The organism is Psychromonas sp. Urea-02u-13 (assembly GCF_002835995.1).
Taxonomy (GTDB): Bacteria; Pseudomonadota; Gammaproteobacteria; order Enterobacterales; family Psychromonadaceae; genus Psychromonas.
In genome coordinates, this window is sequence record NZ_PJBZ01000049.1 from 1 (window position 1) to 55880 (window position 55880).

The following is a 55880-nucleotide window of genomic DNA, read 5'->3' on the forward strand; positions in this document are numbered from 1 at the left end:
AGCGTCTCTCGTTGTTTCGCTTTCACCACTTTAATAACTTGTTGTCTGATGTTATTTCTTTCAGCATCAATCATGGGGGGAAGGCTTAAACGGCTGTTAAATTCGGTTGCTATTAATTGCTTATTATTCTGAATGTGTCAGTGAGGCTGCTAGTTAAGTGATATTTTTAAGCGGTGCATACCCTGTTCAATATTAATGAGCGGGGTGTAATTTAAGTCTTGTTTAGCTGCATTGATATTAAAATAATGCGCGGTAGAAAGTTGCTTTGCGACAAAACGGGTCATGATCGGTTCGTCTTTTTTGCGCAGTGCTAAGTAAACCCATTCGAGTAATGTGCCAACGGTATAAGCGAGCGCTGCTGGTACACGTTTAGTGACTGCAGGTAAGTTTTGACAGGCGAGTATTTTATTGAGCATGTCAGCCATGAAAATAGGCTCATCATTACTTAAAAAGTACGCTTTCCCGGCACATTTTGCATCTTGCTTGTTTAATTCAACAGCCGCTAATAAGTGCGCATAAACTGCGTTATCGATATAAATGGTATCAACCAGTTTATCGTTTTTTCCGACTAATTTTAATTTGTTTGCTTTTGCGCGCGCTAATACGCGCGGCACTAAATGACGATCGCCAGGTCCCCAAATAAGATGTGGGCGCAGGGCTACGGTTTTTAGTGAATCACTATTACTGTTTAACACCTTTTGCTCAGCGACAGCTTTAGATAATCCATAGAAGTTTAAAAATTGCGCTGCATAGGGGCTAGACTCATCGATGTTAATTTCGTCTTTGCCACAAAAGGTAACACTGGGGGTGCTGGTGTAGATTAAACGGGTAATGTTATGCGCGATGCAGGCATTAATAATGTTATCAGTGCCTTCTACGTTTGGTTTGAAGTAACTTTCTTTGTTACCCCAAACACCGGCCTTGGAAGCCACGTGGAAAACCACATCACAATGCGCCATGGCATCAAACAGTGTTTGTTGATCGCTAATATCACCTTTAACCATAGTCACACCCAGCGCGCTAAGCTCTGGGTAATCACCACGGGCAAAACCAATGACCTTAATATCGGCACTGCGTAAAAATTGGCACAAGGCTTTACCTAAGAAACCACCGGCGCCGGTCACAAAAACTTGTTTTGAACTTGCTTTGAGTTCAGATAAAACCGCCTGCGCTTTTTTATCTAGCGTATTAAAAACAAGGTTTTGATGCTCGGTCATATTATAGGTTACACTCTTTTTTGATTTCAGCTTGCGCCCATACTGCTAATTGTTCGCGGTATATTTTGGCGTTATGGCGTATATCCATCGGAAAACCTTGATGGATTAAAAAATGCTTTATGCCCTGACTATGTTCATGTTTATCTGCTGTAAAACGTAATTCATTAAATAGCTTTAAACTACTCTCTGTTTGTTTCTCAAGTAGTTCAACACAAATGACCGGTGTTGTTAATCCGCCAACCTGAACGCCAACTAACGCACTGCGTTTAATGGAAGGGTGCGTATTAATGATGCGCTCACAACAGATAGAAAAATAAGGTTTTAGATTTTCTTGGTAAATGGCTTCGACACGATGCGCTTTACGTCCACACATCCACAATCTACCGTGTTCATCTAAATAACCGAGATCACCCATACGATGACGAATGCTATCATCCTGGGTAATTTTAGACGTGATGGTTGCCGCATCTCGCGCGTAATATTGCTGGCTAACCTGCGGACCAGAGACAACAATTTCACCGATTTCATAGATAGGTAAGCTAAGGTTGTTGCTCCACTCACTGATCGACTCTTCTGTGATTTTGATGATCGCAATCTCGGTGTTTTCAACCGGATAACCGACACAAATACCGCCACCAGTATCAGTGATCGATTCTGTTTTTAATAAATCAGAACTGGCTATTTTACTGATCGGCAGTGATTCAGTCGCGCCGTAAGAATTTAAAACATCCACGCCTTTATCAAGTAGTTTTGCAAAGTGTTTTAAAGAGGGCAAAGTGGCAGGTGCACCGGCAGAAATAACACGTTTTAAACTGTTTAGTTTGACACATTTTCGATTACCGGCATAACCGAGTAATTCGATTAATGCAGGGTTGGCAAATAAGTTTGAACATTGGTATTTTTTAATGGCTGCAAATAGATATTCCGGATTAGCGGTAATCGGTTTGCTGGCATCCATTTCTGGCACAATAGAGGCCATGCCAAGGGCGGGACCAAACAGTGAAAATAGTGGGAATGTCGCTAAATCACGTTCTCCGTGTTCAATATTATAATCATTTTTTAATACTGAAATTTGCGCTTCAAACATGCCATGGCTGTATACCACACCTTTTGGAGAGCCCGTGCTACCGCTGGTAAATAGAATGGCTGCTATTTTATCAGGCGAAGATGTCACCATTGAATAACTGTTTTCTGCTGGGAATTTCTTTAATAACTTGTTTAAGCTAATACCACCCCACAAGCCACAGCCAGCAACGGTAATATTGTGTTGAATTGTTTCTTTACCCCAAGAGAACAAACGACGTGCGATATGTGCTTTGGGTATGCCAATAAACGCATCAGGTTTTGACTCTAAAAAACATTGTTTTAGGTTTTTAGTGCCCATGCCAGGATCTACTAAAATAGGCACAATGCCCGCTTTAAACAGCGCAAAAGTGATAGTAAAGAAATCGAGGCTTGGTGTGACCATTAACACGGCTTTATCGCCTGCTTTTAGTCCCTGTTTATTAAATGCGAAGGCAAGTTGATCACTGCGTTGGTGTAACTGTGCAAAGTCCATCTCTTGGTAAGTAAGTTTACCCATTTTTATTTTTTGTACGGCAACAGCAAGAGAGGTGGGGAATTTGTCTGCCGCATCAGCAAGATGTCGGCAGAGGTTCGCTTGATTGGTTTCGATCATTTTTATTTGTTTGTTTCCATAAACTGTTCAATAAGTGGAATTACTTCATCACTTGCATCTTCTAAGATGTAGTGGCCACAATCTGCAAATTCATTAACCTCTGCATGTGGCATTTTTTCTTTCCAAACGGCTAAGAAATGTTTATCAAAAACAAAGTCTTTTAAGCCCCAGCAGATGATAGTAGGCGTCTTTTTGAAATTTTCAAGACTGTCACTAATATCAGAGACTAATTGATAGCTTTTGTCACTTTGAAACAGAGGAATATCTTGTACAAAACGTAATGTAGAAATACGATTTTTCCAAGAGTTAAAGGGCATTACGTAAGCTTTACGTACGTCTTTTGGCATTGCTTTTCTTTTCACGCCCACGTAAGAGGCCGCTGAAGAAAAGGCATTTAAGCCACGCACAAGTAATGTACCTAATAAGGTATTACGGCAAATGAACAGGCCAATCGGTAATGATTTTTCCTGTGGCAAATGAAATGCACCGGTATTTAAAACCACTAAACGTTTAATACGTTCAGGATAACGCGATGCGTATCCCATGCCTATCATGCCGCCCCAGTCATGCACGACAAGCGTGATGTTCTCGGTGATGTTTAATGATTCAAGCAAGGCTTCAAGGTCGTCAATACGACTTTTTAGTGTGTATTCGTAATCGTCGTCACCGGGTTTGTCTGATAGTCCACAACCGATATGATCAGGCACGATACATTGGTAATTTTTACTTAATGCTTGTACTAAATTACGGTAATAAAAAGACCAACTTGGATTACCATGTACCATCACAACCGGCTCGCCTTCGCCTTCATTAAGGTAGTGGTACTGTTGACCGTTTCTGTCTAAATAATTACGTTTAAATGGGAATAAAGATTCTAAATTCATAATAGTTACCACTCAAGCCCTAACATCATACAATTAAGGCCACTGCCTATACCTAAGAAACTCACTTTATCACCGGCTTTTAAAAAGCCTTGATCGTGTGCCATCGCCGCCGTAACAGGTAATGAAACCGTGCCCATGTTGCCTAATGTTTTAAAGGTAGGGAACTCTTTGTACGTTGGGATGTTAAGTGCGCTTAATACTTGTTTTTGATTCGCCGAGCCAACCTGATGACAAATAACTTTATCAACTTGATCTGCTACCCAATCACGCTGTGCGAGAAAGTGTTTCCAAGTATCATGTGCTAATGCCACACCTTCTTTTAGAAGCGGTACTGCATCGGTGCGCATATATTCACGGTGTAATTTAAGGCCAACTTCTTGTAAGCCCCATTTACACAGATCATGATGCTCCGGTGCACTTAAATGGCTTGCGCCAAGTAACTTGTGCTGGCGTTCATTTTTAAGCGGTAAACTGCCGTCGGTAAGCAAAACTGCCACGGCACCTGAGCCACCGGTTAATGTTGCCAGTGACTGAGCAAAGTTTTGAATGTTCTGATTTTCAAGCATGTTGTCGATAGTAATATCAACAATATGGCGTGCAGATTCACAGGAAACAACAAGGCCAGCTTTGATTTGTCCAAGCTCGATACGATTAGCAACATCTAAAATACCCGATAACACACCTAAACAGGCATTACTGATATCGTAGATAGCTGTACTTTTATCGACACCTAATTCAGCGGCAATACGACAAGCCGTCGCGGGCTCATGTTGGTCGCGACAAACGCCAGTGTAAACAACGGCACCGATATCATTAATGTTGATATCAGTTTCAGCGATACTTTTTTTAGCTGCTTCGATAGCACCGTCAGATAAACGATGATCTTTAGGCCACCAACGGCGCTCTTCAATACCGGTTAACGCGGCAAGTTGACCCATTGGAATACGTAGTTTCTGGTATAACGGGGCAAGACGTGATTCTAATTCACGACTGGTGACAACCTCGGGGGCTAATTCGTAAGCAAAGCTATTGATAAAAACGCGGGAATATTTCATTAAGCAGTTCTGTTTCTCTTTAATAATTACAAGGGTAAGTTTAACGGACAAGATTTAATCATTTTGTCATACCCATAAATCGAGCGCGTAGATTAACTTAATTCTGTATTTTAACAAAGGGCTAAGGGTAAAGAATGTTTGCTTTACCTCGTTTTGATAGCGATTATGCGCTCGCTCCCCTTATTTAAGCCTTTATAAGAATAAATACCGCCACTTAGGGGACTTTGAGAAACGGCTATTTTAATAAAAATGTGTCTTTAAATGATAACGAGCCGCGTCGTTATCATTATTTATCTGTTAAAACGCTAAGGTTTTTCCTTTTTTAAGGTAACTAACCCATTGGCGATTACATTGCATGGCATTCAAAATTGCTTTGCTCAAGGGTAATGGTTCATGATTTATTTGGCTGGCCAGCGTTTCCGCTAATAGTGGTGCAGTATTTAATCCACGCGATCCTAACCCCGACAAGATGAACAGGTTACGATGAAAAGGGGCGTTATCCGTTGGCATTTTCTTGTCGGCATCTTGATAAAATGACTTGGTTTCTTGGTAGTCTGGCAGTGCGCCCATATACGGAAAATGATCCCGTGTTGTACAACGAATGCCAATGTTGGCATTTTCATGTACTTCATCTATTTGCTCAACCCAGGGTTTATTGGGAATACATTTATTGAGCTTTATTTTGTTATCAACTTGTTCCTGTGCTGAAAATTGCTCATCCATATTGTGTCGTTTGAACGTTGCGCCCATACAGTGAAAACCATTATTAATCGGTGTTAGGTATCCTTCATGGCAGAGTGTCAGTTTTAACGCTTTTAAACCGGGTGTCGATTTAATATGTGTCACTTGTCCTCGGGCAGCTGAAAGCGGCAGTGCTTCACTCTGTTTAAAGTCTAAAGTGTGCATCGCAGTGGTTAATACCAACAGCTCATGATTAACCGTTTTGTCTTTAAAGTGGCAGGACCAACCCTTTTCATTCTCTTCAAAGGCGATTAAATGCTGGTTAAGCTGGATGCTTAATTTACCGGTTTGCATGGCTTTATTAAAAATGGCGTGCACCATTTGAGTCGGACTTAACCATCCACCGAGCGGGTAATTAAGTGCTGCTTGGCCAATATCAATATTGGCCAGTTTGTCCGTTTGCTCGGGGGTTAACTTCTCCACTAAGGTACGGGGTAAATTGGCTTCTATTATTTTATCGAGTTTTTTGGATGCGCTTTGATCATAATAAAGTTGTAATAAACCTGAGAAATCAAAGTCAAAAGCATGCGTTTGGTTAATGCATTGGACATAATTACGTGCGTATAAAAAGCTATTTGCAAAGAGCACACTTAAGACATCGTGTTGTTTGTTTAACAGCGGATACAGCGCGCCTTGTTGATTGCCTGACGCACCATTACCGAGCGTGGCATCTTTGCAATATAAGGTGACGTTATAACCCCGTTTTATTAACGCTAAACTCAAACAAGCACTACTAATACCGCCACCAACAATCGCGATCTCTTTGCTCTTTGCTGTTTTTGCTGGGCGATGATATTGGCCATGCGCGGCAAGGGGCGTTTTATCTGTCAGGTTAGCGACCAGTATTTTACTTTCAGCGCTTGTGTTGTGCTGTTTATGCAACGTAAACCCAAGGGCTTGAAGGTTTTCTTCAACAAGGTCATTCACATTAAAGGCGACAAGGGTTGCACCTTTTTTCGCGCTGTTGCTAATGAGTTCAAATAAATGCTGTTGATACTGCTCTGTTTTCTTGTGCAGTGACCTTGCTTCAATTAACCAACAATCAAATAAACCCGTTTGGTATAAATACAGACTAGCAAGTGATTCATGCACTTCATCGAACCACAGGTCTAAGGTGATGTTATTAAAATGCAAACGGTGGCAACCACAAAGCGCTAACGGGTATTGTGCTAATAAAGGCGTACTATAAGCGCTTAACATAGGCCATTTTTCTATCGCTAATTGCAGCTCCTCTTTGCTTAATGGCGTCTTTTCAAAACCACTAAAAAACAAATGTTTAAGGGGTGAATCAGGATTTTTGTGTGAAAATTGTTCAAACAGATAACCGATTAATAAAAAATTAAGCGCGCTTTGAAACTGCGTTGTCGCGATACAAAATGATTCCGTTTTCCAGGATGACCAACGCGCGGTGAGTTGATGGGCATCGAGAAATAGGTGCTGTGAGGCTTCAATGCGTTGATCTGTATTAAAGTTTAGATCGTCAAATAGGGTGGAAAATGAGCTGGACTGATCAGACCAGTTTATTTGGGGTGGTAAAATTTGGTTGTTTTTGTCTTCAGACAAGATATATTCCCTATTATATGCGACACTATTTTGGTTTAAATCAGTCGGGGTTGAATGTTTACATTTAGTCCCCATTGTATGATTAGTCCTCCAAGCAATAAAGGCTTAATAATGAAAAGAGCAGTAATTACAGGTATTGGCATTGTTTCTAGTATTGGTAACAATCAAGAAGAAGTTTTAGCGTCACTTAAAAGTGGTAAATCAGGCATTACATTCTCTGAGCAGTTTGCTGAGATGAAGATGCGTAGCCACGTTTGGGGTGATCTGAAAATTGAGCCAAAGGATCATATCGATCGTAAAGTAATGCGTTTCATGGGTGATGCGGCTGCATACACTTACATAGCTATGGAACAAGCTATTGCAGATGCTGGTCTTCCTGAAGATCAAATATCTAATTTCCGTACGGGTATCGTTGCAGGATCGGGTGGCGCATCGTCAATCAACTCTGTAGCTGCCGCTGAAATAATGAAAACTAAAGGCGTTCGTCGTGTTGGCCCATACATGGTACCGCGTACTATGGCGAGCACAACGTCTGCTTGTTTAGCAACACCGTTTAAAATTAAAGGCATCAACTACTCAATGAGTAGCGCATGTGCAACAAGTGCACATTGTATTGGGCATGCTTGGGAACAAATTCAGCTAGGCAAACAAGACATCGTATTTGCTGGCGGCGGTGAAGAACTTGATTGGACGACTGCGTGTACGTTTGACGCAATGGGCGCTCTTTCAAGTAAATACAATGAAACGCCTGAACTGGCTTCACGTACCTACGATGCGAACCGTGACGGTTTTGTTATCTCTGGCGGTGGCGGTATGGTTATTGTTGAAGAACTTGAACATGCTTTAGCACGTGGCGCAAAAATCTATGCTGAAATCGTCGGTTACGGCGCAACGTCAGACGGTTACGACATGGTTGCTCCATCGGGTGAAGGTGCTGTGCGTTGTATGCAACAAGCACTTGCAACGGTTGACGGTGATGTTGATTACCTCAATACACACGGCACATCTACACCGGTTGGCGATACTAAAGAACTGGGCGCGATTAACGAAGTATTTGCAGATAAAAAAGCACCAAAAATCAGTGCAACTAAATCTCAAACGGGTCATGCACTAGGTGCTGCCGGCGTTCATGAAGCTATTTACAGCATGCTGATGATGGAAAATGACTTTATTTCTCCTTCAATTAATATCAACGATATTGATGAATTAGCAACAGATCTTCCAATCGTGGCAAACACGGCACAAGATGCAAAACTTGATATTGTTATGTCTAACAGTTTTGGTTTTGGTGGTACAAATGCAACGCTAGTTTTCAAGCGTTTCACTAAATAAAGTGTTTTAGAGATAAGGCTCACGTCTTACCTCTATTCTGTTTTATAAAAAGGAGCTTTTGGCTCCTTTTTTGTTTTAAAATTTTTGGTTAAATGATGAAACTATATATCGACGAAAATATTCCCTACGCAAAACAATTTTTTAGTGATTTTGGTGATCTAACTTTTTTTTCGGGTAGAACTGTCAGTCCAGAACAGCTAAGTGATGCGGATATTCTGTTAGTGCGTTCAATCACTCAGGTGAATGAAGGTTTATTACACTTGAATAAAACCCTAAAATTTGTGGGTACTGCAACCATTGGAATGGACCATGTTGACCAAGATTTTTTAAAGCAACATGACATTGCGTTTAGCAGTTCCCCTGGGTGTAATAAAATTTCTGTTGCAGAGTACGTATTAAGTAGTTTGTTGATCTTAGCTGAAAAACAGCAGTTTCAATTAACCGATAAAAGTGTCGCGATTGTTGGCGCAGGTAATACGGGTAGTGCAGTATACGAACGCTTAACGGCGTTAGGTGTTTGCTGTAAATTGTATGATCCCCCTTTACAACTTGCGGGTGATAAACGTGAATTTTGTCGCTTTGATGACGTGCTAAACGCAGATATTATTAGTTTACACGTGCCTAAAATCCATGGCGGGGCATTTCCTACTGTGCATATGTTTGACGCAAGTGTATTAGCGAAACTTAATGATCAACAGATTTTAATAAATGCCTCCCGAGGTGAAGTGATTGATAATCAAGCGTTGCTAACACTCGCGCGTAATGGGCATCAGCCTACATTAGTCTTAGATGTGTGGGAAAATGAGCCAAACATTGAAAAACAGCTGTTACCTTATGTTGAAATAGCGACACCGCATATCGCCGGTTATAGTTTAGATGGCAGAGCACGGGGTACTGAAATGCTCTATCAAGCACTTTGCTTGCATTTAAATAAAAAAGTACAATACCAGGCTGCCGATTTTGTGGTTAAAGCTGCCATTACGGATATCACTATTACTCAGGAACTGTCCCAAGCGGTACTTAAACAACTGGTGCATCTTATTTATGATGTACGTCGAGATGACGCGCTATTTCGACAAATGATTGATCAAGATGATGGTTTTGATATCATGCGCAAAACTTACAGTGAACGACGCGAATTATCGACGCTAACCGTAAATACTTCTACTTCCCAAACAAAATTATTGCAGTCATTAGGCTTTAATAGCAACAACCTACAAGAGAGATAACATGAAATCAGAATATAATATTGCCCTTATTGGTGACCTAAAAGGTTGTATCGAAGCAACACTAGAAGTGTTAGCTAAACGTGATTTCCCGATCGGAAAAATCTTTCCTTTGCAAAATGAAGCACAAGATGACGAAGAAGAAACACAAACGGTTATGTTTTCAGGTAAACCTGTTGATGTGATTGATATTAATGGTTTTGATTGGGAAAAAGTAGATATTGCTTTCTTCTTAACGGATATTGAAACAACGAATGAATACGCGAATGCAGCAGCTGAACACTGTGTTGTTATCGATAACAGTGGTGCATTCTTAGAAGATGAAAGTGTGCCATTAGTACAAGTTGATGTGAACGAAGAGAACTTAGCTTCATTTACACAAACAAACAAAATTGCCATTCCAAGCAGCGAAGCGGCACAACTTGCACTTTCTGTTGTTCAATTGCATCAAGAAGTGGGCCTAGTACGTATTAACGTATCTAGTTACCAGTCTGTTTCTATTGCAGGAAAAGTGGGTGTAACGACACTTGCTGGCGAAACAGCGCGTCTATTAAATGCTAAAGAAGTTAAACCAGAGACATTCCCACAACAAACTGCTTTTAATATCTTTCCGCAAGTAGGGGAGTTTAACGATGAAGGTATTACTTTCGGTGAATTGCGTCTGGTAAATGAAATGCGTCGTTTATTAAATGATCCATCAATCATTGTTTCGTCTACACAAGTTGTTGTGCCACTGTTTTATGGTTGTGCGCAATCTGTCCATTTACAAACACATTATCCTGTTGATATGGATGAAGTGGCACAGTCTCTGCATCATAGTGAAGGTGTTACCCTGTCAAAAACAGTGTGTGATTACCCGAACATGATCAGTGATGTGGTGAGTAATACCGATGTACATGTTGGCCGTTTACGTAAAGACCTGTGTGATGAAAGTGGCATCAACATGTGGGTTTGTGCTGATAACTACCATTTTGGTGTTGCAACAACCGTTATCAAAGTGGCAGAAAAGTTAATTACAAGTTATCTTTAATAGCGTAAAAGCCTGATAACACGCTAGTTATAGTGGGCTAGATCTCAATTCTAGCCTTACTTGTTCTTTTTTTTTACAGATTGACTTGCCCTAGTTTATTATTCACTGAACTCTTATTAATACTATTTCCAAGGAATGAATATGAAGCGTCTTCTTCTCTCTCTCGTATGTTGCTCTCCATTGCTTTTCTCTCCCTCCGTGAGCTTGAGTGTTGATTTGACAGGACCCAGTGGTGATACATTCTTAGCTTTCGAACAATATGGTCCGGTAAGTCCTACTGAAACATTGTGGGCTATCTCTTCAAAATTACGCCCAGATAACTCGGTCAGTGTGCAACAGACCATGGTGGCAATCTATAAAACCAATCCCTTTGCTTTTTACAAAGGTGATATCAATAAAATAATTCCTGAATCTATCATAAAAGTACCGTCACTTGAATTTGTTGCTGAGCAATCCGACAGAGAAGCGATGGCGCTGATTAAAAAATACAGCAGCAAAAAAAGTGTTGCCAAAAAAGCACCGGTTAAAGCGCAACCTGTTGTAGAAACTCAAGCGTTAACGCAATTGCCCCCAGAGGCTGAGGTGGTGAAAGTTGATCCTGCTATTGCTGCTGAAAATGAATTTAATAAACAAAAAGCATCTACCGCGGAGCAACGCCTCGCGACGTTACAGGCTGAAATGCTACTGTTAAACGAGCAATTCATTGTTGCAACAGAAGCAACACAGGTATTGAAATTAAAGTTACAACCATTAAGTGACGAAATTAGCTTCTTGTCGGAACAGTTAGCGGAAGAAGCTGCGATTCAGGTGAAATTACAGAAGATTATTGATGATTATCGCGCTCAGTTAGATGCTGTTGAATTACCGCCTTATAGCGGTGAGGGCATGCTTAATGAAATATTACGTTTAATTACCTCATCACTTACCAATTTATTGGTTGTTATTCTTTCACCTGTACTTTTATTGCTGTTTATTTTTGTACTTATTTCTCGTATACGCGCTAAACGTCAATTAGCTGAACATGAACAAGAGTTAGCTGAGTCAACGTCAATCTTAATGGAAGAATCTGGACAGTTTGATGAGTTATTAACAGACGACTTTTCGGAAGATGAAAATGCTGAGCTTGATTTTACGGCTGATGAAGAGATGGCAGCCCCTGAAAGTGTTGATATTGATGAGTTAGATGATCTTGTTCTGCCGGATTCAGATGAAGATATTACTGCAGATGATGCATCACTGACCAGTCAAGATGACCCATTTGGTATTGGTTCACTCGCTGACGATGAAGAATTAATCTCATCGGTGGACATCGATGAAGATGAGTTGGTAACAAGTGAAGATGACCCATTTGGAATAGGCGCGCTGGTTGATGATGAAGAGCTAATTTCGTCAGTTGATTTAGATGAAGGTGAAGATGATCCCTTTGGTATCGGCGCATTAAGCGAAGATGACGATTTGATGACGTCAGTTGACCTTGATGATGACGAACCTATTTCTGCAGCAGAACAAGCTGATTTAGATTTGGCTGCAGAATGGGAAGCACAAGTATTAGCTGAGACAGAGACTAACTCGGTAAAGGAAATTGATGTTGTAGCAGAGAGTGAATCTGACTTAGATTTGGCTATGGCATCACCAGATGTTGATAGCTCAGATATAGATGCATTGTTAGAAGGCGCACCTGTAGAAAATTTAGAGGTTGATAGCTCAGATATTGATGCGTTGTTAGATGGTGCACCTGTAGAAAATTTAGATGTTGATAGCTCAGATATAGATGCGTTGTTAGATGCTGCACCTGTAGAAAATTTAGATGTTGATAGCTCAAATATTGATGCGTTGTTAGATGCTGAACCTGTAGAAGATTTAGAGGTTGATAGCTCAGATATCGATGCATTGTTAGATGGTGCACCTGTAGAAAATTTAGATGTTGATAGCTCAGATATCGATGCATTGTTAGATGGTGAACCTGTAGAAGATTTAGATGCATTGTTAGACGCTGCACCTGTTGATAGTTTAGATGTAGAAGATTTAGATTTAGATGTTGATAGCTCAGATATCGATACATTGTTAGATGCTGAACCTGTAGAAAATTTAGATGTTGATAGCTCAGATATCGATGCATTGTTAGATGCTGAACCTGTTGAGAATTTAGACGTAGAAGATTTAGATATTGATGCATTGTTAGAGACTGCGCCTGAAGAAGTAGAGTCTGTTGAACTCGATATAGAAGATGTTGCCGCGCTAGACGAAACACCAGATCTTGATTTATCTGCACTTGAAGAAGATGAAACGGCAGACCTTGACTTATCTGCACTCGAAGAAGATGAAACGGCAGATCTTGATTTATCTGCACTTGAAGAAGATGAAACGGCAGACCTTGACTTATCTGCACTTGAAGAAGATGAAACGGCAGATCTTGATTTATCTGCACTTGAAGAAGATGAAATACCTGAGCTTGATTTATCTGCACTTGAAGAAGATGAAACGCCAGAGCTTGATTTATCTGCACTTGAAGAAGATGAAACAGCAGAGCTTGATTTATCTTCGCCAGAAGAAGATGAAACACCTGAACTTGATTTATCTGCACTTGAAGAAGATGAAACGGCAGAGCTTGATTTATCTTCACTTGAAGAAGAGGAAACGCCAGAGCTTGATTTATCTTCACTTGAAGAAGATGAAACACCTGAACTTGACTTATCTGCACTTGAAGAAGATGAAACACCGGAGCTTGATTTATCTGCACTTGTAGAAGATGAAACACCTGAACTTGATTTATCTGTGCTCGAAGAAGATGAAACGCCTGAGCTTGATTTATCTTCGCTTGAAGAAGATGAAACGCCTGAGCTTGATCTGTCTTCGCTAGAAGAAGATGAAACGCCTGAGCTTGATTTATCTGCGTTAGAAGAAGATGAAACACCCGAGCTTGATCTGTCTGAATTTGAAGAAAGCACTGATGAAGTCGCTGAAACGAACGATGTGGATAAAGAGCATGATCTTTTAGCACAACAACTGAGTAACGTCGCTTTCAATGAAGCGGTTCCTTTGCCAAAAGTTGAACGTGGCACGGGTGATAACTTCATTGATATAGAAACATTACTTGAAAACAGTGATGATAATACTAAAGACGAACCCTATTCTGAGCTTGCATTAGATCTTGGTTTGGAAGAGTTTCCTGACGTTGTTGACCTACAAGAAAGCGTTGATATTGACGACGATGAAAATGGGATAGGTGCACAACTCGATTTAGCACGTGCCTACCTTGAAATTGATGACCAAGCAGGAGCAAAAGAGATTCTGATGTCGGTTGTTGGCGACAGTAATGGAAAGCAACGCATTGAAATAGATAAACTATTGAGTCGCTTAAAGTAGATTTGAAGCTAATATACCCGTCACCATTCAAGTTGCAAAGTTCAGCAAGTGATGAGGTGAACAGATTTTAGGCAGGAAGTTGAAGGTCTAACTGGTTCAATCAACACTTCCTAACAACGAAGATGTTTGCCTCATCGCTTGCCCTACGGGTCGCTAGCTCGCTTATTTATGTAACCATGGCAATTCTGCGTTGCAACATTTGATAAGGGCTAGCCATTAAAGAATGAAAGTATTTTATTTCATTCTACCGATAGAGAATTAACGCAGTTAATTGCTCGAAAGGTCATCATGTTGCGTCTTGTCTTGGTACCCGAGCTAGTGACTGAACAAAGCACCTTGATTGGTAACGGGTATGTACTGACTAAAAAAACCAGCCTAGCTGGTTTTTTTTTGACTGATAATAGCAATCGCATTAATAAAAAATAATAGGAAAAGTATGAGACCCGTAATATTAGATGTCATTGGTTATGAATTAAATGCGCAGGAAAAAGAAGTATTAGCACATCCATTAGTGGCAGGTGTTATTTTATTTACGCGTAATTTTTATAATATTGTGCAATTAAAAGAGTTAGTTGCGCAAATTCGTTTATACGCTCAGAAAGACATTGTGATTGCCGTTGACCACGAAGGTGGACGAGTACAGCGTTTTAGAGACGACTTTACAATTTTACCTGCAGCCGGTGATTTATTACTACATAGCTCACTCGAAGAAGCAAAAATCTTAGCTTATGCAAGTGCTTGGATTATGGCAAGTGAACTCATTGCCTGTGATATTGATTTTAGCTTTGCCCCGGTGGTTGATATTAATGGCATCTCTGATGTGATTGGCACACGTGCTTTTGCACAAACACCCGAGCACGTTACTGCGCTAACGACAGCTTATATCAAAGGTATGCAAGCAATGGGTATGGTATCAACGGGTAAGCACTTCCCTGGGCACGGTAATGTGAAAGCAGACTCTCATGTGGCATTGCCCGTTGATTCGCGTAGCTTAGTCGACATTATGGCTACTGATATCGCGCCCTTTAAATCTTTAATTGATAAAGACCTATTAACAGCGGTAATGCCTTCACATGTTGTGTATGAGCAATGCGATGAACAACCTGCTGGATTTTCTGCTTATTGGTTGCAGAAAGTGTTACGTCAACAATTAGGATTTTCTGGTGTCATCATTAGTGATGATTTATCGATGCATGGGGCAAGTTTTGTTGGTAATCATGTGACTCGTGCGCGCAGTGCGTTAGATGCGGGTTGTGATCTTATTCTTGCTTGCAACGACAGTGATGCGGCTATCTCGATATTGGATGCACTTATTATTCCTAAAATACAAAATGATGACGCTATTATTAAAATGCGCCATCAAGGTAATAAATGCTCGATGCCACTTAATAAAAATCCTATCTGGATAGAAAATCATCAAAAATTGATGCACTTTGCCGATCGGATCTAATAAGTTCATTGCTGTGCTTGCACTTGGCGGTTATTTCCATAAACTGGTTACAAGCTCAATAAGGGCAACTGTAAGATCGCTAAGTATCAATTATAAGAATAAAGGCGGAATAATTAATGATCATTTATCTACACGGTTTTGATGCCACAAGTCCCGGAAACCATGAAAAAGTGATGCAATTAAAATTTATTGATGATGATGTACGTTTTGTACATTACAGCACTATTCATCCCAAACACGATATGAGCCACATCCTCAAAGAGGTGCATAAACATATTCAAAGTAGTGAAGATAAAGCACCGCTAATTTGTGGTGTGGGTTTAGGGGGATTTTGGAGTGAACGCATCGGTTTTTTGTGTGGTATTAAGCAGGTGATTCTTAACCCTAATTTACATCCTGAAGATAACATGGTGGGTAAAATTGAGTGGCCAGAAGAGTATTTTGATATTGATACTAAATGTGTCAGTGATTTTAGGGCTAAAAACAGTAAAAACTGTTTATGCTTTCTGTCTAAAACAGATGAAATGATGGACTCTGCTAAGAGTGATCATGAATTATCAGAGTACTATGAAATTATTTTTGACGAAAAACAAGGTCATAAATTTCAGGATATCTCTCATCATTTACAAACCATCAAAAAATTTAAAGAACAATCTTAATATTATACCCATGCTACCTCAAGATGCTTTGTCAGGAACAAGCTCGATAACCAGAGCAAGGCAACTTGTACCCATCTACGTCGTTATAAAATTTCGACTTAGAATAACTAGGCTTCAATTTTATGCCTAGTATCTCGGCACAATTTACCTTGCTGACTTTGCATCTTGAAGTAGCATGGGTATATACCCGTTATCAATTACGCATTTTGAATGATAACGGGCATTTAGGACAACATTCAGCTACCTTGTTATCAATTTGTAATTTAATTACTATCTCCTCTTAAAAACTCCCTCAATATTTAACAAATCTATTGCATTTGTAATAATATTACACTATTTTGTGATCTACATTTTTAGTCGATGTTTTGTTTCATTATCATTTTGTTATCAGAATAATAATGAAACTAAATATTAGAGGAAATACCATGAATAAGATCGTTATCGTAGGCGGTGGAGCAGGTGGCTTAGAATTAGCAACTGAACTGGGTAATAAACTAGGGAGAAAAGGCAAGGCGCATATCACTTTAGTCGATAAAAACAGCACACACCTTTGGAAACCCCTGTTACATGAACTTGCAGCTGGATCACTCGATGATGGTATCGATGCTGTCAGTTATCGCGCACATGCAAAAAACCATGGTTTTAATTTTAAACTGGCTGCATTAAAAGATATTGATCGCGAAAACAAACTAATTCACTTGGATAAATTGATTGATACCGATGGCACTCAAATTTTACCTGAGAGCAAATTAAATTATGATATTTTAGTCGTGGCATTAGGCAGTGTTAGTAACGACTTTAATACTAAAGGCGTGAGTGAGAACTGCATCTTTTTAGATAGTCCTCAACAGGCTAAAAAGTTTCACCATTTAATGCTTAATAAGTATTTACAATTAGGTGTACAAGAAACGAAACAAGTGAGTGTTGCGATTGTTGGTGCCGGTGCGACGGGTGTTGAGCTTTCTGCAGAGTTGTATAACTCTTTAGAGCAAGTATCGAGTTACGGTTTTGAACATATCAACAGTACCGATTTGAAAGTGAGCTTAGTAGAAGCGGGTGATAAAATATTACCGGCACTACCTGAGCGAATTTCAGGCTCTGCACATCAAGAACTATTAAAATTAGGCGTGGATGTACGCACCAAAACAATGGTGACAGAAGCGACTGATAAAGGTCTGTTGACTAAAAGTGGCGAGCTGATTGAAGCTGATTTAATTGTTTGGGCCGCCGGTATTAAAGCACCCAATTTCTTAAAAGATATTGCAGGGCTTGAAACGAATCGTATTAATCAGTTGGTTGTTAAAGCGACGTTACAGACAACGCTTGACGATACTATCTATGCTATTGGTGACTGTGCAAGTTGTGCATTACCAGGTGGTGGGTTCGTACCTCCACGCGCGCAATCTGCTCACCAAATGGCGTCTTTAGTGGCTAAGAATATTTTAGCGACACTGAAAGAAAAACCGTTATGTGAATATAAATATACGGATTATGGCTCTTTAGTCTCATTGAGTAACTACAGTACAGTAGGTAGCTTGATGGGTAATTTAATGAAAGGGTCGATGAAGATAGAGGGGCGCTTGGCGCGTTTAGTTTACATCTCTTTATACCGCATGCATCAAGTTGCGTTACACGGTTATGTTAAAACAGCATTAATGACTTTAGTAGAGCGTATTAACCGCATTTTACGCCCACGTTTGAAACTGCATTAATCTAAAGAAACTTTTATCTAGAGTGTAGGCGCATCAATGGCGAGCTACACTCTTATTTATTCGATACCACTTCATACTCATCAATTAATACCTGCTAACTGCCAACACGTTTAAAACTTGCCTTAAGATGTTTACCACGCACACACAATAATAGTAGCCAAATAACCAGCACGAGTTGTACCGATGCTTCTATCGAGTATTGGAATCGATCAAGGTAAAGGTAATAAAGCTGCAAAGCTAAATCGAAACAGATGCTTAACAATAAAAAGGGATAAGCATGTTGCCAAAGTTTACAGATGAACGGATGTTTATCGTGATCTCTCCCTGCTAAAAGAAATAATATAATTGCAATCAGCCCTGAGGTGAGCCCCAAATAAAAATGTGTTTTATCAGGATAGAAAATGGCTAATAGTTTATTACCCGTTTCGCGAGACGCGACTGATATGATCAGCAAAGCCCAGGTACGTGCTAAAAATAACAATCCATAATAGAAATAAGTCGGGGGCTTAAGATCGCCCGATTGTGTATAAAATTGCAGTGAAAATATTTTGATTGGCATGAAAGGCTCTTTGTTATGACTCATCATTGTTGATCGCGTTTCTGTTAATGCTCACCTAACGAGGTAAAAAGGTTAAGGCAGAAATAATAACTAAAGACAACCACGAAGCCACTGCGTTACACAGAGAACACGAAAAAGAGATTTAAGTTTCTTCTTCGTGCCTTCGTAGTTAATTGCTTTTGAACTTATTTAAGCTGCCTTACCGTGGCCTCTATTTATCTTAATTTTTGTTAGTTATTAATGAAACACATTGGGCAATACAGGTAATGTCCTTTGGGATCGTTAAAGGTCGTGATCAGCGTGGTCTGTTTTTGCACTGTGTCGAAAGCACTAAACAGAACAGGGTTTACTTGTAAGCTCTGGGGAATCATTTTTATGCCCGTCGAGAATATTTCGTTAACCAGCTGTTGTTTCGCTGAAATAGTTTTCTTGATAGGTTGGACTTTATAATCGCTCAATTTAGCCAAAGTAGCCGCTTGGTTAATCGCATCTTGCAATGAACCTAACTGATCAACTAAGCCTAATGATTTAGCATCAACACCCGTCCAAACACGGCCTTGTGCAACCTTGTCGACTTCTTCTAAGCTCATGCCCCGTCCTTCGCTTACAACGGATAAGAATTGCTTATAGCCACTTTCAATACCGAGTTGTAAAATTTCAGCAAGTGCCGGATCAAGCTCACGTGTAGGGTCGATGCTAGACAGTGGGCTAGTGCCGACACCATCGTTATAGATACCTAATTTATTGAGTGCTTTATCGACACTAGCAAACATGCCAAAGATACCGATCGAGCCGGTTAATGTCGTTGGTGACGCGATGAGATGGTCAGCGGCTGAGGCTATCCAATAACCGCCCGATGCACTCACACTGCCCATTGAAACAACGACTGGTTTACCGGCTGCTTTCAGGTCTAAAACATGTTGGCGAATTTTTTCAGAGGCAAATGCACTACCACCGGGGGTATCTAGGCGAATAACCACGGCTTTTACACGTTTATTTTTTAATGCGTTTTGTAATAATTTAGAAAAACTATCACCGCCAATGGCATTGCTCGCTTGGGTCCCGGCTAATATCTCTCCTTGGCCGTGAATCAGCGCGACCAGATCGTCAGTAATGTCTTGTTCATATAATGCGGGCATCGTACTTTGGTAATGCGTGTAACTTATCCATTGAGCATCATCTTGCTCCAGTTTTTTAAGCACTTTGTAACGTGGCAATAACTGGTCAACAAGGCCAACCTGCTGTGCATATTTTGCAGTGTTACCCTGCGCTTTTTTTAAGCCTTTATTGAGCTGAATCAGCGTCGGCGAAACGGATTGTGCGGTAATGTTGGTACCTTGACGCTGCGTGATGACGGTTTCAATGTAACCTTGCCAAAGTTGATTTAACCAATGCGAGTTTGCGATTTTACTGGCTTTAGACATCTGTTTATCTGTGAAGGGTTCAACAAATGATTTGAACGTGCCAACTTTAAAAATGTGCGGTGTAATTAATAGATTATCTAATAACTCTTTAAAATATAATCGATAAACAGAAAAACCCTGTAATAAGACCATACCTTGTGGATCTAAATAGATGTCATCAGCGTAACTGGCTAATAAATATTGGATTTGAGAGTAACTGTCTGCAGTGGCAACAATGTTTTTATTGTTTGATTTAAATTGATCAAGCGCGCGACCAATACTGTTAATATTATTGAGACTTGCACTCTGTAAACCAGAAAGATCTAATAAAATAGAATCCACTTTAGGATCATGCTGTGCATGGCGGATAACCTGTAAAACCTCATCAATGGCATATTCAGAGACTTTTTCATTATCACTCATTAATTGCTTTGAGAGCGCTGCTGAAAAATCAACGGGCTGTTTTTGCTCAACAATATTACCATTAAAATTTAGCTGTAAAATGCTGTTTTCGGCAATCGTCACTTGCTCATCTTCGCTACCTAAAGCCACGACAAAAATGAGTACAATAATAAAAAATATTGAATTAATAATAATTAAGCGTGTGATATTGAAAAGTTTTGCCGCTGCTTTAAAGAGTTTAAACAGTCCTTTCATTTTCATTCCTTTGAATAATAAATATTAATATCAATTCCATTAAGTATGAGATCTAAATTTTGCGTAGGAAAAACGGCTTAATTCAAGGCGTAAGTTGACGTTTTTCAAGGGATTAACTTCGTTAGCCCCTGTCGGAGAATTAAATTAAAGACTTTAATTCTTTAATGGTTATTCCCTTTACGAAATTTACAACGTAGAAGTAAGTTGTTTTAACAAGTAAAATAGATCCGCTATTTAGTGGAGTTGGTATAAAATGCACATAAAAATAAAGCACTGCCTACGGGGTAGGGAGTGCTTTTTACGGGTCATGATTTTTTAAAAATTAGAAACTTGTTGTATCAACAAATAAACCAACTTTAAGATCTTCTGCTGCGTAGATAACTTTACCATCTACTTCAACAACACCATCAGCAATACCCATTACTAAACGACGCATAATAAGGCGTTTCATTGTAATGCGGTAAGTTACTTTTTTAGCGGTAGGTAAAACTTGGCCTGTAAATTTAACTGCACCTACACCTAGTGCACGGCCTTTACCAGGACCACCGCTCCAACCTAGGAAGAAGCCAACTAATTGCCACATTGCATCAAGGCCTAAACAGCCTGGCATTACAGGGTCACCAGGGAAGTGACATTCAAAGAACCAAAGTGCTTTGTCAATATCAAGCTCAGCAACTAATTCGCCTTTACCGTGTTCACCGCCATCTTCTGTGATAGTGATAATACGATCTAGCATTAACATTTTATCAACTGGTAGTTGGCAATTGCCTGGGCCGAATAATTCGCCTTTACCACATTGAATCAGTTCTTCTTTAGTGTAAGAGTTTTTACCCAACTCTTTTTGGGATACAGTTTTTGTCATAGTCACTTTCTTATCTGAATGGAATTGCTGTTAATGAATTACTTTACAATGGCAAATAATGTCCGTTACTTTAGCTAACTATGCGATTTATCGCAACAAATTTAGACATTTTGTGACAAAGCTCGGTGGCTCATCATCATCCTCTTTGTGTAAAAAGAGGATACGTTTATTAATCATTTCTAGTACGGCTTCAAAGCTATGAGACATTGCATAAGGAAATGCCTCAAGCGAGTGTTGAATGGCATAAACCTTAATTTTTTGAGTGCTGATCAGATTTAATGTTTCTTTACTTAATATCAGGTTAATTTCATTCGCTTTAGGCATTAAGACGGTTACCGGTTCACTTAATAATCCAAGTGAAAATAAGCGTGTAATCGATTCGATTTTTTGGTTAATGCCACCAATCGCTAATACATTACCATGTTGGTCTAATGCACCCGTAACAAATAGGTTTTGTGCAATTGGTTTCTGTGCGTAACAGGAAGTCACCGCAAGCAAAATCGCTAATGATGCACTATCGCCATCGCTCTCTTGGTAAGATTGTTCAAACACAACATTACATGAGAAAGGGAAGTTAGCGACATGGGTGAAAAAGTGGTTTAAGTAACCTTGAACAATTAACGTGCTTTTGGCATGTATATTACCTGCAAGTTCCACTTTTCGTTCAACATCAATAATCTCGCCGTCGCCCATCATATCACTGGCTGAAATTCTAAAAATCTCACCAAATTCTGTTGGGTAACCCATCAATTCAACCACTGACAGGCCATTAATCTGTCCTATCATTTCACCTTGAAGTTGAATTTTTAACTGTTGTTCAACTAACGCTTGATCACTAAAGTTTTGCGCATTTGATTGTGCTTTATGCTGCAATGCTAATGCTTGTTCGATATGTGTCGCGTCAATAAACCCTTGAGTATTAGTATCTTGAACATACAACAAGTGTGCATAGGCTAACAGTGATTCCATAAATTGTGGTGAAAAAAGCAATTTATGTTGATGTTCACATTGTCGTGCTAGTTGCTCAAGTAACACTTTAAAAGCGTCGTTTGATAATGAGGCTAGTGCATTTTTCGCGACGAGACTGTGAATGTATTTTTGCAGTGATTTAATGTTATCAGGAGTGCTTTTAATATCACTGGTTAGTTCAGTAAATAATGAATTAATTTGTGAAAAATCAGGATCAATCTGGGTAAGTTCATCTAGTTGGTAACGATTAGCAACCAGTATGATTTTAGTTTTAAGTTTTTCACTAAACGAGTCAGGCAGGGCTGAATGTAATTTGTCGCTATTAACGGCTGCACTTTTAGGAATCTGCTCAGTTAATAGGAACGTTTTCAGCAAGAACCACAGTCGAGGATTAACTAATAAAGGGCTGATGTGTAACATCAAAATGCCATCTTTATAATTGAATATTTCACCCGGCACTGTTGATACGTGTTCTTTATTCAAGCTGTTAATGCGACCAAAAAGTCTTTCTTGGTCATAATCTTGTAGTGCTAACAACGGATTTTTACTGGTATTACACGCAGTAACGATGCTTTTCGCTGTCTGCCAATATTGTGCATTTAGGAACAGTAGTGGCATTGGCAATTTAAGAAAATGATTGATTCGTTGTACGGCGACAGGAAAAAGGTTGAGCCAATTTTGTTCACTCGGAATAGGCAATGCTAACTGTTCTGAAAAGTCAGTTGTGCACTGCGAAGGAGATAAACACGATAATGTCTGTGGAGTTGAAACTGAATTATTATTTGCCAAGGTGCAGACTCTAAGTAATTGAAGGTAAAATGCCCCTCCAATTATACACTGTAACTAATTGGAAACATAGGGCACTCATAATCGGTAGTTATTGTATCGCTGTTTTTGGTATTTAGCTTCACAATCCGGGCAACGTTGCGTGGTTGGATCACGCTCTAACAAGGCCTGTATTATTTCACTTTCACAATCTGAGCATAAACCGTACATACCTAGTTCTATACTCACTAATGACGCATCAATCTTTTTCAGTATTTCGATGTTTTTTGTTAACTCAGGGATATCCACTTTAAGCGTAAACTCGATCAGTTCATCCGTTGATAGGCGTGCTAAGTTTTTAACGGCAAGGTGGTGACTGATATGGCTAGAAGCATCAAAGATAGTATTGATCGTTAAGCGAACTTGAGCCTGCTGATCATCTAATTGTCCCTTAAATTGGACAAGTTGCTTTTCATTTAACTGCGACATAGCATTCTCATTGTTAGTTTAATTAATTTCGGCCAATACTCTGTAGTGGAGTATCAACCAATATTAATGAGAATATATCGACTTGGTAATGACGTAGGTCAATGTTTTTAATGGGTTGATCACTTTATGTTACTAATTTGATATAGATCAGTTAAAAAGCGCTTTACCATTTTTTCTTATCTTGGAAAAGTACGTCAAGATCGTTTTGTTTCTCAACATCTTTCGCTTTGATAGCCGCAAGCTCTTGGTCGTTATGCTCTACTAAGTAAGTTTTGATCTCAGCTTTAACGCTTAACAGTTGTGCTTGTTTCTTGTCTAAATAGCTATCTTTATCTGGAATACTGCTCAGAATTTTGACCAGTTTATTAATCATTTGATTCGCACTACCAAATTGTTTGACATTTTTAGCATCCATAATACGTTTGATACCGTTCTCAAGATTAATTTTTAACTGCATGATTTCTAAACGGTGATCCTCTGCCACAAAAATCTGCGTATTAATTTTTCCTTTAGCATGTTCTGAACGTAATACGGCACGAATTTTTTTAGTCACTTGTAATAGCGCCAGTGCTTCTTTATCGTTTTCAGGTGTGCGAAAAACACTTTCGTCTGGTGGCGTGTAATTGGCACGGACCTGTTGGATTTGTGCATCGGTGTTTTTTAGATGATCACGCACCGCATTGTTATTCGGTGAGCTTTTAAGCATCAACAACAGGGCATTACGAATACGATTTTGTAAAATTAGTAATAATGACTTACTAAACGGCATACGGGTTGCGTTTAACAGTAATTCATCAACTTCAGAAATAACGGCTCGTTGTTTACTGATCGCGATACGCTTCTCTGCTTCAATTTTTTGTTTGTATTGTTGCACGATGTTGTAACCTACCATTACAAAAAAGAGCAATCCAACGAGTGTTAAAATAATGGGGAATAGCATAAGTTCTCATTTAAAATATATAGACAAGTGAGTTAACGACAGCATAGTTTGCATTAAGGTAAGCGCAAGGTAAATATACTTCCGCATGATTGTTGTTTATTTTCCAATAAAATGTGACCTTGTAGTTGCTTACTTTTGTGTTCTGCTGCTATTTTCTTTGCAAATAATAGACCAAGTCCGCTTCTTCCTTTATTGGCATTAAAGTCTGCCTGGTTGTTTTCACTCACTGAAAGCATGTGTTGAGGATAACCATCTCCGTCATCTTCTACCTGTATATTGAGGTAATCATTTGCAAAAAATGCGCGCAACGTAATACGTGTTTTACTGTGGCGAAGTGCATTAACAAAAATATCACCGATTAAATAGGTGATTAAGTCTCTATCAAAATAACCCAATAACTCTTCATCGACCTCAAAATCGATTTTTATATCATGGCAGTTAAGATAAAGTTGGTTTTTATCAATAACTTCAACCAATACTTCTTTAACACTCTGTTCTTCAATATAAACAGGAAGTGAGTTCTGCTCATCGCGGTATAAGGCTAATAACTGCATCAGCGTGCCATTAATACGTGCGGTTTGATAATGCAAATCAGCAAAGTCTTTATGTTGTTTTACGCTTAAATTATCCGCGCTGTCTAAGGTTTCTATTGACTGTTGCAACATAAAAAGTGAATTTTTCATATCATGCGCACTAGTGGCTAAAATGGTACTGAAATCGAGTTTATCTTGGTTGTTCATGTCGTTTTCTCGTAAGCTGTTGTTGTGTTTGATCATAATGGTCATTTAAGTATTAATGCGTAGTGTATCAAACTATCACTGCGTATTTATTAGAACTCTGATAAACTTAAAATTATACCCTTATTAAAAATAGCATAACTATTGGCAAATATATGAAATTACAGCAATTGCGTTACATCGTTGAAGTGTTAAACCATAATCTTAATGTTTCAGCGACCGCTGAAAGCCTCTTTACATCACAACCTGGTATCAGTAAACAGGTGCGTATGTTAGAAGATGAATTAGGCATTCAGGTTTTTGAACGCAGTGGTAAACACCTTACACAGGTTACACCAGCAGGCAAAGAAGTCATTCGTTATGCGTCTGAAATATTAGGTAAAGTTGAGAGTATTAAATCGGTAGCGAGACAATACACGCAGCCTGATCAAGGCACGTTGAATATTGCCACGACACATACGCAAGCGCGTTATGCACTGCCTGAAGTTATTCAAGGCTTTATAAAGCGTTATCCGCAAGTTTCACTGCATATGCATCAGGGTACGCCAACGCAAATCAGTGAGTCTGTGGTTAAAGGTAAAACTGACTTTGCCATTGCAACAGAAGCGACGCATCTGTATCAAGATTTAATTATGCTGCCGTGTTATCACTGGAATCGTAGTGTGATCGTGCCCAAGGATCATCCTCTCGCTAAAATAAAAAATATCAGCGTAGAAGATATTGCCAAGCATCCTATTGTGACTTATATATTTGGCTTTACAGGGCGCTCTGAGTTAGATGAAGCGTTTAATGCTGCGGGTTTTACGCCTAACGTCGTGTTTACCGCCACAGATGCTGATGTGATCAAAACTTACGTACGTTTAGGTTTAGGTGTCGGAGTGGTAGCAAGTATGGCAATGGACGAAGATGATGACGATTTTTGTGTTATTGATGCTAGCCATATATTTAAATCAAGTACGACTAGCATCGGTTTTAGAAAAGGGTCTTTCTTAAGAGATTATATGTACGAGTTTATGGTGCGTTTTGCACCCCATTTAACGCGTCCATTAGTTGAAAAAGCGATTCAGCTTAAATATACCGACGAAGTTAATAAGTTATTTGCAGATATCGACTTACCTACTCGTTAGTCGCCGTTAGCATTTAACGCCTGTAGACAAGGCAGTATTTTACTGACCTTGTCAAAACACTCTTGATATTCAGCATCAACTTGAGAGTCGGCGACTAATCCGCCGCCAGCCCAACAATATATCTGACCCTCTACGCAAATAAGGGTACGAATCGCAATATTCATATCCATCTCACCATTACCATTAATATAACCAATACTGCCACAATAGCTTTGTCTACGATCAGGCTCTAATTCTGCAATTATTTCCATCGAACGTATTTTGGGTGCCCCGGTAATAGAGCCGCCTGGAAAACAAGCTCGTAATAAATCTTCAACTTGATGTGGTTTGGCTAAATGCCCTTTAACTGTGCTGACTAAATGATGCACGGCAGGGAAGCTTTCAACCTCAAATAAGCTCGGGACTTTTACGCTACCAGGTTGGCAAACTCGGCCTATATCATTACGTAATAAATCCACAATCATGAGGTTTTCACTGCGATCTTTTTCCGAGGCTTGCAATTGTAAACGGCTGTCTTTATCTAATATCGGGTCTTGAAAGCGCGGGCGCGTTCCTTTGATAGGTTTACTTTGCACAATACCGTTATCTAACTTTAAAAATCGCTCTGGTGATAAGGATAAAATACTTTGCTCTGGTAAACGCATGAACGCGGCAAAAGGAGGGCGGTTATCGGCGAGTAATGCTAGATAAGCTTGATACTCATCACCTTGATAGGTCGCGTTAAATCGCTGTGCAAGGTTAACCTGATAACAGTCGCCACTGAGGATGTAATCCTGAATTTTATTAAATTTTTGACAGTATTGCTGCTTAGTCATATTTGCTTGCCATTCACCAGACAAGGAAAAGGGCATTAATTTTACGGTGCTAACTGTTTTTTCCATTAACCAATCGTAGCGGTGCTGCCATTGTGCCTGCGCTGATAATGTTGAAAGTGCTGTCTGCTGGGTAACCAAATAAAAGCGGTCTGCTTTATGGTTGTATAAAAGCGCCCAATCATAGAAGCCGATACTTAACTCGGGTAAGGCTAAGGCTTTGGGATGCAGAGCATGTTTGATCTCTTCAAACTGGTAACCTAATTCGTAATTAATGATACCAAGTAGGCCACCTAGAAAAGGGAAATGTTCGTTACTTGAAGGGTGATTAAACAGCGCTAAACGCTTTTCATTCATTAACGTAAACGGGTCTGTAATATGTTGTTCACAAAGTTGCCCTTGCTGATAAGTACAAACGCCTGAACTTGACTGTAAGGTCGCAATAGGATCACTACTTAATATGGACCAGTGACTATCAACATGATCATTATCGGCCGACTCTAAAAAAATAGCCCATTTAACTTGGCTAAGTGTCGTTTTGAGAGACTCAAATTGCATTTTTGTTAATGTAATATCTTGAATTTGTATATTTGTAGGGCAGTTAGTCATATATATTCGAATTTAGGCAACAGTTTTGTAACAAATGGGTTGTGGTTTTTGCAGGGCAGATTACCATTCAATCGAATAGATATCAGCTACTTTTTGGAGTTTTACATGACCGTTATTAAACAGCAAGATTTTGTTAATAGTGTTGCAAGCGCACTACAGTTTATCTCTTACTATCATCCTCTCGATTTTATTGAGGCGATGGACAAAGCATATCAAATTGAAGAGAATCCAGCTGCCAAAGATGCCATTGCACAAATATTGATTAACTCACGTATGTCAGCCGAAGGCAAAAGACCTATCTGTCAAGATACCGGCATTGTCACTACCTTTGTGAAAATTGGTATGGACGTACGTTTTGAAAGTGATTTAACCGTACAAGAGTTGGTTGACGCCGGCGTACGTAAAGCCTATTTAGATCCTAGTAATCCGCTACGTGCTTCTATTGTCAGCGACCCTGATGGTGCGCGTAAAAATACTAAAGATAATACCCCTTCGGTTGTGCATGTTGAAATGGTACGCGGTAATACCGTGGAAATAATGATTGCAGCAAAAGGTGGCGGTTCTGAAAACAAAGCCAAAATGGCTATGCTGAACCCTTCTGATTCAATTGCAGACTGGGTAGAGAAAACCGTGCCAAGCATGGGCGCTGGTTGGTGTCCGCCGGGTATGTTAGGCATAGGTATTGGTGGTACGGTCGAAAAAGCGGCGATTATGGCAAAAGAATCATTAATGGAACCGGTTGATATTGTCGAACTTCAACAAAAAGCATTACAAAAAGATGTTGTGTTAACCAATGATGAAAAACTACGCCTTGAAATAATGAACAGAGTAAACGGCTTAGGTATTGGCGCACAAGGCCTTGGCGGTCTGACTACTGTGTTAGACATTAAAATTAAAAGTTGTCCAACACATGCGGCTTCTAAACCTGTGGTGATGATTCCTAATTGTGCCGCAACTCGCCATACACATTTCACCCTAGATGGAAGTGGCGAAGCGGAACTACATATTCCTAAATTGACTGATTGGCCTGAAATCACACGCGAAGCGGGTGAAAATACACATCGCGTTAATGTCGATGGGCTAAGTAAAGCTGATATGTCAGCTTGGAAAAGTGGCGATACTTTGTTGTTATCGGGGAAAATATTAACTGGTCGCGATGCTGCCCATAAAAAGATTCATGAACTTATCTCTTCAGGTAAAGGTTTACCTGAAGGTGTTGACTTTAAAGGGCGCTTTATTTATTACGTTGGGCCTGTTGATGCAGTCCGTGATGAAGTGGTCGGTCCTGCTGGGCCAACAACAGCGACACGTATGGATAAATTTACAGACTTTATGTTAGAAGAAACGGGTCTTTTAGGCATGATTGGTAAATCGGAGCGTGGTCAAGCGACGGTAGACTCAATTGCTAAACATAAATCAGTGTATTTAATGGCGGTGGGTGGGGCAGCTTATCTTGTTTCTAAAGCGATTAAAAAATCACGTATTGTGGCTTTTGAAGAGCTAGGAATGGAAGCAATTTACGAATTTGAAGTTGAAGATATGCCGGTGACTGTTGCCGTCGATAGTGACGGTAATAATGTGCATTCGCAAGGACCGGCTATTTGGAAAGCTAAAATTGCCGATTTAGACAAGAAATTGTCAGAATAAATTGATTGATAAAGTGTTGGGATGGTATAACAACACTTGAATCATATGTTTATATAAAAATGGGTTCGGCAATCTTTGCTTTACGCCGACCATGCGCTTATTTAGCATTACATTAAATAACATAAACACCATTGCCAGTTAATAAAGGAAGAATTATGTTTGAACAAGTAAGTATGGCGTCTGCTGATCCGATTCTTGGGTTAACAGATGCATTTAAAAAAGATGCACGTAGCGAAAAAATCAACCTAGGGGTTGGTATCTATAAAGATGAAAGTGGTCAAACACCTATTTTAGCAACGGTAAAAGAAGCAGAGAAGCGTCTACTTGCAACGGAAAAAACAAAAAGCTATCTAACCATTGAAGGTATCGCAGCCTACGGCGCTGCGGTACAAAAATTGTTATTTGGTGCTGATTCTGAAATTATTACTAGTAATCGTGCGCGTACAGCGCAAGTACCTGGCGGTACGGGTGCATTACGCACTGGTGCTGACTTTGCACGTAAAAAGTTAGGCATTAGAAGAATTTGGGTAAGTAACCCAACGTGGGCTAATCACGGTAATGTATTTACCACTGCGGGTCTAAGCGTTGCAAGTTATGATTATTACAATGCTGAAACAAAAGATTTAGATTTTGATGCAATGGTGGCTTCGCTACAAAACGTAGAAGATGGTGACTTAGTGCTTTTCCACGGTTGTTGTCATAACCCAACGGGTATTGATCCAACGATTGAACAATGGGAAATATTAGCTAAATTAATCGCTGATATAGGCGCTGTGCCTTTCTTTGATTTTGCATACCAAGGTTTTGCTAAAGGTATTGAGGAAGATGCACAGGGTTTACGTATCTTTGCTAAGTACAATAAAGAGCTTTTAGTGGCAAACTCTTTCTCTAAAAACTTTGGTTTATACAATGAACGTGTGGGTGGCATCACTTTAGTTGCAGAAGATAGCGACATTGCAGATGCAGCCTTTAGCCAGATTAAATCAGGTATTCGTTCTAACTATTCGAACCCGCCAGCACATGGTGCTGCTATTGTTACCACTATACTAGAAGACGCTGAGTTATACGCACAGTGGAATATAGAAGTGGCTGATATGCGTGTTCGTATTCAAGAAATGCGTGATCTTTTTGTCGCAACCTTAAAAGAAAAAGGGGTTGAGGGTGATTACAGTTTTATCAGCCGTCAAAACGGTATGTTCTCATTTTCTGGCCTAACGGTTGAGCAAGTAACACGTCTAAAAGATGAGTTTGCTGTTTACATCGTTGGCTCTGGGCGTATTTCTGTTGCCGGAATGACAAAAGATAATATGCAACCATTGTGTGATGCGATTGCGAAAGTAATCTAATTCCATATTACTAATGTAACTAGGGTTATCTTGTTTTATCAGGGTAGCCCTTTTCTATAAAATGAGTGCCATGAGTAGTCGAATAAATCAAAGTCTCGCTTTTTTAAATAACCTGCGCAAAATTCCGCTTGATGAGCAATCGGTTGATTGTCTATTCTCATCTAAATCTTTTAAAGCTGAACTGTTAACACAAATAGAAAAGGCTAAATACCGCATCTATTTAACCGCACTTTATTTAGAATCTGACGAAGCCGGTAGTGACATTTTAATGGCATTGTATGCGGCAAAAAAAGCGAATCCCGCATTAAATATCATTGTTTGCATTGACTATCATCGTGCACAACGTGGGTTAATTGGCGAGAAAAAAGCAACATCTACTAACGCATCCTGGTATCAAGAAATTGAAAAAGCACAGGGTCTTGGTGTTAAAATTATCGGTATACCTGTCAAACGGAAAGAACTTTTTGGTGTACAACACCTCAAAGGTTTTATCTTTGACGAACAAATTTTATATAGCGGTGCAAGTTTTAATAACATATATCTGCATCAAGAAGAGCGCTATCGTTACGATCGTTACTGGTTAATTCATAATGTGAAATTAGCCGACTCTATGGTTTCTTTTTTAAACAAAGAGATCATCAGCAGTGGGGCCGTTGCACGTTTAAATACAGATGTGATCACACCGATGAGCGAGCTAAAAGCCGCTCATAAAAAGCTCACCAGAAATCTAAAACAAGCACGCTTTGAGTATGAAGGTGAACGCACCTCTGATTGTTTGGCGGTGACACCCCTTTGTGGCTTAGGGACGCGTAATAATAAATTGAATAAAACTATTCGTAAGTTATTACAAAGTGCGCAACAAGAAATAGTGATCTTCACACCCTATTTTAACCTTCCGACCGCCATTGAACGTGATATCGGTGCGCTGTTAAAACGTGGGGTCAAATTATCTATTGTAGTGGGTGATAAAACCGCTAACGATTTTTATATTCCTAAAGATAAACCTTTCCGTACGATTGGCGCGTTACCTTATCTTTATGAAACCAATTTAAAACGTTTTGCGACTAAGCATCAAAAAATGTTGCAGTCAGGACAGTTAAAACTCAACCTGTGGTTACATGATCAAAACAGTTTCCATCTTAAAGGTCTGTATGTTGATAATCGCTTTATGATGTTAACGGGGCACAATTTAAACCCAAGAGCGTGGCGATTAGATGTAGAAAATGGTTTGCTGATTGACGATCCTAAGCAACAATTAAAGCCGTTAATCGACAAAGAATCACAACAGATATTTGCCAATACCTTGCTAATTACTGACCCAAGTCAGTTACAAGGGGTCAACAATTATCCTGATCACGTTAAAAAAATAATAGTACGCATGCGTCGTACTAAAGCAGATAGAATCGTCAAAGGCATCATTTAATGATGATGCTGCTAGGTTATATTTTACTTGGCGCGGTGGCGGGGTTAATTGCGGGTGTTTTTGGATTAGGTGGGGGCATTATCATTGTGCCCGCACTGATTTTTACTTTTAGTTACCTTCACTTTCCTCCCGAAGTATTAACCCACATTGCTGTTGGCACCTCCCTCTCTACTATTATTTTTACCTCTCTCAGCGCTATCTATGTACACCATAAAAAACAAGCTATCTATTGGTCGTTAGCAGTGAAACTGAGCATCGGTATGTTATTTGGGGGCTTGATAGGGGCTTATTTTGCTGAAATGGTCTCCGGTCCACTATTACAAAAAGTGTTTGCGCTGTACAGTTTAACAGTTGCTTTCCAAATGTGGACATCGTGGAAACCTAAAGGGGCACTGGTCTTACCAAAAACCTTCGGGCTGGCTACTTTAGGCACTGCTATTGGCAGTATCTCAGGCCTTTTTGGTATTGCAGGGGGCTCTTTAGTGGTACCGATATTAACTTTGTACCGTATAAAAATAACCAATGCCATCGCAACGTCTGCGCTGACCGGTTTTCCGATCGCACTTTCAGGCACTATCGGTTATCTGTTAACAGGATGGAACAATAATAACTTACCCGAATACAGCCTGGGTTACGTTTATTTGCCCGCAACATTAGGTATTATTATTAGTAGTACTATTTTTGCCAAGGTGGGTGCGAAGCTTGTTCATCAATTACCGGCAGATAAATTAAAAAAATCCTTCTCTATTGTATTATTATTAGTCGCTATCAAACTGTTTTTTTAGCGTTTTGTTGTTTAATTAAGCAGTCGAACTATAAACTGTAAATAGCAGTTGATCTCGTTGTTTAGATACGTATAATTCATCACATCAAGTCGGCACACAGACTTGATAACAGTGACAATGGTAGGCTTCTTGGTTCCTCGCATTGATAACTTATTAACCTGGTCAGAGCCGGAAGGCAGCAGCCATAGTAAGTGATTCAAGTGCCGAGGGTTTGCTGGGGAGTCTGCCACCCACCTCCTCATTCTTAGCTTGTCAAAGGCCTAAAAATGATTCAGTACAAATCTAGTTTCGATACATCTCTAAAATTAAAACACCTACATCCAAAATATTGGGTAACCTGGTCGTTATTATTTCTATTATTCTTATTTAGTTTTTGCCCCATTCGATTACGCGATCGTTTTGCAGCACTTGTCGCTAAATTTATTTATACTAAAAAATTCTTAAACAAGCGAAAAAAAATTGCTTTTATAAACCTCGGTTTATGTTTTCCTGAATACAGTGAAGAAGATAAAGACGCATTAATGCGTAAAAACATAAAAGCCATTGCACAGATATCATTATCGCTGGGTGAGCTTTTCTTTCGTAGCCATAAACATATTCTATCGCGCAGCCATGTTGTCGGTGAAGAACATATTATCGCCGCTGAAAAAGCCGGTAAATCCATTATCTTCTTAGGCCCGCATTGTTATGGTTTAGATTTTGGTGGTATTGCTGCTATCAATGCACGCGGTTACCCACTTTCAAGCATGTTTAAAGATTATAAAAACCCTATCTTTGATTGGTTTGTTACACGCTACCGTACTCGTTTTACCCATTTAAGTGGTAAAGGTGCACTTTATCACCGCAGTGAAGGCTTAAAACCTGCCATTAAAAGCTTGCGTGATAAAACCCATTTTTATTATTTACCCGATGAAGATCACGGCCGTGAAAACAGTGTATTTAGTGATTTTTATGGCACCCAAAAAGCAACCTTGCCTATGATCGGCCGATTGGCTAAATTAGGTAAAGCCGTGGTTATCCCATTTTATACGTCATACAACGAAAAAACGGCAAAATACGATGTGTTTTTCCATGCGCCGTTGACCGAGATTCCGAGCGGCGATGAACTTGAAGATACTAAGATTATGAACCGTGCGATTGAAAAGTTGATTGATGAAGATCGTAGCCAGTATATGTGGGCGCTAAAGTTATTACGCACGCGGCCGATTGTTGGTGAGAAAATATATTAAAAAAACTCAGGCTTGCCTGAGTTTTTACTTTTTAGTGCTTATTGTGCGTTAATACGCTGTCCGGTCACTGCGATGCTGTCATCACTTAACAAGTAAAGGTAAGTGGGCATAATCTCTATTGGCGTTTTTAATAATGACGTGTCTTCGCCCGGAAATGCATTTGCACGCATTCCTGTACGGGTTGCCCCTGGATTAATCGCATTAAAGCGTAACGTACTGTTTTCAAATTCATCGGCCAGTGTTTGCATCATGCCCTCTGTTGCAAATTTAGAGACACTATAAGCGCCCCAATAAGCTCTTCCTGAATTACCTACACTTGAGGTCGTGAAGATCGTTGAAGCATGCTCTGCAAGCGCAAGTACCGGTATTAATGCTTTAGTTAACATAAACTGTGCCGTGAGATTGGTTTGTATTACTTCATCCCAGGTGGATTTTTCAATTTGAGCAAAAGGGCCTAATACACCTAACTGGCTCGCGTTATGTACTAGCGCATCTAATTTACCGTATTCGCGTTTAATCGTATCTGCTAAGTCTGCGTAATGTGTTTCGCTTGCGCCATTAAGGTCAACGGGTAAAATTGATGCCTGTTGTTTACCTAACTTTTCAATTTGATCATAAACGGCTTCTAATTTCTTGACGGTTTTGCCCAGTAAAATAACCGTTGCGCCTTGTTCAGCACATTGCAGTGCCAAGGTCTTACCAATACCATCACCAGCGCCGGTAATTAACACCGTCTTGTTGATTAAACCGTCTGTTTGAGCTTGATATTCTTTCATAAACTTTCTCATTGAACTTAAATTAGACGAATAGTAACTTTTTTTCGCTAAAAGACTCAAACTCTTTTGTGCCTGAGCGAAGTTTTTGTCATGATATGCCACATTAATCTTAAACTTTAGGGATAACACTGTGGAATTTTTATTTGAATATGGCCTGTTTCTTGCCAAAGCGATCACCTTTGTGGTCACTGTTGCTGCACTTTTAATCATTGTTATCGCATTGACGAGTAAGCAAAAAACCAAAAAAGGTGAAATCGAATTAACTGATATTTCTGAGCAATTAAAAGAAACTAAAAAATCGATTGAAGAACAATTATTGTCAGCGCCTTTATTAAAAGCACGTCAAAAGAAAGACAAAAAAGCAGAGAAAGAGAAAGTAAAACTTGCTAAAAAACTGGCTAAAGATGGCGAAGAAGCTGCATCACTTGCACAACTATATGTGCTTGATTTTAAGGGCAGTATTGATGCCAAAGAAGTGAGTTCATTACGTGAAGAAATTACCGCTATTTTGTCCGTGGCGAGTGACAAAGACGAAGTGTTTGTACGCCTTGAAAGTGGCGGTGGCATGGTCCATGGATATGGATTAGCCGCGTCACAACTACAACGTTTAAAAGATAACAATATTCCGTTAACTATTGCGGTTGATAAAGTGGCGGCTAGTGGCGGTTATATGATGACTTGTATCGCTGATAAAATTATCTCTGCTCCCTTTGCTATTTTGGGATCTATTGGTGTTATCGCGCAAATTCCAAACTTTCATAAAGTATTAAAAAAGCACGATATTGAATTTGAACAACTGACTGCTGGCGATTACAAACGTACATTAACCATGTTTGGCGAAAATGACGACAAAGGGCGTGCTAAATTCAAACAAGAATTACAAGAGACACACGACTTATTTAAAACTTTTGTGAGCGATCACCGTCCATCAATTGATATTGAAAAAGTGGCAACGGGTGAGCATTGGTATGGTTTGCAAGCGATTAAACTAAACCTAGTTGATAAGATTTCAACCAGTGATGATTACTTACTATCACAATTAGATAATCGTCATATTGTACAAATCAAATATACACAACGTAAAAAGTTAGCCGATAAATTTGGCCAGAGTGCTTCATTGGCGTTTGAAAACAGTTTATTAAAATTAATGCAGTTAAATGTAAGCCGACTATTCAAATAAGCGACTGTTTAATTATTAAATAATATGACTGCTTATTGAACAGATAAGTGAGCCAACTATCATTTAGTTGGCTTTTTTATCTCATTTTAAGCGCTTATTTAAAATATAAGTTGCTATTCCCGTTGTCTTTGGCTTATATAAAAAGGAAATTCAATGGATGAATCAAAATTAGCGTCGTACCTCCCAATCATGACTATCTTAGGGCTAGAAGAATTATGAGCAAATCTCTTGTTATTGTGGAATCACCTGCAAAAGCAAAAACTATCAATAAATATCTTGGTAAAGACTTTATTGTAAAATCCAGTGTGGGCCATATCCGTGATCTTCCGACCAGTGGTAGTGCGAAACAAACAATTGATGCGAAGAAGAAAAAATCTCTCGCAGGCATGACGCCAGCTAAAAAAGCAAAAGAACAAGCAAAAAGGGCACAAGAAGCACTTGTGACTCGCATGGGGATCGATCCTAATAATGGCTGGAAAGCACATTATGAGATTCTACCGGGCAAAGAAAAAGTGGTTGCAGAGCTACAAAAATTAGCTAAAGACGCACCTACTATCTATCTCGCGGCCGATTTGGATAGAGAAGGGGAAGCAATCGCTTGGCATTTAAAAGAGATTCTAGGCGGTGATGAAAGCAAATATCAACGTGTTGTATTTAATGAAATAACAGAATCTGCTATTCAAGAAGCGTTTAAAAATCCCACTGAACTCAATTTAAACAGCGTTAAAGCCCAACAAACACGTCGATTTTTAGATCGTGTAGTTGGTTTTATGGTCTCTCCTTTATTGTGGAAAAAAGTAGCACGCGGCTTATCTGCCGGACGAGTGCAGTCAGTTGCTGTGCGCTTATTAGTTGAACGTGAACGTTTGATTAAAGCGTTTAACCCTGATGAATATTGGGATTTACACGCAGAAACACAAAGCAGTAATAAAACAGAATTACGCTTGGAAGTTTTTAAAGAAGACGGCAACGCCTTTAAACCAACGACTGAAGCGCAAACAACCAAAGCGGTTAACGTATTAAAAACGGCACAGTACAAATTACTGTCTCGTGAAGATAAACCCACTAAAAGTAAAGCAAGTGCGCCTTTTATCACTTCAACATTACAACAAGCGGCGAGTACTCGTTTAAGTTTTGGCGTGAAAAAAACCATGATGTTAGCGCAGCGTTTATATGAAGCCGGTTACATCACTTACATGCGTACGGATTCTACCAATCTAAGTAAAGATGCGGTTGCGTCGGCACGTGAATATATCAGCGCTGAGTTTGGTGCAAACTATATTCCAGAAGAGCCTGTTACTTTTAGTAGTAAATCAGGCGCTCAAGAAGCCCATGAAGCGATTCGTCCTTCAGACGTGACTCAGCTGGCCGCTTTGCTAAACGGCGTTGACCGTGATGCAATGCGCTTATATGAGCTTATCTGGCGTCAGTTCTTGGCATGTCAAATGTTACCTGCGCTTTATGATGCCTCAACCTTAGTGGTGGAAGCGGAGAATTACCTGTTACGTGCTAAAGGCCGTACCTTACGTTTTGCTGGTTGGACAAAAGCGCAACCTGTGGCGAAAAGTAAAGTAGATGACGTACATTTACCTGATTTAGCGATTGGCGAGATCCTTGATCTTGTTGAGCTTGAGCCAAAACAGCATTTCACTAAACCGCCTGCACGTTTTACTGAAGCTGCACTTGTGAAAGAGCTTGAGAAAAAAGGCATTGGCCGTCCATCTACCTATGCAAGTATCATCTCAACGATTCAAGATCGCGGTTATGTAAAAGTAGACAAACGTCGTTTTTACGCGGTTAAAATGGGCGAGATTGTCAGTGATCGTCTGACCGAGAACTTTGTTGAATTAATGAGTTACGACTTTACTGCTGAGATGGAAGGTAACCTTGATGCGATTGCAGAAGGTAAAGCCGACTGGGTTGCTGAATTAGATCGTTTTTACGCCGGTCTGGTCAAATTACTTGAAAAAGCAGAATTACCTGAAGACGAAGGTGGCATGCGCCTTAACGAACCCGTTGCTATTAAAGAAGTGCGCTGTCCTACTTGTGAACGTGAAATGGGTATTCGTACCGCGTCTACGGGTGTGTTCTTAGGCTGTTCAGGTTATGCATTACCGCCTAAAGAGCGTTGTAAAACAACAATTAACTTAGTGGATGGCGAAGAAGTAGAAGATATTCTCAGTAATGAAGATCTTGAAACGGCAGCCCTGATGGCTAAGAAACGTTGTCCTAAATGTGACATGGCAATGGACAGCTACTTAATCGACGAAACACGTAAGTTACATGTTTGTGGTAATAACCCAATTTGTGATGGTCATGAAGTTGAAACTGGCGAGTTTAAAATCAAAGGTTACGACGGCCCGGTTGTTGAATGTGACAAGTGTGGCAATGACATGCAGCTCAAAGATGGCCGTTTTGGCAAGTACATGGGTTGTACTAACGAAGAGTGTAAAAACACACGTAAGATTCTACGCAGTGGTGAAGTTGCACCACCTAAAGAAGATCCGGTTCATCTTGAAGAGTTAGGTTGTGAGCAAAGTGATGCCTACTTTATTCTTCGTGATGGCGCCTCTGGTATCTTCTTAGCTGCCAGCACCTTCCCACGTTCACGTGAGACACGTGCGCCACAAGTTGCAGAATTAAAACGTTTTAAAGACCGTATTTCTGAAAAGTTTTATTATTTATCAGAAGCACCAGAGGTGGATCCTGCTGGGAATCCTGCTGTTATTCGTTATAGCCGTAAAAACAAAGAGCAATATGTCATGACAGAAATTGACAAAAAAGCGACAGGTTGGACTGCTAAATACGTAGGTGGCGAACTGAAAGACAAAGTATTGTCTGGTGGTAAGTGGGTTGAAGAACAAACTAAAAAACGTGCGGTAAAGAAAAAAGAAGAATAATCATTAATTGATTGTTAGCAATACTCAAATCAAGGTAGCGAAAGCTACCTTTTTTGATCCCGCCTGTAAATTCCTATGTGAGCTACCGCATAGAAAAAAAACTCAAACAGGTCATTATTTGACCTGATTCAAACTTTTAAAACTGCATCAATAATGTTTCAAATTATTAATCTAATTTTAGATTAATAATTTTTTATTGAGAAAATTTATGCCTATCTATTCCTTGTTAAGTGAATTAGACCGCAAGGTCATTCTATTCACCTATGAACAACCCAAAAATAGTAAAAAGCGACTACTCAATGGCTTGCTAAACGAGGAGTACCGCGCTTTTATCATTACCGAAGGCGAGTACATTCTTTGGGAGTTAGAAAAGCGTAAATTGCTTGAAGCTGAAATTATTGCCCATGCATGGCTGGTCACTTCGATTAAAAATGATTCATTAGTTTTCAATTTCCAAGATCAACACCGTTTAACGGTGAGTAGCTTGTTTGATGATGAGCAGTGCGATGGTCAATGGAAATTAGAACATGGCATATTAAAAGTGCGCTTTGAGTATCAAGGTCAAGGCTACGACATTAATATTATTGCTAATAACAACCGCTCAATACATTCTGCACTGCAAATAATCGATAATAAAAGTGTCGATTTATTAAAAGTTGCACCGATTAGTCATGCCAAATACGGCAAAGCATTATTGGATTAAGAGGTGTCAATGTCACAACATATTGGATTAATAACACGCGATACGATTGCTTTAATACTCGCAGGGGGAAAGGGCAGTCGTCTAAAGCAGCTAACAGAAGATCGTGCAAAACCAGGGTTGCCCTTTGGTGGTAAGTATAAAATCATTGATTTTACGTTATCAAACTGTATGAACTCGGGGATTCGCCGTATTGATGTATTAACACAATATAAATCCTCAGAGCTGTTGAGCCATGTTCAAAAAGCCTGGAGTCGCATGCCATGGGAACTCGGTGAATATGTCAATATCGTGCCTGCTCAGCAACAAATCGGCGACCTTTGGTATCGTGGCACTGCGGATGCGGTTTATCAGAACCTTAAACAACTGCGTAAGCAGCATTGTAAGTATGTATTAATTCTGGGCGGCGATCATATCTACAAAATGGATTACAGTCGCATGTTGCGCCGACACGCTAAAAACAAAGCGGATATCTCCATTGCAACCATCCCTGTTAATTGCAAAAGCGCGAGTGCATTTGGGGTGTTAAATACCGATAAAGAGATGCGTGTGATCGATTTTGTTGAGAAACCCGAAAACCCACCTGAAATGGCAAGTCTGCCTGGAAAATCGTTAGTCTCGATGGGCGTTTACATTTTTAACTTTGATATTTTGGAACAACTATTACTTGAAGATGCTTGCTTAGATGTTTCACAACATGATTTTGGTTATAACATTATCCCTAAAGCGATTAATGAACATGCGGTATATGCCTATATTTTTGATGCAGATGGTTGTGCGGATGTACAAGCTTACTGGAAAGATGTGGGTACCATTGATCAATATTTCTCGGCTAATTTAGATCTGGTGCAAGTAGAGCCTGAGCTGAATCTTTACGATAAACATTGGCCTATTTATTCATTCCAAGAACAGTTACCGGGAGCAAAATTTATATTTGACCAAGAAAGTTGCCGTGGGCAAGCGGTTGACAGTGTTATCACCGCGGGCTGCATTATTTCTGGCGCGAGCGTTAAAAAATCATTGTTATCCACCTGTGTCACCGTAGAGCGACACAGTGAATTAGAGCGCTGTGTTATTTTACCGAATGTCAGTATTGGACGACATTGTAAATTGTTAAACGTACTGGTTGTCGAAGATTGTATTATTCCTGATGGTTTTACTATTGGTTATGACTTAGAAAGTGATAAAAATTACTATGAAATATCAGAAAGTGGCGTGATATTAGTCACTCAGGCAATGATTGATAATTTTTTAAAAATTGAGCATGGAGGTTAATATACCCATGCTACCTCAAAATACAAAGTCAGCAAGGCAAGTTGAGTTGATATACTAGGCATAAATTTGAAGTATAGTTTTCTACATTGAAATTTTATAACAACGTAGATTAATACAACTTGCATTGCCCTACGGGGCGCTATCTCGATTCTTATCAAATTATGGCACCCCAGCGTTGCAACAATCAAAAAGTGAATACAATAAAGATTAAAGTGTTTTTTTATCTTACCGATAGAAGGTTAACGGAGTTAACCGTTCGAAAGGTTACCTCATGGTGCGCCTTGCTCTGTTTTACGATATAGCGCCTGACAAAGCATTTTGTGGTTGTATGGGTATACAGAAGCGGTATACTGCATTTTTCGAAATGTCAGGGTGAACAACGATGCGCATTGCATTAGGTATTGAATATGATGGGGCTGCTTATTACGGTTGGCAACGCCAAAAAGACGTTATGTCGGTACAGCAGAAATTAGAAGAAGCACTTTCACTTATTGCTAATCACCCGGTGACAGTCAATTGTGCAGGTCGAACTGATTCAGGTGTTCATGGCACTGGACAAGTTGTCCATTTTGAATCCGATGCGATTCGTAAAGACGTTGCTTGGACATTAGGTGTTAATGCAAACCTACCCGATGATATTGCCGTACGTTGGGTAAAACAGGTTGATGAAGACTTTCATGCGCGATTCAGTGCAACAGCAAGACGCTACCGTTACATTATTTATAATGGCTCATTTCGCCCTGGTATTCTTGGCAGTGGTTTAAGTCATTATCATCACACCTTAGATGAACAGCTCATGCAAGAAGCAGGTCAGCACATCGTTGGCGAGCACGACTTTACTTCATTTCGTGCATTGCATTGTCAAGCTAATACCCCAACACGTACGATTGAATTCTTGAATGTAACCCGCCGTGCTAACTTTATTATTATCGATATTAAAGCGAATGCTTTTTTACACCATATGGTGCGTAATATTGCCGGCAGTCTTATTGAAGTGGGCCGTGGGAAAAAGCCTGTTGATTGGTTAGGTAAACTTCTGCCGATTAAGGATCGCTCAAAAGCAGCTGCCACAGCAAAACCAGGGGGACTGTATTTAGTTGAGGTGGATTACCCTGAGCACTTTGCATTACCCAAACCTGCGATTGGTCCATTATTTTTAGAGATGTAATTAATTATTACATACGCTAAGTATTTTGTATTAAACACATTGTTACTAATACATTGTTTTTTGAGAAAAGAATATGAACAATAAAAGCTTGAATGAGTGGTTAGGTTATCTAGAGCAGTTGCACCCAACTGAAATAGAACTCGGACTAACACGTATCGGTAAAGTCGCTACAGATCTGGATGTCATCAACTTTGATGCAAAAGTGATCACCGTTGCGGGTACCAATGGTAAAGGCACAACCTGTGCTTTTCTAGAAGAGATCCTTATTCAAGCGGGATATAAAGTGGGCGTTTATAGTTCACCGCATATCCAACGATATACCGAACGCCTGCGCATTAATAAACATGAGATGCCAGAAGCATTACATTGTGCTGCCTTTGAAAAAATTGAATCTATCCGCGCTGAAACCTCGCTTAGCTATTTTGAATATGTCACCTTGGGCTGTTTATTAATTCTAAAAGCACAACAATGTGATTTCATCTTGTTAGAAGTCGGGTTAGGCGGGCGCTTAGATGCGACCAATGTGGTTGAGTCAGATGTCAGCGTTGCAACGACCATTGGTATTGATCATGTTGATTGGCTAGGCAACGATAGAGAAAAAATTGGTTTTGAAAAAGCCGGCGTTTTCCGCGCCTTCAAACCAGTTATTTGTGGTGAGCTTGATGCGCCATTATCATTAAAAGCGCATGCAAAAAGCATTAAAGCGGATATTCGTTATGCAGGTAAAGACTTTATCGCCACAGTCGGTGATAAAGAATGGTCATGGTGTGGTAAAAATAGATTAGACAATTTACCTTTAACATTGATGCCACTGCAAAACGCCTCAACCGCATTAGCGGTGATTGAAGCACTGGAATTAGATCTTCCAGCAGCATTATTAAAAAAGGCTATCGGTGAAGCACAATTAGCAGGGCGCTTGCAAAAAGTCAGCGTTGAAGGGCAAGTTGATACTTATCTCGATGTCGCACATAATCCGCAATCAGCAGCTTACCTAGCAAGCCAGTTAAAATTATTACGTAAAACAGGCGGTCGAGTCTTTGCCATTGCGGGTATGCTAGAGGACAAAGATTTAACCGGCACATTTTCTGTTATTAATAATGAGATTGATCAATACAATTTGATTAGCCTTAACTGTTATCGAGGTGCATCACAGCAAACACTGCTTAGCCATTATCAAGCTAGTAAAAATCAAGTTGCTGATGTACATTGTTTTGAAACTATTAAAGATGCTTATCAAGGCGTTTTAACAGTGGCAAATGAATCGGACATTATTATTGTTTTTGGATCGTTTTATACGGTTTCAGACTTTTTATCATTATCACAAGGGTAAGTTGTGGCTTCTCAGTTTCAAAATAGATTAGTAGGTATCAGCATTTTAGTCGCTTCTGTGGTTATTTTTTTACCCACCATTATCGATGGGAAAAAAACGGCCTATGAAGATGAATTTGTATCGACACCGATTCATCCCGAGATCAAAAAACATAAACAAGTGCGTCCTGAAAGTAACGATGTGTTGTCTGATGATATTGAGATTGTGACTTCTTCAGCGCCTGAGCCAATACGCCAAGCTGAAACGGTGGATGAACAATGGCAAGTTGAAGAAATAGCCAGTACCGTCACAATAGATAAAAAAGTGCAGAGCGCTCAAACTAAACCGAAAGTTGCAGAAAAAGTGCAACTTGCGAAGAGTCCGACTGTCAAAGTAAACAGTACAAAACAAAAGAAAAAGTTGCCAGATACCGCGTGGACAATTCAATTAGGTGCATTCCAGAATGCCGCTAATATTAACTCGTTATTAAAGACATTACATAAAGCAGGTTTTCAAGCGCACACAGTGCCAAATGATGTGATTGATGGACAATTAACCCGTGTTTTTGTCGGGCCAGATGTCTCTAAAAGTAAACTTGAGAAGCAATTGCCGCGTTTAAAACGATTAACTAAATTGGAAGGAAAACTTTATCCTTTTGATGCCGTTAATCCTTAAATTATTACAGCATTAGGGCGTTTTTCCTGATAGAATGCGCTCGTTTAAAACGTTCAGATATTAAGGGAAGCAATGAGTTGGTTTGATTTAGCGATATTAGGCATTATCGCACTTTCAGCATTAATAAGTTTGATCCGTGGTTTCACCAAAGAAGCCATCTCCCTCGTGACCTGGTTTACTGCTTTTTTTGTTGCCAGTAATTTTTATCCTGAAGTTACCTCATATTTAACACAACTTGACGATCCATTAATTCGTAACGCGGTTGCGATTGCAGTGCTGTTTATTTCGGTATTATTACTTGGCGCATTGGTTAACTACATTGTTAATCGTTTAGTCGCAGTAACCGGACTATCAGGGACTGATCGCTTATTAGGTGTCTTATTTGGCGCTATCCGCGGCGTACTGATTGTCAGTGCAATACTCTTTTTTATCGATTCATTCACCGGCTTCAATGAAGCAACTTGGTGGAAGGAGTCAACCCTCATTCCAGAGTTTGGTATTATCATTGAATGGTTTTTTAGTCACTTGGAGAACTCCTCAAGTTTCTTAGAGAAGCTTTCAACTTAAAAAATTTATATAAGCACCATCAACCACTCAGTTTGTGAGTGAAAAATATTAATTATTAATTCTTACTTATTACCTATTAAAACAAGGCGTGAATTTATGTGTGGAATCGTTGGCATCGTTGGAGCAACTCCTGTTAATCAAAGCATCTATGATGCATTAACAGTATTACAACACCGTGGACAAGATGCAGCTGGTATTATTACTATCTCAGATGACAACTTTAAACAACGTAAAGCAAATGGCTTAGTCAAAGAGGTTTTCGAATCTAAGCACATGCAACGTTTAAAAGGTAACATTGGTATTGGCCATGTACGTTACCCTACAGCGGGAAGTTCAAGCGCTGCAGAAGCACAACCTTTCTATGTTAACTCTCCGTGGGGCATGGCACTTGCACACAATGGTAACTTAACTAATGCTGCAGAATTACGTAAAACAGTGGCTAGCTCTCGTCGCCACATTAACACGACGTCAGACTCTGAAGTCTTGTTAAATATATTTGCTGCAGAATTAGATAAATTAAGTACTGACACATTATCTCCTGAAAATATTTTCACAGCAGTTGGTGAAGTACACAAAAAAGTAAGCGGCGCTTACGGTGTTGTTTCTTTAGTTATCGGACACGGTATGGTTGCATTTCGTGACCCTGATGGTATTCGTCCTTTAGTACTAGGCTCACGTAAAACTGAATCTGGTGATATGGAATACATCGTTGCTTCTGAAAGTGTTGGCCTTGATACCATCGGTTTTGAAGTGATGCGTGACGTTGAACCAGGCGAAGCGGTTTACATTACTGAAGATCGTCAACTGTTTACACAACAGTGCGCTGAAAAAACAAGTTTACACCCATGTATTTTTGAATACGTTTACTTAGCACGTCCTGACTCTACATTAAGCGGTATTTCTGTTTACGAAGCACGTTTAGAAATGGGCCGTAAATTAGGCGCTAAAATCAAACGTGAATGGGCTGATATCGAGATTGATGCCGTAATTCCAATTCCAGAAACATCAAACGATATTGCATTAGAAATTTCAGTTGAACTAGGTATTCCTTACCGTCAAGGTTTTGTAAAAAACCGTTACATCGGTCGTACCTTTATCATGCCAGGTCAAACACAACGTCGTAAATCAGTACGTCGTAAATTGAACGCAATTACTGCTGAGTTTAAAGGTAAATCAGTACTGTTAGTTGATGACTCAATCGTACGTGGTACAACGTCTGAGCAGATTGTTGAAATGGTACGTGATGCAGGCGCTAAAAATGTTTACTTTGCATCAGCTGCACCGCAAGTTTGTCATCCAAATGTTTATGGTATTGATATGCCAACAGCGGAAGAGCTTATTGCTTATAACCGTACTGTTGAGCAAATCAGCGACGCAATTGGTAGTGATAAATTAATCTATCAAGATCTTGAAGATCTTAAAGATGCTGTTAAAAAACAAAATCCTGATGTTGATGGTTTTGAATGTTCAGTATTTGATGGTGTTTACGTAACCGGTGATATTGACCAAAGTTACTTTGACTACTTAGCAAGCCTACGTAGTGAAGATGCTAAACACATCCAAGAGCAAAAAGAAGAAATTGCTAGCCTTGAGATGCATAACGAAGACTAAAGGGGGGACGATAGCTATCAGTTTTTAGCTGTCAGCTTTCAGTCTTAAGTGCCAAACCAGATCTGTTGATCTGGTTTTTTTTGCTTTAAAGAAAGCTATTAGCCTCGAGTTTCGAAATGATCGAAGCTCGAAAGGGTTTACTGAAAGCTGACAGCTAATGACTGATAGCTAATTTCCACCCACAAAAAAGCCAACTAAAAAGTTGGCTTAATAATAATCGCTTCAATAATTAATCAAAGATTAAAAATCAGCGCTGCCTGGTGAACGTGGGAATGCAATTACGTCACGGATGTTTTGTACACCAGTAACATAAGAAACTAAACGTTCAAAACCTAGACCAAAACCTGCGTGCGGTACTGTTCCGTACTTACGTAAATCGCGGTACCAGCTGTAATCGTCCATATTTAAATCCATCTCAGCAATACGTTTGTCTAATGCTTCAAGATTTTCTTCACGTTGACTACCACCGATGATCTCGCCGATACCCGGTGCTAATACATCCATTGCCGCCACTGTTTTACCATCTGCATTCAATTTCATGTAGAAGGCTTTAATGTCTTTCGGGTAGTTTTGTAGAATAATTGGCGCGCCAACATGTTCTTCAGCAAGGTAACGTTCGTGCTCAGATTGTAAATCTACACCCCATTCAACTTGGTATTCGAATTTTTTACCACAGTTTTGTAAGATTTCAATCGCTTCAGTGTAATCCATACGTACAAATTCAGAGTCTACGATCTTCTCTAAACGTGTAATTGCTTCTTTATCAACACGTGAAGCAAAGAAAGCCATATCGTCAGCACGTTCAGTTAACACGGCTTTAAATACATGTTTCAACATGTCTTCTGCAAGTTGTGCTGCATCAGCAAGATCAGCAAACGCGATTTCAGGCTCAACCATCCAGAATTCTGCAAGGTGACGTGTTGTATGCGAGTTTTCAGCACGGAACGTAGGACCAAATGTGTAAACATTACTTAGTGCACAGGCATATGTTTCAGCATTTAACTGGCCAGATACCGTCATGAACGTTTCTTTACCAAAGAAGTCTTTAGTGTAATCAACTTTGCCAGCATCTGTTTTTGGTAAGTTTTCTAAATCTAGCGTGCTCACGCGGAACATTTCACCAGCGCCTTCACAATCCGATCCAGTGATGATAGGTGTGCTAATCCAGTTAAAACCTTTCTTGTAGAAAAAGTCATGGATTGCATGTGATAAACAGTTACGTACACGTGTTACCGCGCCGATAATGTTAGTACGTGGACGTAGATGTGCATGTTCACGTAAATACTCAATGCTGTGGCGTTTTGCCGACATTGGGTAAGTATCTGGGTCTTGTACAAAACCAAGCACTTTTACATCAGTCGCTTGAATTTCGAAGCTTTGGCCTTTTCCTGGACTTTCAACTAATTCACCAGTGACTGTTACAGAACAACCCGCTGTTAAATTCAGTACTTCAGATGTGTAATTCTCAAGTGCCGCAGGTACAACTGCTTGAATAGGATCAAAACATGAACCATCGTAAATAGCTAAAAAAGAGATACCGGCTTTTGAATCGCGACGTGTGCGGATCCAACCGTTAACGGTTACTTTTTCGCCTGCTTTGAATTTGTCGTTGAATATTTCAACAATTGCTGTTTTAGACATCTGAATTTGTACTCCATAATCACAGTTTTCACTGTTTTTTCATTAAATATTTAATAGACGCTTATCTTACCTTGGCGGTAGCGAGATACAAGTCTATGATTTGATAATCATCCATTTTAATTACGTTTGCCTTTAACGGGATCTATCATGCAACAAGAATATGAACGAAAACATTTCCATAACGGTCACGAGTGGCGTCGTTTTATCATGCTTTGGTTAACTGTTTTTCTATGGGGGGCATTTTTAGCCTATATGCTGCTCTTTCATTATCAGCGAGACATGTTTGAGCCATTAATCATGGGACATTTTGGCATCACTGCGATTTCAAACTACCAGTTTGTAGAAATTCGTCTCTTTATGTATCTACTTTGGTCCTGCTGTATTGTCTCAGTCTTAGCCATTTTGAATACATGGGGAAAAAAGCGTCGACCTGGCGATGGTATCCCCGATATGTTCTTAATTGTGATTATGTTAAGCGCTGTGGTCTTTGCCTTTTATTACGCAAAAACCGATCTTAATTACCTTGATGGACAATTATCTGTACTTGCAACGTTTTTTGGTGATTAACGACCATCGCTATACAGCCGTTAATCAGGCCATTTAATATATTTAGCTCTGGTTTTTGGCCACTTGGAATATCGCATCACATAATTGTTTAAGTTGTGCCTCCTCAATCACATAGGGAGGCATAATATAAACAAGCTTACCAAAAGGGCGAATCCAAACGCCTAAGTCTACAAACTGTTTCTGCACCTTCGCGACTTCTACTGCATTATTTAATTCAACGACACCAATCGCCCCTAATACACGTACCGACTTCACTGTGGTTAATGTTTTGCACGGTGCTAAAAATTCAATTAATTGTTTCTCGATATTTAAGACGTTTTTTTGCCAGTCAAAACTAATCAGTTTATCAATGTTGGCATTAGCAACCGCACAGGCCAGTGGGTTACCCATAAAGGTAGGTCCGTGCATAAATACACCGGCTTTACCGTCGCTAATAGTCTGCGCAATATGTGTTGTTGTTAATGTGGCTGCTAGGCTCATATAACCGCCGGTAATGGCTTTACCGATACACATGATATCTGGTGTAATTCCTGCAAACTCACAGGCAAACAGTTTTCCGGTACGGCCAAAACCCGTGGCAATTTCATCGGCGATTAATAACAGATCATATTTATCACACAATAAACGCACACCTTTAAGGTATTCTGGATGATAAAAATACATGCCACCTGCGCCTTGCACAATAGGCTCTAGGATGATGGCTGCGATATTGGTGTGATTAGCTTCAATTATCTTCGTCATTTCATCTAAATCACTTTCATCCCATACTTCATCAAACTTAATAGTGGGTTGAGGTGCAAAAAGTTGTTTTGGCAAAAAGCGATGATATAACTCATGCATCGCGCCTTCAGGGTCAGTCACGCTCATCGCACCAAAAGTATCGCCGTGGTAACCATTACGAATGGTTACAAATTGGCTTTTGGGCGTGCCTTTAGCGTGCCAATATTGCAACGCCATTTTTAACGAGACTTCAACGGCGACACTACCCGAATCACTTAAAAAGACTTTTTCTAAATTGTCAGGGGTAATCTCAACTAATTTTTTACCTAAATCGATCGCGGGTTGATGGGTTAAACCCCCAAACATCACATGGGCCATTTTATCGAGTTGATCTTTGGCTGCTGTATTTAATTCCTCAACATTGTAACCAAACAAACACGCCCACCAAGAAGACATGCCATCAATTAATTGTTCGCCACTATCCAGTGTTAAAACACATTTATCAGCCGATTTTACACCGTAGCAGGGCAGTGGATTTGTCATCGAAGTATAAGGATGCCAGAGGTGATTTTTATCAAATTGGTGATCTAAGCTCGTTATTGATGTCATAATTGCTCGCTATTTATACAGATGTAAAGAAAAAGAGGCAGAAAAGTTGACAGTGTATCTATGAACTTTAGAATATGGCAACTATTTTTGTAGCGCATGATAAAGAGAGAGAAACTATGAGTAATACAACAGTACGTCAAAACTGGACTGTCGATGAAGTTGAGGCGATGTTTGCGTTACCTTTTATGGATCTACTTTTTGAAGCTCAGACGGTACATCGTGCTTATTTCCCACGAAATGAAGTTCAGGTAAGTACACTGCTTTCTATTAAAACAGGGGCTTGTCCAGAAGATTGTAAATACTGCCCACAAAGTGCACGTTACGATACGGGTCTTGAAAAAGAAACGTTAATGGAAATGAAAAAAGTCGTTAAAGCGGCACAAGATGCAAAAGCGACGGGCTCAACGCGTTTTTGTATGGGCGCTGCTTGGAAAAATCCTAAGCAACGTGATATGCCTTATCTTGTTGAAATGATCAAAGAAGTTAAATCGTTAGGTTTAGAGTCGTGCATGACACTGGGTATGTTAGATACGCATCAAGCAGATCAACTTGCCGATGCCGGTCTTGATTATTACAACCATAACCTTGATACGTCACCAGAATATTACGATAAAATTATCACAACACGTACTTACCAAGACCGTTTAGATACCCTTGATAACGTACGTAGTGCCGGCATGAAAGTCTGTAGTGGTGGTATTGTAGGTTTAGGCGAAGCGGGTAAAGACCGTTCGGGTTTATTAGTGCAACTGGCGAACATGCCACAACAACCTGAAAGTGTGCCGATTAATAAGTTAGTTAAAGTGCAAGGCACCCCCCTTGAGAATGTGGATGATCTTGACGAGTTTACCTTCATTAAAACTATCGCGATTGCGCGTATCTTGATGCCAAAATCACACGTACGTTTATCGGCGGGTCGTGATGCAATGTCAGAACAAACCCAAGCGCTTTGTTTCATGGCCGGTGCAAACTCAATCTTTTACGGATGTAAGTTATTAACCACGGATAACCCTGATGAAAACTCAGATATACGTCTGTTTAATAAATTGGGTATCAATAAAGAAGCGGTTAACTTTTCTCCTTTTGAAAAAGAGAAAGGCATTGATGCTGCCATTATTCGTAATGCTGAAAAAGACGAACTGTTTTATGATGCGACGGCTCAGTTATAACCGTGTCTTTTGATTTTATAAAAACACAGTTACAACAGTGTAAAGATGACGGTTTATACCGTCAAAGCAAAATAACGCAAAACAAACAAGGTCGTTATATCAATATTGCCGGGAAACGTTATTTAAACTTTTCTAGTAATGATTATCTTGGCCTTGCCTCCGATCCTGCCATGATCAGCGCTTGGCAAGTCGGCGCTGAAAAATACGGTGTCGGCAGTGGAGGTTCATACCTAGTCACGGGTTATAACCAAGCTCACGACGAACTTTGTGAACAATTAAAATCGTGGTTAGGTGTTGAGGCGGTTGCATTATTTAGCTCAGGTTATTCCGCTAATCAAGCGGTAATAAAACTGCTGCTCGATAAAAATGCATTGTTATTGCAAGACAAGCTGAACCACGCTTCATTAATGGAAGCGGGCAGTTTGAGTGACTGTAAAATGTTACGTTTCAAACACAACGATATTAATCACCTCAGTACGCTTCTACAAAAACAGCAAAATACCGACTCACTCATTATCAGTGAGGGTGTATTTAGCATGGATGGTGATAGCGCCCCAATAAACGCACTGGTTAAACAAAGCCAAGCACATAATAGTTGGCTCATGATTGATGATGCACACGGTTTAGGTGTGCTTGGCAAAAATGGTCAAGGCAGTGTTGTTGAATGTGGTTTAAGTAATCGAGCGCCTCAAATATATATGGCCACGTTTGGTAAAGCACTCGGGGTTGGCGGCGCATTTGTCGCTGGCGAGCAAGCCTTTATTGACTATATAAACAATTTTAGTAAACCTTATATTTACACTACAGGGCTTCCGCCTGCGATGGCCCATACGATCACCTGTGCCGCTAAAATGGCAGAAACGGACCAATGGCGTCGAGATAAGCTGTTTGAATTAATTGCCTTATTTAAACAGTTAGCAGCGCAAAAAGGGATTGTGCTTGGCAAATCACACACTGCCATTCAACCGCTCATTATTGGTGACAGCAAAAAAGCGTTGCGACTTGCCGAAACGTTGCAATCTCTTGGATTCTGGGTAACTGCAATTCGTCCACCTACGGTACCCAAGAATACAGCAAGGTTACGTATCACCTTAACGACAAGCCATGAAACACAAGATGTTATCCAGCTAATCAGCGCAATTTCAACCATTTTAAGTGAATATTAATGCCACAAACGATTGATAAACAAGCAGTGGCAGACTCTTTTTCAAAAGCCGCCTGTCACTACGACCAGTTCGCACAACTTCAACGTGATATTGGCGAAGTATTGTTAGGTCATTTAAGTAAGCCTGAGCTATCGCTAAATAACCTCGTTGATTTAGGCTGTGGCACGGGTTATTTCAGTGAAAAACTCAATATACAATTTCCAGGCGCGTCATTAACTTGTTTTGATTTGTCCTCTGTCATGCTTGAGCAAGCAAAAAAACGTAACCTTACGCAGGCTGCCTTTCAACAGGGAGATATCGATTCGCTACCCTTTGCCAAAAATAGTATCGACCTTATCTATTCAAACTTAGTTGTGCAGTGGAGTGATAACTTAGAGGCTTGTTTAAAACAGCTACATAGCAGTTTAAAAACAGGTGGGCGATGTTATCTTTCAACGCTAATCAGTGGCACGTTAAATGAGTTAACACAGGCGTGGAAATCAGTTGATGACAAGCCACATACCAATACATTTTTAAGTTTGAAAGATCTTGAGTCAGTTGTTGCAAATTGTGCTTTTAGCACCGTTAATATCAGCACAGAAACACGTGTTTTAGAGTATAAAAATGTTGTTGAAGTGATGCGAGCCTTAAAAGGCATCGGGGCGAATCATGTTCATGGTCATCAAACATCGCCTATTTCTGGTCGCCAGTTAGTTAAGCGGCTACAAGCGGGCTATCAGCCATTTATCAACCAACAAGGCTTGTGTAATCTCACTTATCAAGTTTGTTACATCGAGGTAATAAAATGATCACTGCTCTTAAAACAACAAAAACGTATTTTGTAACAGGTACCGATACAGATGTTGGAAAAACAGTCTGTTGTGATGCGTTATTACAAGCAGCGAAGTTACAAGGTAAATTGACATTAGCTTACAAACCGATTGCTGCTGGGTGTGAAAAAACAGCAAATGGGCTACGTAACGAAGATGCTCTGATTCTGCAAAATAGCAGTACGATCAAAGTCGATTATAAACTCATTAACCCTATCGCTTTTATTGAACCGATCGCACCACATATCGCCGCTGAGATTAACAACGCGCCGATTGAAGTTGAAACAATTACGCAAGGCTTAGAAACCTTACAAGCTAAAAATCCAGATCTGTTAATTGTTGAAGGGGCAGGTGGCTGGTTTTTGCCACTAAATAATGAACTGCTACTTTCACAATGGGTGGTGCAACAACAATTACCCGTGATTTTAGTGGTTGGCATGAAATTAGGCTGTTTAAATCATGCGTTATTAACCTATCAAGCCATCATCAAGTCGGGTTTAAAAGTAGCAGGTTGGATAGCGAATCAAGTACAGCCTGAAATGCCTTTCTATCAAAAAAACCTTGATTTTTTAAAGAATAAATTTGATGCCCCTATGATGGCAGAAATCCCACATATAAAAGACTTGGCCAATACATCATTAGCAGAGTTTGTAGAGACTGATCTTTTATAAATCAGAAAAGGGACTACGCACGCCGTTTGCTCCCGCTTGAAGTACATGCGTATAAATTTGTGTTGTACGAATATCTGAGTGACCTAACTGCTCCTGCACTGTCCTAATATCAGCGCCACGCTGTAAAAGATGAGTCGCAAATGAATGACGCAAAGTGTGGCACGTTACCCGCTTGGTTAAGCCAATATTCTTTGCCGTCAGGCTAATTAACCTTTGCAGGTTAGTTTCATGAATATGATGGCGTCTCAATTTACCGCTATTTTCATCGAAATATAACCGATTAGACGGGAATAAATAATGCCATGCAAAATCCTTAGGTGCTTTAGGATACTTAGTTTCTAGTGCATAAGGTAGATAAACGCCACAATAGTTTTCGTTCTTCATATCCTGAGTATAATAAAGTTTCACCTTCTCAATTTGTTGCTTCAAGGGTACGACTAACTCTTTAGCTAACGTTACTCGCCTATGTTTACCACCTTTGGCATGCCAAATTTGTAAAGAAAGATAGTCAAAGTCGATATCTTGAACTCTTAATCTTAACGACTCCATTAAACGCAATCCACTACCATAAAGTAAAGAGCAAGGCAGTGAGACGGACGTTGGTATATTTTTTAGTAATAATGCCGTTTCTTCAACAGTTAATACGACAGGTAATTTAGGTTGTGCTTTAGTTTTATTAAAACGTAATTCGAGTGTTAATGGGTTATCGAGGATCTCTTTGTATAAATATACAAGTGCATTAAGCGCCAGGGATTGTGTTTTGGGGGCTACATTTTTGACGTTGGCTAGAAAAGATAAGAAGCGTTCAACTTCTTGATTATGGCAATCCACGGGATGCTTCTTATCATTAAATACGATAAAATAACGGATCCAATGAATATAAGCAGTAATCGTTTTTCTCGCGTAACGTCGTGTATTCATCATTTCAACAATAGATTGAAGAAAGGGAGATTGATTTTTCATAGCCACCTCAATTAAGCTGTATGTATATACAGTTTAGGTGTTTTCTATAATAATGCCTTATTAACTAGAAAGTTCTGAATAAATTACCGAAAAAATACTATGTTTACTATTGTAGAGTTAATTAAATAAGGGGTAACACATTGATAATAAATTCATTTGTTGTATGGTGTGCTTATTAATTATTTTTATATTAGATTTCTATATTTCTGACGGTTTTGTTGGTTTTTTCAATCTAATATGCTGTTAGCAGGTTAACGTAAGTTGGTAATTGGGCTTTGTAAGTTTTCAGTAAATCGGCAGGGCACTTTCAATATATTGTGTTTTACCCTGGTTGTTTTCAGCCGTATGCAAAGTATAACGGTTTTCGAGTGGTGCCTTGATTGAGATCTCAATTAGAAAAGGTATTTCGTTTCTAATTGTTTGGCCACTTTGTTATTTGAGCGCATTTGTTAAACTGGCTTGGTTCAGTGCAACCGTGCTAACAAGGTACTTAAACGGAATTAAAACAGTTGGTTTCGTTCGTGCCTCACAAATTATAACCAACTGTTTTAATCCGCTTAGTGCGGCGTTATGCGTCAGGAGTTTTATGCGTAGTTTTTTTGAAAATTCAGATTATTTCGAAAGGTTAGTAACTAAGCCACTGTTTTACATTAAACCTGATTATGAATTGGACTGGAAAGATGGGAAGTTGATTGAAAGTGACGATAGTTTTGCTAAAGTACTTAATCAACTGTTAGATAAGTTAGACAGTATTGAAGCTCCGAAAAATTATCACCTTCATGAAGATATACTTGCTGAGTATTGCTCACTTGAGGAACCAACTGTATATAAAAAAGGTAAGCTTTGGCTTGGCCAAGATTATGGGTGGATTCTAGAAAATGGCGCGTATGAAGATATTGATGAGGTTAATTTAACATTCGCTATTCTGGGGCGAGTTAAAGCTGCATTTTTAAGAAAGCAAAATACATTTGATGAGATGGAAGAGAGACATCGTGCAATGCTATCAGAGTTATTACAGTGTTTTATTTACCATCGTGAAAACGCATAACAAGAGCTTTAAACGGAACAAAAACAGTTGGCTACGTTCCGCTTCGCTCCACAATTATAGCCAACAATTTTTGTCCGCTTAAGC

The 55880-nt window shown here is 39.6% G+C and carries 46 protein-coding genes and 1 other RNA gene; 30 read left to right on the plus strand and 17 right to left on the minus strand.

Going from position 1 to position 55880, the window contains the following annotated elements; translation table 11 throughout:
* Nucleotides 1–149: 149 nt before the first annotated feature.
* The 5 genes from oleD to mnmC form a co-directional block, all read right to left on the minus strand.
* The gene (oleD, locus tag CXF74_RS07405; RefSeq protein WP_101081781.1) at nucleotides 150–1217 is read right to left on the minus strand and encodes a 2-alkyl-3-oxoalkanoate reductase; all 1068 of its coding nucleotides are present in this window, start codon (nucleotides 1215–1217) and stop codon (nucleotides 150–152) included.
* A 1-nt stretch (nucleotide 1218) separates the two neighbouring features.
* The gene (oleC, locus tag CXF74_RS07410; protein ID WP_101081782.1) at nucleotides 1219–2895 is read right to left on the minus strand and encodes an olefin beta-lactone synthetase; all 1677 of its coding nucleotides are present in this window, start codon (nucleotides 2893–2895) and stop codon (nucleotides 1219–1221) included.
* Nucleotides 2896–2897: 2 nt separating this feature from the next.
* Nucleotides 2898–3779 carry an alpha/beta fold hydrolase gene (locus CXF74_RS07415; RefSeq protein WP_101081783.1) on the minus strand — a complete coding sequence of 294 codons (882 nt, stop codon included), beginning with the start codon at nucleotides 3777–3779 and terminating at the stop codon, nucleotides 2898–2900.
* Nucleotides 3780–3784: 5 nt separating this feature from the next.
* Nucleotides 3785–4834, minus strand: coding sequence for a 3-oxoacyl-ACP synthase III (locus tag CXF74_RS07420; RefSeq protein WP_101081784.1), 1050 nt, complete (start codon nucleotides 4832–4834; stop codon nucleotides 3785–3787).
* 297 nt (nucleotides 4835–5131) lie between these two features.
* Nucleotides 5132–7138 carry an FAD-dependent 5-carboxymethylaminomethyl-2-thiouridine(34) oxidoreductase MnmC gene (gene mnmC, locus CXF74_RS07425; protein ID WP_232772468.1) on the minus strand — a complete coding sequence of 669 codons (2007 nt, stop codon included), beginning with the start codon at nucleotides 7136–7138 and terminating at the stop codon, nucleotides 5132–5134.
* Nucleotides 7139–7249: 111 nt separating this feature from the next.
* Here mnmC and fabB point away from each other — a divergent pair, with 111 nt between their 5' ends.
* The 8 genes from fabB to CXF74_RS07460 all read left to right on the plus strand — a co-directional run bounded on the left by fabB (nucleotide 7250) and on the right by CXF74_RS07460 (nucleotide 17913).
* Complete coding sequence (gene fabB / locus CXF74_RS07430) at nucleotides 7250–8470, plus strand: beta-ketoacyl-ACP synthase I (RefSeq protein WP_101081786.1); 1221 nt, start codon at nucleotides 7250–7252, stop codon at nucleotides 8468–8470.
* A gap of 95 nt (nucleotides 8471–8565) precedes the next feature.
* Nucleotides 8566–9699: a 4-phosphoerythronate dehydrogenase gene (locus CXF74_RS07435; protein WP_101081787.1), complete on the plus strand. Its 1134-nt coding sequence runs from the start codon at nucleotides 8566–8568 to the stop codon at nucleotides 9697–9699.
* Between the two features lies 1 nt (nucleotide 9700).
* Nucleotides 9701–10726 (plus strand): aspartate-semialdehyde dehydrogenase, encoded by a 1026-nt coding sequence (locus CXF74_RS07440; protein ID WP_101081788.1) that lies wholly within the window; start codon nucleotides 9701–9703, stop codon nucleotides 10724–10726.
* Nucleotides 10727–10867: 141 nt separating this feature from the next.
* Nucleotides 10868–14092 (plus strand): FimV/HubP family polar landmark protein, encoded by a 3225-nt coding sequence (locus CXF74_RS07445; protein ID WP_198552812.1) that lies wholly within the window; start codon nucleotides 10868–10870, stop codon nucleotides 14090–14092.
* 436 nt (nucleotides 14093–14528) lie between these two features.
* On the plus strand, nucleotides 14529–15542 hold the full coding sequence (nagZ, locus tag CXF74_RS07450; RefSeq protein ID WP_101081790.1) for a beta-N-acetylhexosaminidase: 1014 nt from the start codon (nucleotides 14529–14531) through the stop codon (nucleotides 15540–15542).
* A gap of 116 nt (nucleotides 15543–15658) precedes the next feature.
* Complete coding sequence (gene ycfP / locus CXF74_RS07455; RefSeq protein ID WP_101081791.1) at nucleotides 15659–16201, plus strand: alpha/beta hydrolase YcfP; 543 nt, start codon at nucleotides 15659–15661, stop codon at nucleotides 16199–16201.
* A 122-nt stretch (nucleotides 16202–16323) separates the two neighbouring features.
* Complete coding sequence (locus tag CXF74_RS21925) at nucleotides 16324–16485, plus strand: hypothetical protein (protein ID WP_157822349.1); 162 nt, start codon at nucleotides 16324–16326, stop codon at nucleotides 16483–16485.
* A gap of 141 nt (nucleotides 16486–16626) precedes the next feature.
* The gene (locus CXF74_RS07460) at nucleotides 16627–17913 is read left to right on the plus strand and encodes an NAD(P)/FAD-dependent oxidoreductase (protein ID WP_101081792.1); all 1287 of its coding nucleotides are present in this window, start codon (nucleotides 16627–16629) and stop codon (nucleotides 17911–17913) included.
* 94 nt (nucleotides 17914–18007) lie between these two features.
* Here the strand turns inward: CXF74_RS07460 and CXF74_RS07465 are convergent, their stop codons facing one another.
* The 7 genes from CXF74_RS07465 to CXF74_RS07495 form a co-directional block, all read right to left on the minus strand.
* On the minus strand, nucleotides 18008–18472 hold the full coding sequence (locus tag CXF74_RS07465) for a DUF2919 domain-containing protein (RefSeq protein ID WP_101081793.1): 465 nt from the start codon (nucleotides 18470–18472) through the stop codon (nucleotides 18008–18010).
* 230 nt (nucleotides 18473–18702) lie between these two features.
* Entirely contained in the window at nucleotides 18703–20532 is a 1830-nt protein-coding gene (gene sppA, locus CXF74_RS07470; protein ID WP_101081794.1) for a signal peptide peptidase SppA, read from the minus strand.
* Nucleotides 20533–20854: 322 nt separating this feature from the next.
* Nucleotides 20855–21394, minus strand: a complete 540-nt coding sequence (gene fabA, locus CXF74_RS07475) for a bifunctional 3-hydroxydecanoyl-ACP dehydratase/trans-2-decenoyl-ACP isomerase (protein WP_101081795.1) — start codon at nucleotides 21392–21394, stop codon at nucleotides 20855–20857.
* 87 nt (nucleotides 21395–21481) lie between these two features.
* A complete protein-coding gene (locus CXF74_RS07480) occupies nucleotides 21482–23152 on the minus strand; it encodes an AAA family ATPase (RefSeq protein WP_101081796.1) in 1671 nt (556 codons plus the stop codon).
* Nucleotides 23153–23227: 75 nt separating this feature from the next.
* On the minus strand, nucleotides 23228–23617 hold the full coding sequence (locus tag CXF74_RS07485) for a TraR/DksA family transcriptional regulator (protein WP_101081797.1): 390 nt from the start codon (nucleotides 23615–23617) through the stop codon (nucleotides 23228–23230).
* Nucleotides 23618–23780: 163 nt separating this feature from the next.
* Complete coding sequence (locus CXF74_RS07490) at nucleotides 23781–24557, minus strand: DNA repair ATPase (protein ID WP_101081798.1); 777 nt, start codon at nucleotides 24555–24557, stop codon at nucleotides 23781–23783.
* Nucleotides 24558–24610: 53 nt separating this feature from the next.
* Complete coding sequence (locus tag CXF74_RS07495) at nucleotides 24611–25333, minus strand: sensor histidine kinase (protein ID WP_232772469.1); 723 nt, start codon at nucleotides 25331–25333, stop codon at nucleotides 24611–24613.
* A 116-nt stretch (nucleotides 25334–25449) separates the two neighbouring features.
* Between CXF74_RS07495 and cysB the strand changes: the two genes are divergently transcribed.
* Nucleotides 25450–26421: an HTH-type transcriptional regulator CysB gene (gene cysB, locus CXF74_RS07500; protein WP_101081800.1), complete on the plus strand. Its 972-nt coding sequence runs from the start codon at nucleotides 25450–25452 to the stop codon at nucleotides 26419–26421.
* Here cysB and pabB read toward each other — a convergent pair.
* Nucleotides 26418–27842: an aminodeoxychorismate synthase component I gene (pabB, locus tag CXF74_RS07505; protein WP_101081801.1), complete on the minus strand. Its 1425-nt coding sequence runs from the start codon at nucleotides 27840–27842 to the stop codon at nucleotides 26418–26420. The genes cysB and pabB overlap by 4 nt on opposite strands.
* A gap of 105 nt (nucleotides 27843–27947) precedes the next feature.
* Here pabB and CXF74_RS07510 point away from each other — a divergent pair, with 105 nt between their 5' ends.
* From CXF74_RS07510 to lpxM, 6 genes are all read left to right on the plus strand, one after another.
* On the plus strand, nucleotides 27948–29489 hold the full coding sequence (locus tag CXF74_RS07510) for a fumarate hydratase (RefSeq protein WP_101081802.1): 1542 nt from the start codon (nucleotides 27948–27950) through the stop codon (nucleotides 29487–29489).
* Between the two features lie 152 nt (nucleotides 29490–29641).
* The gene (locus CXF74_RS07515; protein WP_442965944.1) at nucleotides 29642–30835 is read left to right on the plus strand and encodes an amino acid aminotransferase; all 1194 of its coding nucleotides are present in this window, start codon (nucleotides 29642–29644) and stop codon (nucleotides 30833–30835) included.
* Nucleotides 30836–30905: 70 nt separating this feature from the next.
* Nucleotides 30906–32258 carry a CDP-diacylglycerol--serine O-phosphatidyltransferase gene (gene pssA / locus CXF74_RS07520; RefSeq protein WP_101081804.1) on the plus strand — a complete coding sequence of 451 codons (1353 nt, stop codon included), beginning with the start codon at nucleotides 30906–30908 and terminating at the stop codon, nucleotides 32256–32258.
* On the plus strand, nucleotides 32258–33043 hold the full coding sequence (locus CXF74_RS07525) for a sulfite exporter TauE/SafE family protein (protein WP_198552813.1): 786 nt from the start codon (nucleotides 32258–32260) through the stop codon (nucleotides 33041–33043). The genes pssA and CXF74_RS07525 overlap by 1 nt, the downstream gene beginning before the upstream one ends.
* 126 nt (nucleotides 33044–33169) lie before the next feature.
* Nucleotides 33170–33267, plus strand: an RNA gene (ffs, locus tag CXF74_RS07530) — signal recognition particle sRNA small type.
* Nucleotides 33268–33309: 42 nt separating this feature from the next.
* Nucleotides 33310–34272 carry a lauroyl-Kdo(2)-lipid IV(A) myristoyltransferase gene (gene lpxM, locus CXF74_RS07535; protein WP_101081805.1) on the plus strand — a complete coding sequence of 321 codons (963 nt, stop codon included), beginning with the start codon at nucleotides 33310–33312 and terminating at the stop codon, nucleotides 34270–34272.
* 38 nt (nucleotides 34273–34310) lie between these two features.
* Here lpxM and CXF74_RS07540 read toward each other — a convergent pair whose 3' ends face one another.
* Nucleotides 34311–35048, minus strand: a complete 738-nt coding sequence (locus CXF74_RS07540; protein ID WP_101081806.1) for a YciK family oxidoreductase — start codon at nucleotides 35046–35048, stop codon at nucleotides 34311–34313.
* Nucleotides 35049–35178: 130 nt separating this feature from the next.
* On the opposite strand from CXF74_RS07540, the gene sohB reads away from it, so the two are divergent.
* The 9 genes from sohB (at nucleotide 35179) to purF (ending at nucleotide 46433) form a co-directional block, all read left to right on the plus strand.
* Nucleotides 35179–36228: a protease SohB gene (sohB, locus tag CXF74_RS07545; RefSeq protein ID WP_101081807.1), complete on the plus strand. Its 1050-nt coding sequence runs from the start codon at nucleotides 35179–35181 to the stop codon at nucleotides 36226–36228.
* 215 nt (nucleotides 36229–36443) lie between these two features.
* Nucleotides 36444–39128: a type I DNA topoisomerase gene (gene topA / locus CXF74_RS07550; RefSeq protein ID WP_101081808.1), complete on the plus strand. Its 2685-nt coding sequence runs from the start codon at nucleotides 36444–36446 to the stop codon at nucleotides 39126–39128.
* A 208-nt stretch (nucleotides 39129–39336) separates the two neighbouring features.
* Nucleotides 39337–39831 carry a hypothetical protein gene (locus CXF74_RS07555; RefSeq protein ID WP_101081809.1) on the plus strand — a complete coding sequence of 165 codons (495 nt, stop codon included), beginning with the start codon at nucleotides 39337–39339 and terminating at the stop codon, nucleotides 39829–39831.
* A 9-nt stretch (nucleotides 39832–39840) separates the two neighbouring features.
* Nucleotides 39841–41103, plus strand: a complete 1263-nt coding sequence (glgC, locus tag CXF74_RS07560; RefSeq protein WP_101081810.1) for a glucose-1-phosphate adenylyltransferase — start codon at nucleotides 39841–39843, stop codon at nucleotides 41101–41103.
* 382 nt (nucleotides 41104–41485) lie between these two features.
* Nucleotides 41486–42271, plus strand: a complete 786-nt coding sequence (gene truA / locus CXF74_RS07565) for a tRNA pseudouridine(38-40) synthase TruA (protein WP_101081811.1) — start codon at nucleotides 41486–41488, stop codon at nucleotides 42269–42271.
* A gap of 73 nt (nucleotides 42272–42344) precedes the next feature.
* On the plus strand, nucleotides 42345–43601 hold the full coding sequence (gene folC, locus CXF74_RS07570) for a bifunctional tetrahydrofolate synthase/dihydrofolate synthase (protein ID WP_101081812.1): 1257 nt from the start codon (nucleotides 42345–42347) through the stop codon (nucleotides 43599–43601).
* Between the two features lie 3 nt (nucleotides 43602–43604).
* Nucleotides 43605–44255, plus strand: coding sequence for an SPOR domain-containing protein (locus tag CXF74_RS07575; protein ID WP_101081813.1), 651 nt, complete (start codon nucleotides 43605–43607; stop codon nucleotides 44253–44255).
* A gap of 72 nt (nucleotides 44256–44327) precedes the next feature.
* Nucleotides 44328–44822 (plus strand): CvpA family protein, encoded by a 495-nt coding sequence (locus CXF74_RS07580; RefSeq protein ID WP_101081814.1) that lies wholly within the window; start codon nucleotides 44328–44330, stop codon nucleotides 44820–44822.
* Between the two features lie 96 nt (nucleotides 44823–44918).
* Nucleotides 44919–46433: an amidophosphoribosyltransferase gene (gene purF, locus CXF74_RS07585; protein WP_101081815.1), complete on the plus strand. Its 1515-nt coding sequence runs from the start codon at nucleotides 44919–44921 to the stop codon at nucleotides 46431–46433.
* 240 nt (nucleotides 46434–46673) lie between these two features.
* Here purF and asnS read toward each other — a convergent pair whose 3' ends face one another.
* Complete coding sequence (gene asnS, locus CXF74_RS07590; RefSeq protein WP_101081816.1) at nucleotides 46674–48074, minus strand: asparagine--tRNA ligase; 1401 nt, start codon at nucleotides 48072–48074, stop codon at nucleotides 46674–46676.
* A 147-nt stretch (nucleotides 48075–48221) separates the two neighbouring features.
* On the opposite strand from asnS, the gene CXF74_RS07595 reads away from it, so the two are divergent.
* Nucleotides 48222–48641, plus strand: coding sequence for a hypothetical protein (locus CXF74_RS07595; protein WP_101081817.1), 420 nt, complete (start codon nucleotides 48222–48224; stop codon nucleotides 48639–48641).
* A gap of 42 nt (nucleotides 48642–48683) precedes the next feature.
* Here the strand turns inward: CXF74_RS07595 and bioA are convergent, their stop codons facing one another.
* Nucleotides 48684–49970: an adenosylmethionine--8-amino-7-oxononanoate transaminase gene (gene bioA / locus CXF74_RS07600; RefSeq protein ID WP_101081818.1), complete on the minus strand. Its 1287-nt coding sequence runs from the start codon at nucleotides 49968–49970 to the stop codon at nucleotides 48684–48686.
* Between the two features lie 116 nt (nucleotides 49971–50086).
* Here bioA and bioB point away from each other — a divergent pair, with 116 nt between their 5' ends.
* From bioB to bioD, 4 genes are read left to right on the plus strand one after another with little or no spacing between them, the layout of a single operon-like run.
* Entirely contained in the window at nucleotides 50087–51139 is a 1053-nt protein-coding gene (gene bioB, locus CXF74_RS07605; protein ID WP_101081825.1) for a biotin synthase BioB, read from the plus strand.
* 2 nt (nucleotides 51140–51141) lie between these two features.
* The gene (bioF, locus tag CXF74_RS07610) at nucleotides 51142–52305 is read left to right on the plus strand and encodes an 8-amino-7-oxononanoate synthase (RefSeq protein WP_101081819.1); all 1164 of its coding nucleotides are present in this window, start codon (nucleotides 51142–51144) and stop codon (nucleotides 52303–52305) included.
* Complete coding sequence (bioC, locus tag CXF74_RS07615) at nucleotides 52305–53093, plus strand: malonyl-ACP O-methyltransferase BioC (protein ID WP_101081820.1); 789 nt, start codon at nucleotides 52305–52307, stop codon at nucleotides 53091–53093. The genes bioF and bioC overlap by 1 nt, the downstream gene beginning before the upstream one ends.
* On the plus strand, nucleotides 53090–53785 hold the full coding sequence (bioD, locus tag CXF74_RS07620; RefSeq protein WP_101081821.1) for a dethiobiotin synthase: 696 nt from the start codon (nucleotides 53090–53092) through the stop codon (nucleotides 53783–53785). Before bioC ends, bioD begins: the two co-directional genes overlap by 4 nt.
* Here bioD and CXF74_RS07625 read toward each other — a convergent pair.
* Nucleotides 53780–54748: an integron integrase gene (locus CXF74_RS07625; RefSeq protein WP_101081822.1), complete on the minus strand. Its 969-nt coding sequence runs from the start codon at nucleotides 54746–54748 to the stop codon at nucleotides 53780–53782. The two genes, bioD and CXF74_RS07625, sit on opposite strands and share 6 nt — an antisense overlap.
* Before the next feature lie 586 nt (nucleotides 54749–55334).
* Here CXF74_RS07625 and CXF74_RS07630 point away from each other — a divergent pair.
* Nucleotides 55335–55796, plus strand: a complete 462-nt coding sequence (locus CXF74_RS07630; protein ID WP_101081823.1) for a hypothetical protein — start codon at nucleotides 55335–55337, stop codon at nucleotides 55794–55796.
* Nucleotides 55797–55880 lie beyond the last annotated feature (84 nt).

Excerpts from the sequence above, each read along its gene's own strand:
- fabA (WP_101081795.1), bottom strand. The coding sequence starts at position 21,394 with ATGACAAAAACTGTATCCCAAAAAGAGTTGGGTAAAAACTCTTACACT.
- CXF74_RS07490 (WP_101081798.1), bottom strand. The coding sequence starts at position 24,557 with ATGCTATTCCCCATTATTTTAACACTCGTTGGATTGCTCTTTTTTGTA.
- oleD (WP_101081781.1), bottom strand. The coding sequence starts at position 1,217 with ATGACCGAGCATCAAAACCTTGTTTTTAATACGCTAGATAAAAAAGCG.
- CXF74_RS07625 (WP_101081822.1), bottom strand. The coding sequence starts at position 54,748 with ATGAAAAATCAATCTCCCTTTCTTCAATCTATTGTTGAAATGATGAAT.
- nagZ (WP_101081790.1), top strand. The coding sequence starts at position 14,529 with ATGAGACCCGTAATATTAGATGTCATTGGTTATGAATTAAATGCGCAG.
- pssA (WP_101081804.1), top strand. The coding sequence starts at position 30,906 with ATGAGTAGTCGAATAAATCAAAGTCTCGCTTTTTTAAATAACCTGCGC.
- CXF74_RS07580 (WP_101081814.1), top strand. The coding sequence starts at position 44,328 with ATGAGTTGGTTTGATTTAGCGATATTAGGCATTATCGCACTTTCAGCA.
- cysB (WP_101081800.1), top strand. The coding sequence starts at position 25,450 with ATGAAATTACAGCAATTGCGTTACATCGTTGAAGTGTTAAACCATAAT.
- CXF74_RS07555 (WP_101081809.1), top strand. The coding sequence starts at position 39,337 with ATGCCTATCTATTCCTTGTTAAGTGAATTAGACCGCAAGGTCATTCTA.
- CXF74_RS07435 (WP_101081787.1), top strand. The coding sequence starts at position 8,566 with ATGAAACTATATATCGACGAAAATATTCCCTACGCAAAACAATTTTTT.
- bioB (WP_101081825.1), top strand. The coding sequence starts at position 50,087 with ATGAGTAATACAACAGTACGTCAAAACTGGACTGTCGATGAAGTTGAG.
- CXF74_RS07510 (WP_101081802.1), top strand. The coding sequence starts at position 27,948 with ATGACCGTTATTAAACAGCAAGATTTTGTTAATAGTGTTGCAAGCGCA.
- asnS (WP_101081816.1), bottom strand. The coding sequence starts at position 48,074 with ATGTCTAAAACAGCAATTGTTGAAATATTCAACGACAAATTCAAAGCA.
- bioD (WP_101081821.1), top strand. The coding sequence starts at position 53,090 with ATGATCACTGCTCTTAAAACAACAAAAACGTATTTTGTAACAGGTACC.
- CXF74_RS07495 (WP_232772469.1), bottom strand. The coding sequence starts at position 25,333 with ATGATCAAACACAACAACAGCTTACGAGAAAACGACATGAACAACCAA.
- CXF74_RS21925 (WP_157822349.1), top strand. The coding sequence starts at position 16,324 with ATGCCTAGTATCTCGGCACAATTTACCTTGCTGACTTTGCATCTTGAA.
- CXF74_RS07420 (WP_101081784.1), bottom strand. The coding sequence starts at position 4,834 with ATGAAATATTCCCGCGTTTTTATCAATAGCTTTGCTTACGAATTAGCC.
- CXF74_RS07595 (WP_101081817.1), top strand. The coding sequence starts at position 48,222 with ATGCAACAAGAATATGAACGAAAACATTTCCATAACGGTCACGAGTGG.
- ycfP (WP_101081791.1), top strand. The coding sequence starts at position 15,659 with ATGATCATTTATCTACACGGTTTTGATGCCACAAGTCCCGGAAACCAT.
- CXF74_RS07630 (WP_101081823.1), top strand. The coding sequence starts at position 55,335 with ATGCGTAGTTTTTTTGAAAATTCAGATTATTTCGAAAGGTTAGTAACT.
- sppA (WP_101081794.1), bottom strand. The coding sequence starts at position 20,532 with ATGAAAGGACTGTTTAAACTCTTTAAAGCAGCGGCAAAACTTTTCAAT.
- CXF74_RS07525 (WP_198552813.1), top strand. The coding sequence starts at position 32,258 with ATGATGATGCTGCTAGGTTATATTTTACTTGGCGCGGTGGCGGGGTTA.
- purF (WP_101081815.1), top strand. The coding sequence starts at position 44,919 with ATGTGTGGAATCGTTGGCATCGTTGGAGCAACTCCTGTTAATCAAAGC.
- CXF74_RS07485 (WP_101081797.1), bottom strand. The coding sequence starts at position 23,617 with ATGTCGCAGTTAAATGAAAAGCAACTTGTCCAATTTAAGGGACAATTA.
- oleC (WP_101081782.1), bottom strand. The coding sequence starts at position 2,895 with ATGATCGAAACCAATCAAGCGAACCTCTGCCGACATCTTGCTGATGCG.
- glgC (WP_101081810.1), top strand. The coding sequence starts at position 39,841 with ATGTCACAACATATTGGATTAATAACACGCGATACGATTGCTTTAATA.
- lpxM (WP_101081805.1), top strand. The coding sequence starts at position 33,310 with ATGATTCAGTACAAATCTAGTTTCGATACATCTCTAAAATTAAAACAC.
- CXF74_RS07440 (WP_101081788.1), top strand. The coding sequence starts at position 9,701 with ATGAAATCAGAATATAATATTGCCCTTATTGGTGACCTAAAAGGTTGT.
- CXF74_RS07460 (WP_101081792.1), top strand. The coding sequence starts at position 16,627 with ATGAATAAGATCGTTATCGTAGGCGGTGGAGCAGGTGGCTTAGAATTA.
- folC (WP_101081812.1), top strand. The coding sequence starts at position 42,345 with ATGAACAATAAAAGCTTGAATGAGTGGTTAGGTTATCTAGAGCAGTTG.
- pabB (WP_101081801.1), bottom strand. The coding sequence starts at position 27,842 with ATGACTAACTGCCCTACAAATATACAAATTCAAGATATTACATTAACA.
- CXF74_RS07465 (WP_101081793.1), bottom strand. The coding sequence starts at position 18,472 with ATGCCAATCAAAATATTTTCACTGCAATTTTATACACAATCGGGCGAT.
- fabB (WP_101081786.1), top strand. The coding sequence starts at position 7,250 with ATGAAAAGAGCAGTAATTACAGGTATTGGCATTGTTTCTAGTATTGGT.
- topA (WP_101081808.1), top strand. The coding sequence starts at position 36,444 with ATGAGCAAATCTCTTGTTATTGTGGAATCACCTGCAAAAGCAAAAACT.
- bioA (WP_101081818.1), bottom strand. The coding sequence starts at position 49,970 with ATGACATCAATAACGAGCTTAGATCACCAATTTGATAAAAATCACCTC.
- CXF74_RS07445 (WP_198552812.1), top strand. The coding sequence starts at position 10,868 with ATGAAGCGTCTTCTTCTCTCTCTCGTATGTTGCTCTCCATTGCTTTTC.
- bioC (WP_101081820.1), top strand. The coding sequence starts at position 52,305 with ATGCCACAAACGATTGATAAACAAGCAGTGGCAGACTCTTTTTCAAAA.
- truA (WP_101081811.1), top strand. The coding sequence starts at position 41,486 with ATGCGCATTGCATTAGGTATTGAATATGATGGGGCTGCTTATTACGGT.
- CXF74_RS07415 (WP_101081783.1), bottom strand. The coding sequence starts at position 3,779 with ATGAATTTAGAATCTTTATTCCCATTTAAACGTAATTATTTAGACAGA.
- CXF74_RS07540 (WP_101081806.1), bottom strand. The coding sequence starts at position 35,048 with ATGAAAGAATATCAAGCTCAAACAGACGGTTTAATCAACAAGACGGTG.